The organism is Nocardioides sp. (assembly GCF_036267815.1).
Lineage (GTDB): Bacteria > Actinomycetota > Actinomycetes > Propionibacteriales > Nocardioidaceae > Nocardioides.
On the sequence record NZ_DATAVI010000061.1, the window covers coordinates 1 to 57671 of the forward strand.

General features: G+C 71.3%; 52 protein-coding genes, 1 tRNA gene and 1 pseudogene (1 of these 54 running past the window's edge). 30 read left to right on the forward strand and 24 right to left on the reverse strand.

Annotation, left to right across the window (positions count from 1 at the left end):
- Positions 1 to 187: 187 nt before the first annotated feature.
- The 7 genes from VHW64_RS12850 to VHW64_RS12880 all read right to left on the reverse strand — a co-directional run bounded on the left by VHW64_RS12850 (position 188) and on the right by VHW64_RS12880 (position 7637).
- Positions 188 to 1168 (reverse strand): alpha/beta hydrolase, encoded by a 981-nt coding sequence (locus VHW64_RS12850; RefSeq protein ID WP_329650958.1) that lies wholly within the window; start codon positions 1166 to 1168, stop codon positions 188 to 190.
- 38 nt (positions 1169 to 1206) lie between these two features.
- Positions 1207 to 2532, reverse strand: coding sequence for an MATE family efflux transporter (locus VHW64_RS12855; protein WP_329650959.1), 1326 nt, complete (start codon positions 2530 to 2532; stop codon positions 1207 to 1209).
- Between the two features lie 33 nt (positions 2533 to 2565).
- Positions 2566 to 3288, reverse strand: a complete 723-nt coding sequence (locus VHW64_RS12860) for a gamma-glutamyl-gamma-aminobutyrate hydrolase family protein (protein ID WP_329650960.1) — start codon at positions 3286 to 3288, stop codon at positions 2566 to 2568.
- Entirely contained in the window at positions 3272 to 4051 is a 780-nt protein-coding gene (locus tag VHW64_RS12865) for a 3-oxoacyl-ACP reductase (RefSeq protein ID WP_329650961.1), read from the reverse strand. Before VHW64_RS12865 ends, VHW64_RS12860 begins: the two co-directional genes overlap by 17 nt.
- Before the next feature lie 62 nt (positions 4052 to 4113).
- Entirely contained in the window at positions 4114 to 5469 is a 1356-nt protein-coding gene (locus VHW64_RS12870) for an aldehyde dehydrogenase family protein (RefSeq protein WP_414690493.1), read from the reverse strand.
- Positions 5470 to 5481: 12 nt separating this feature from the next.
- Positions 5482 to 6864, reverse strand: coding sequence for a glutamine synthetase family protein (locus tag VHW64_RS12875; RefSeq protein WP_329650963.1), 1383 nt, complete (start codon positions 6862 to 6864; stop codon positions 5482 to 5484).
- A gap of 20 nt (positions 6865 to 6884) precedes the next feature.
- Positions 6885 to 7637 carry a FadR/GntR family transcriptional regulator gene (locus VHW64_RS12880; RefSeq protein WP_329650964.1) on the reverse strand — a complete coding sequence of 251 codons (753 nt, stop codon included), beginning with the start codon at positions 7635 to 7637 and terminating at the stop codon, positions 6885 to 6887.
- Positions 7638 to 7773: 136 nt separating this feature from the next.
- Between VHW64_RS12880 and VHW64_RS12885 the strand changes: the two genes are divergently transcribed.
- From VHW64_RS12885 to VHW64_RS12895, 3 genes are read left to right on the forward strand one after another with little or no spacing between them, the layout of a single operon-like run.
- Positions 7774 to 9366: an amino acid permease gene (locus tag VHW64_RS12885; RefSeq protein ID WP_329650965.1), complete on the forward strand. Its 1593-nt coding sequence runs from the start codon at positions 7774 to 7776 to the stop codon at positions 9364 to 9366.
- 30 nt (positions 9367 to 9396) lie between these two features.
- Positions 9397 to 10305 carry an LPS biosynthesis choline kinase gene (locus tag VHW64_RS12890; RefSeq protein WP_329650966.1) on the forward strand — a complete coding sequence of 303 codons (909 nt, stop codon included), beginning with the start codon at positions 9397 to 9399 and terminating at the stop codon, positions 10303 to 10305.
- Between the two features lie 3 nt (positions 10306 to 10308).
- A complete protein-coding gene (locus VHW64_RS12895; protein ID WP_329650967.1) occupies positions 10309 to 12819 on the forward strand; it encodes an FAD-dependent oxidoreductase in 2511 nt (836 codons plus the stop codon).
- Between the two features lie 9 nt (positions 12820 to 12828).
- On the opposite strand, the gene VHW64_RS12900 is transcribed toward VHW64_RS12895, so the two are convergent.
- The 4 genes from VHW64_RS12900 to VHW64_RS12915 are packed head-to-tail and all read right to left on the reverse strand — an operon-like array spanning position 12829 to position 15628.
- Positions 12829 to 13026 carry a hypothetical protein gene (locus VHW64_RS12900; protein WP_329650968.1) on the reverse strand — a complete coding sequence of 66 codons (198 nt, stop codon included), beginning with the start codon at positions 13024 to 13026 and terminating at the stop codon, positions 12829 to 12831.
- A gap of 14 nt (positions 13027 to 13040) precedes the next feature.
- A complete protein-coding gene (locus VHW64_RS12905) occupies positions 13041 to 14003 on the reverse strand; it encodes an ABC transporter ATP-binding protein (RefSeq protein ID WP_329650969.1) in 963 nt (320 codons plus the stop codon).
- 37 nt (positions 14004 to 14040) lie between these two features.
- The gene (locus tag VHW64_RS12910) at positions 14041 to 14838 is read right to left on the reverse strand and encodes an ABC transporter permease (RefSeq protein WP_329650970.1); all 798 of its coding nucleotides are present in this window, start codon (positions 14836 to 14838) and stop codon (positions 14041 to 14043) included.
- Positions 14831 to 15628 (reverse strand): ABC transporter permease, encoded by a 798-nt coding sequence (locus tag VHW64_RS12915; protein ID WP_329650971.1) that lies wholly within the window; start codon positions 15626 to 15628, stop codon positions 14831 to 14833. Before VHW64_RS12915 ends, VHW64_RS12910 begins: the two co-directional genes overlap by 8 nt.
- A 193-nt stretch (positions 15629 to 15821) precedes the next feature.
- Here VHW64_RS12915 and VHW64_RS12920 point away from each other — a divergent pair, with 193 nt between their 5' ends.
- Positions 15822 to 16349 (forward strand): YbhB/YbcL family Raf kinase inhibitor-like protein, encoded by a 528-nt coding sequence (locus VHW64_RS12920; protein ID WP_329650972.1) that lies wholly within the window; start codon positions 15822 to 15824, stop codon positions 16347 to 16349.
- A gap of 202 nt (positions 16350 to 16551) precedes the next feature.
- Positions 16552 to 17781, forward strand: coding sequence for a uroporphyrinogen-III C-methyltransferase (gene cobA / locus VHW64_RS12925; RefSeq protein WP_329650973.1), 1230 nt, complete (start codon positions 16552 to 16554; stop codon positions 17779 to 17781).
- On the opposite strand, the gene VHW64_RS12930 is transcribed toward cobA, so the two are convergent.
- From VHW64_RS12930 to VHW64_RS12955, 6 genes are all read right to left on the reverse strand, one after another.
- A complete protein-coding gene (locus tag VHW64_RS12930) occupies positions 17778 to 18599 on the reverse strand; it encodes an RNA methyltransferase (protein ID WP_329650974.1) in 822 nt (273 codons plus the stop codon). The two genes, cobA and VHW64_RS12930, sit on opposite strands and share 4 nt — an antisense overlap.
- 10 nt (positions 18600 to 18609) lie before the next feature.
- Complete coding sequence (gene def / locus VHW64_RS12935) at positions 18610 to 19233, reverse strand: peptide deformylase (RefSeq protein WP_329650975.1); 624 nt, start codon at positions 19231 to 19233, stop codon at positions 18610 to 18612.
- A gap of 34 nt (positions 19234 to 19267) precedes the next feature.
- Positions 19268 to 20755, reverse strand: coding sequence for an LLM class flavin-dependent oxidoreductase (locus tag VHW64_RS12940; RefSeq protein ID WP_329650976.1), 1488 nt, complete (start codon positions 20753 to 20755; stop codon positions 19268 to 19270).
- Positions 20752 to 21846, reverse strand: a complete 1095-nt coding sequence (galK, locus tag VHW64_RS12945; RefSeq protein WP_329650977.1) for a galactokinase — start codon at positions 21844 to 21846, stop codon at positions 20752 to 20754. Before galK ends, VHW64_RS12940 begins: the two co-directional genes overlap by 4 nt.
- Before the next feature lie 9 nt (positions 21847 to 21855).
- Positions 21856 to 22452: a LysR substrate-binding domain-containing protein gene (locus VHW64_RS12950; protein ID WP_329650978.1), complete on the reverse strand. Its 597-nt coding sequence runs from the start codon at positions 22450 to 22452 to the stop codon at positions 21856 to 21858.
- 97 nt (positions 22453 to 22549) lie between these two features.
- Positions 22550 to 23989, reverse strand: coding sequence for an OmpA family protein (locus VHW64_RS12955; RefSeq protein ID WP_329650979.1), 1440 nt, complete (start codon positions 23987 to 23989; stop codon positions 22550 to 22552).
- A gap of 206 nt (positions 23990 to 24195) precedes the next feature.
- On the opposite strand from VHW64_RS12955, the gene VHW64_RS12960 reads away from it, so the two are divergent.
- Positions 24196 to 24327, forward strand: a complete 132-nt coding sequence (locus VHW64_RS12960; protein WP_329650980.1) for a hypothetical protein — start codon at positions 24196 to 24198, stop codon at positions 24325 to 24327.
- Complete coding sequence (locus VHW64_RS12965) at positions 24324 to 24980, forward strand: peptidoglycan-binding domain-containing protein (RefSeq protein WP_329650981.1); 657 nt, start codon at positions 24324 to 24326, stop codon at positions 24978 to 24980. Before VHW64_RS12960 ends, VHW64_RS12965 begins: the two co-directional genes overlap by 4 nt.
- 52 nt (positions 24981 to 25032) lie before the next feature.
- Here the strand turns inward: VHW64_RS12965 and VHW64_RS12970 are convergent, their stop codons facing one another.
- Entirely contained in the window at positions 25033 to 27501 is a 2469-nt protein-coding gene (locus VHW64_RS12970) for a LamG domain-containing protein (RefSeq protein ID WP_329650982.1), read from the reverse strand.
- Between the two features lie 168 nt (positions 27502 to 27669).
- Positions 27670 to 27758, reverse strand: a tRNA-Leu gene (locus VHW64_RS12975).
- 89 nt (positions 27759 to 27847) lie between these two features.
- On the opposite strand from VHW64_RS12975, the gene VHW64_RS12980 reads away from it, so the two are divergent.
- A complete protein-coding gene (locus VHW64_RS12980; RefSeq protein WP_329650983.1) occupies positions 27848 to 29170 on the forward strand; it encodes a M20/M25/M40 family metallo-hydrolase in 1323 nt (440 codons plus the stop codon).
- A gap of 145 nt (positions 29171 to 29315) precedes the next feature.
- Here the strand turns inward: VHW64_RS12980 and VHW64_RS12985 are convergent, their stop codons facing one another.
- Both VHW64_RS12985 and VHW64_RS12990 read right to left on the reverse strand, forming a co-directional pair.
- The gene (locus VHW64_RS12985) at positions 29316 to 29537 is read right to left on the reverse strand and encodes a DUF5703 family protein (RefSeq protein ID WP_329650984.1); all 222 of its coding nucleotides are present in this window, start codon (positions 29535 to 29537) and stop codon (positions 29316 to 29318) included.
- Between the two features lie 3 nt (positions 29538 to 29540).
- Positions 29541 to 30488, reverse strand: a complete 948-nt coding sequence (locus VHW64_RS12990; RefSeq protein ID WP_329650985.1) for an aldo/keto reductase — start codon at positions 30486 to 30488, stop codon at positions 29541 to 29543.
- A gap of 105 nt (positions 30489 to 30593) precedes the next feature.
- Between VHW64_RS12990 and VHW64_RS12995 the strand changes: the two genes are divergently transcribed.
- Positions 30594 to 31421 (forward strand): undecaprenyl-diphosphate phosphatase, encoded by an 828-nt coding sequence (locus VHW64_RS12995; protein WP_329651056.1) that lies wholly within the window; start codon positions 30594 to 30596, stop codon positions 31419 to 31421.
- Positions 31422 to 31464: 43 nt separating this feature from the next.
- Here VHW64_RS12995 and corA read toward each other — a convergent pair whose 3' ends face one another.
- Complete coding sequence (corA, locus tag VHW64_RS13000; RefSeq protein ID WP_329650986.1) at positions 31465 to 32445, reverse strand: magnesium/cobalt transporter CorA; 981 nt, start codon at positions 32443 to 32445, stop codon at positions 31465 to 31467.
- A 56-nt stretch (positions 32446 to 32501) separates the two neighbouring features.
- Here corA and VHW64_RS13005 point away from each other — a divergent pair, with 56 nt between their 5' ends.
- From VHW64_RS13005 to mshC, 6 genes and pseudogenes are all read left to right on the forward strand, one after another.
- A complete protein-coding gene (locus VHW64_RS13005) occupies positions 32502 to 33218 on the forward strand; it encodes a histidine phosphatase family protein (protein ID WP_329650987.1) in 717 nt (238 codons plus the stop codon).
- 46 nt (positions 33219 to 33264) lie between these two features.
- Complete coding sequence (locus VHW64_RS13010; protein ID WP_329650988.1) at positions 33265 to 33828, forward strand: DUF3090 domain-containing protein; 564 nt, start codon at positions 33265 to 33267, stop codon at positions 33826 to 33828.
- 20 nt (positions 33829 to 33848) lie between these two features.
- Positions 33849 to 34613 (forward strand): SCO1664 family protein, encoded by a 765-nt coding sequence (locus tag VHW64_RS13015; RefSeq protein WP_329650989.1) that lies wholly within the window; start codon positions 33849 to 33851, stop codon positions 34611 to 34613.
- Positions 34614 to 34624: 11 nt separating this feature from the next.
- Positions 34625 to 34843 (forward strand): annotated as a pseudogene (locus VHW64_RS20320) (serine hydrolase); the annotation flags it as partial.
- A 32-nt stretch (positions 34844 to 34875) separates the two neighbouring features.
- Entirely contained in the window at positions 34876 to 35268 is a 393-nt protein-coding gene (locus tag VHW64_RS13020; RefSeq protein ID WP_329650990.1) for a serine hydrolase, read from the forward strand.
- A 42-nt stretch (positions 35269 to 35310) separates the two neighbouring features.
- A complete protein-coding gene (mshC, locus tag VHW64_RS13025) occupies positions 35311 to 36546 on the forward strand; it encodes a cysteine--1-D-myo-inosityl 2-amino-2-deoxy-alpha-D-glucopyranoside ligase (RefSeq protein WP_329650991.1) in 1236 nt (411 codons plus the stop codon).
- A gap of 80 nt (positions 36547 to 36626) precedes the next feature.
- Here the strand turns inward: mshC and VHW64_RS13030 are convergent, their stop codons facing one another.
- Positions 36627 to 37475 (reverse strand): PAC2 family protein, encoded by an 849-nt coding sequence (locus VHW64_RS13030; protein ID WP_329650992.1) that lies wholly within the window; start codon positions 37473 to 37475, stop codon positions 36627 to 36629.
- Positions 37476 to 37602: 127 nt separating this feature from the next.
- Here VHW64_RS13030 and metH point away from each other — a divergent pair, with 127 nt between their 5' ends.
- The 7 genes from metH to VHW64_RS13065 all read left to right on the forward strand — a co-directional run bounded on the left by metH (position 37603) and on the right by VHW64_RS13065 (position 48313).
- Entirely contained in the window at positions 37603 to 41439 is a 3837-nt protein-coding gene (gene metH, locus VHW64_RS13035) for a methionine synthase (RefSeq protein ID WP_329650993.1), read from the forward strand.
- A gap of 4 nt (positions 41440 to 41443) precedes the next feature.
- A complete protein-coding gene (locus tag VHW64_RS13040) occupies positions 41444 to 42097 on the forward strand; it encodes an HAD family phosphatase (protein ID WP_329650994.1) in 654 nt (217 codons plus the stop codon).
- Positions 42098 to 42204: 107 nt separating this feature from the next.
- Positions 42205 to 43809, forward strand: coding sequence for an ABC transporter substrate-binding protein (locus tag VHW64_RS13045; protein WP_329650995.1), 1605 nt, complete (start codon positions 42205 to 42207; stop codon positions 43807 to 43809).
- Between the two features lie 89 nt (positions 43810 to 43898).
- A complete protein-coding gene (locus VHW64_RS13050; protein WP_329650996.1) occupies positions 43899 to 44933 on the forward strand; it encodes an ABC transporter permease in 1035 nt (344 codons plus the stop codon).
- A complete protein-coding gene (locus VHW64_RS13055) occupies positions 44933 to 45964 on the forward strand; it encodes an ABC transporter permease (RefSeq protein WP_329650997.1) in 1032 nt (343 codons plus the stop codon). Before VHW64_RS13050 ends, VHW64_RS13055 begins: the two co-directional genes overlap by 1 nt.
- Positions 45961 to 47025 (forward strand): ABC transporter ATP-binding protein, encoded by a 1065-nt coding sequence (locus tag VHW64_RS13060; protein WP_329650998.1) that lies wholly within the window; start codon positions 45961 to 45963, stop codon positions 47023 to 47025. Before VHW64_RS13055 ends, VHW64_RS13060 begins: the two co-directional genes overlap by 4 nt.
- Positions 47009 to 48313 (forward strand): ABC transporter ATP-binding protein, encoded by a 1305-nt coding sequence (locus VHW64_RS13065; protein WP_329650999.1) that lies wholly within the window; start codon positions 47009 to 47011, stop codon positions 48311 to 48313. The genes VHW64_RS13060 and VHW64_RS13065 overlap by 17 nt, the downstream gene beginning before the upstream one ends.
- 279 nt (positions 48314 to 48592) lie before the next feature.
- Here the strand turns inward: VHW64_RS13065 and VHW64_RS13070 are convergent, their stop codons facing one another.
- Positions 48593 to 49489: a PD-(D/E)XK nuclease family protein gene (locus VHW64_RS13070; protein WP_329651000.1), complete on the reverse strand. Its 897-nt coding sequence runs from the start codon at positions 49487 to 49489 to the stop codon at positions 48593 to 48595.
- 88 nt (positions 49490 to 49577) lie between these two features.
- Here VHW64_RS13070 and VHW64_RS13075 point away from each other — a divergent pair, with 88 nt between their 5' ends.
- From VHW64_RS13075 to pafA, 8 genes are all read left to right on the forward strand, one after another.
- A complete protein-coding gene (locus VHW64_RS13075) occupies positions 49578 to 50723 on the forward strand; it encodes a site-2 protease family protein (protein WP_329651001.1) in 1146 nt (381 codons plus the stop codon).
- On the forward strand, positions 50720 to 51679 hold the full coding sequence (locus VHW64_RS13080) for a tRNA (adenine-N1)-methyltransferase (protein WP_329651002.1): 960 nt from the start codon (positions 50720 to 50722) through the stop codon (positions 51677 to 51679). The genes VHW64_RS13075 and VHW64_RS13080 overlap by 4 nt, the downstream gene beginning before the upstream one ends.
- Before the next feature lie 117 nt (positions 51680 to 51796).
- Entirely contained in the window at positions 51797 to 53563 is a 1767-nt protein-coding gene (gene arc, locus VHW64_RS13085; protein ID WP_329651003.1) for a proteasome ATPase, read from the forward strand.
- Positions 53564 to 53624: 61 nt separating this feature from the next.
- Positions 53625 to 55133 (forward strand): depupylase/deamidase Dop, encoded by a 1509-nt coding sequence (gene dop / locus VHW64_RS13090; protein ID WP_349256879.1) that lies wholly within the window; start codon positions 53625 to 53627, stop codon positions 55131 to 55133.
- 73 nt (positions 55134 to 55206) lie between these two features.
- Entirely contained in the window at positions 55207 to 55404 is a 198-nt protein-coding gene (locus tag VHW64_RS13095; RefSeq protein ID WP_329651004.1) for a ubiquitin-like protein Pup, read from the forward strand.
- 2 nt (positions 55405 to 55406) lie between these two features.
- Positions 55407 to 56237: a proteasome subunit beta gene (gene prcB, locus VHW64_RS13100; protein WP_329651005.1), complete on the forward strand. Its 831-nt coding sequence runs from the start codon at positions 55407 to 55409 to the stop codon at positions 56235 to 56237.
- A 33-nt stretch (positions 56238 to 56270) separates the two neighbouring features.
- The gene (gene prcA, locus VHW64_RS13105; protein ID WP_329651006.1) at positions 56271 to 57110 is read left to right on the forward strand and encodes a proteasome subunit alpha; all 840 of its coding nucleotides are present in this window, start codon (positions 56271 to 56273) and stop codon (positions 57108 to 57110) included.
- Positions 57111 to 57177: 67 nt separating this feature from the next.
- On the forward strand, positions 57178 to 57671 hold the start of the coding sequence (pafA, locus tag VHW64_RS13110) for a Pup--protein ligase (protein WP_329651007.1). It continues 868 nt past the right edge of the window; only the first 494 of its 1362 coding nucleotides appear in the window; the start codon lies at positions 57178 to 57180; its stop codon lies off the right edge, out of view.

The following is a 57671-nucleotide window of genomic DNA, read 5'->3' on the forward strand; positions in this document are numbered from 1 at the left end:
GGACCGAGATCCACCACCCCCACTGGTGGTCCCGCGGCGGCAAGACCAACCTCGACAACGCCCTCCCCCTCTGCGGCCACCACCACCAACGAGCCCACGACACCAACCTCGACCTCCACCGACGACCCGACGGCGAATGGACGTTCCACCGGTGGACCTGAGTCGGGGAGGCGACTCCTGCAGGCACCTAGCGAAGGAGCTCGTCGCCGCCCTCGACGTAGGCGGTGAGCCAGCGCGAGAGCTCGGCGAACGCCTGGGCGCGGGGCTTCTCGCGGGAGAGGAAGACGTCGTGGCGGGCGCCTTCGACGCCGATGTAGGTGACGTGGTGGCCGAGGGCGGGGGACCAGCGCCGGATCTGCTCGACGTCCAAGACGATGTCGGTCGAGTGCACGTCCTCGCCCATCGCCTTCGGGCTCGACGACTCCGTGCTCGACAGCACCATGGCGGGGAAGGGCAGCGCGAGACCCCGGTGGAGCGCGGCGTGGCCGCGACGGATCGCGGCCAGCCACCCGGCGTACGCCGGCCAGGACTCCACCGGTTTCCAGGCGAGGTCGAAGTCCCAGTCGCCGTCGAGGTCACGGTGCAGCGAGCGCGCATAGAGCCCGCTGACCTTCCGCGGGATCACGCGCATGGGCCGTCTCCGGGCGACCTGCTCAACCACGGGGGTCAGCCCCAACCTGATCCACGCCTTGGCCTGGAGGTCGAACCACGGTGCGTTGAGGACCATCCCGCGAGCGGCCAGCGCGCCACTCTCGTCGCTGCGGGCCTGCGCCCACAGGGGGAGGACCAGTCCGCCGGTGGAGTGCCCGCTGAGGACGACGTGCCGATGCCCGGCGCTTACGCGAGCCCAGGCCAGGTCGAGCTCGGGGTGGTAGTGGGCGAGGTCGGCGACGTAGTTCGGCGTCTGGTGGGGCAGGATCGAACGCCCGTACTTGCGCAGGTCGAGCGCGTAGAAGTCGTACCCGCGCGAGGTCCACCACTCGGCGTACTCGGTCTGGAAGAAGTAGTCGGCGAAGCCGTGCACGTGCAGGACGGCCCGGGAGGTGCGCCGCCCCGCCGAACGACGCACCAGGGTGGCGACGACCTTGCCCTCGTCGTCGTCGGGCAGCTCGAGCGTCTCGGCGGTGTACGGCGCGCCCAGCACGTCGCGGCGCGGAGTCGGCGTCATGGGCGACATGATCGCAGCCCGCGGTGCAGGGCCGCCGCTCAGTCCGTGCCCAGCACCAGCCAGCGGTCGCCACGGGCGCGCCACACCATGCCCACCAGACGGACCGCGATGAACGCGGTCAGCCCGGCCCAGACGCCGCCGATGCCCCAGTGCCAGTGCGCGGCCGCCAGCGTGACGGGCACGAACCCGCCGAGGGCGGCGATCACCGTCAGCGTGCGCATGAAGGCCACGTCGCCCGCCCCGAGGAGCACGCCGTCGAGGCCGAACACGATCCCGGCAGCCGGCAGCATCACCACGAACCACGGCCACAGCACGTGGGCCTGGTGCCAGACCGCGGGCGACGACGTGAAGACGCGAGGGATGACCCACCAGCCCGCGGCGTACACCGCGGCGAAGGCGGCCCCCGCGCCGAGGCTCCACCGGGCCACCTGACCGGCCAGCTGCCGGGCCGCCCGCGGGTTGCTGGCACCCAGCGCGGCGCCGACCAGCGACTGGGCCGCGATCGCGAAGGAGTCGAGCAGCAGCGCGGTGAACTCCCACAGCTGCATCCCGATCTGATGGGCCGCGATCTGCGCGGCGCCCATCCGGGCGGCTACGCCCGCGGCGACCAGGAACGCCGCCTGGAAGGCGGCGGCCCTCACGATCAGGTCGCGGCCGAGCACCAGCTGCGACCGCATCACGGCCAGATCGGGCCGCAGACCGGTGGCCTCGCGCCGCAGGGCCCGGACGAAGAGGGCCGCGCCGACGACCTGGGCCCCGAGGTTCGCCCACGCCGAGCCGACCAGGCCCAGGTGCAGCGCGTAGACGAGCACCGGTGAGGCCGCCGCCGACAGGCCGTTGGCGACCAGGACGATCACGACCGGTGTGCGGGTGAGCTGGACTCCGCGCATCCAGCCGTTGCCGGCCAGCACGAGCAGCACCATCGGCATCCCGCACACGGCGATCCGGAACCAGTGCTCCGCCGGCCCGCGCAGCTCGGTCGAGGAGCCGGCAAGCAGCTGGACGGCCGGCCGGGCCAGCAGCTCGCCCGCGACCACGACGACCAGCCCGATGCCGACGGCGAGGTACGACGCCTGCACCCCCTCGTCGACCGCTCGCCCGCGCTGGTCGCTGCCGAACCACCGGGCAGCCCTCGCGGTGGTGCCGTACTCGACGAAGGTGCCGACGATGGCGAGCACGGCCATCAGCGTCGTCCCGACCGCAAGGGCACCCAGCGCCCGGGCGCCGAGGTGTCCGACGACGGCGGTGTCGACCAGGAGGTAGAGCGGCTCGGCAGCCAGCACGAGGAACGCCGAGGCCGTGAGCGCCAGCATCCGCCGGACGGTGACGGTGTCGTGCCCGACGGCGGCGGGCTGGCTGCTCACGGGCCCATGGCTACCACGGCCGGGTCGGCGGGATCAGGGCAGGGCGCCGCCCGCGGCGGCGACGAGGGCGGCGAAGAGGGTGTGGTCGGTGCCCACCTCGGGATGCCATTGGACGCCGACGCAGAAGCGGGGGCCGGGACGCTCCATCGCCTCCAGCGACCCGTCGACCGCCCAGGCGACCGGCTCGAAGCCGGGATGGGTCTCGACCGACTGGTGGTGGTGGCAGCCGACGTCGACCAGCTCTCCGACGACGGCGCGCAACCGCGACCCCTCGGCGGTGCGGACGCCGGTGCTGCCGAACGACGCCCCGCCGGGGCTGTGCTCCTCGTGCCCGACGAGATCGGGGGTGTGCTGGTGCAAGGACCCCCCCGCGGCCACGGCCATCAGCTGCATGCCGCGGCAGACGCCCAGCGTGGGCAGGCCGGACTCGTCGGCGGCTCGGAGCAGTGCCGTCTCCCAGGCGTCGCGGTCCTCGCGCCACCCGGAGCTGCGCCGGTGCGGCTCGGCGCCGTAGCGGCCCGGGTCGACGTCCGCCCCGCCGCTGACGACCAGGGCGTCGATCCGCGCCACCACCGACCGCGCCACGTCGTCGGTCGCGGCCGCCGGTGGGAGCAGCACCGGCACGCCGCCGGCGGCGAGGACCGCGTCGGCGTACTGGGCGTGCAGGACGTCCGCGAGGGTGTCCCACACCCCCCACGCGGCCTTCTCCCGGTAGGTCGAGATGCCGACGACGGGACGCTCAGAGCGGGGTGACATAGGCACCAGAGATTCCGCCGTCGACGAGGAACGTGTTGGCGGTGATGAAGGATGCGTCGTCGGAGGCCAGGAACAGCACCGCGCTCGCCAGCTCCTCGGGCTCGCCGAACCTGCCCATCGGCACGTGCACCAGTCGGCGGGCCGCGCGCTCGGGGTCCTTGGCGAAGAGCTCCTTGAGCAGGGGAGTGTTCACCGGCCCTGGGCAGAGCGCGTTGACGCGGATCCCTTCGCGCGCGAACTGCACCCCGAGCTCACGGGTCATGCTCAGCACGCCGCCCTTGGACGCCGAGTAGGAGATCTGCGAGGTGGCCGCGCCCATCACCGCCACGAACGAGGCGGTGTTGATGATCGAGCCGCGCTTCTGCTCCAGCATGTAGGGCAGCGCGGCCTTGCAGCACAGGTAGACCGAGGTCAGGTTGACCTCCTGCACGCGTCGCCAGGCGTCCAGCCCGGTGTCGAGGATGGAGTCGTCGTCGGGCGGGCTGATGCCGGCGTTGTTGAAGGCGATGTCGACCGAGCCGTAGGCGTCCCTCGCGGACTTGAACAGGGCGTCGACCTGCTCCTTGCTCGTCACGTCGACGTGCACGTACGTCGCGTGGTCGAGACCGCCGAGGTCGTCGACGAGCTCCGCGCCGCGGTCGTCGTCGATGTCGCCGACGACGACCTTGGCGCCCTCGGCCACGAAGCGCCGTACCGTCGCCAGCCCGATCCCCGAGCACCCTCCGGTGACGACGGCCACCCGGCCCTCGATGCGTCCTGCCACTGCGTTTCCTCTCCCTGTGATGGTGTCGAGACGGTCGCGGCAGCGACCTCCACGACCGGCGGTCAGTGCGCGATGAACACGTTCTTCTCCTCGGTGAACGCATACGGCGCGTCCGGGCCGAGCTCGCGCCCCAGGCCGGACATCTTGTAGCCGCCGAACGGCGTCCAGTAGCGCACGCTCGAGTGGCTGTTCACGCTGAGGTTGCCGGTCTGTACGGCACGTGAGACGCGCAGAGCTCGGCCGACGTCGGAGGTGAAGATCGAGCCGGACAGCCCGTACGCCGAGTCGTTGGCCAGGGCGACCGCGTGGTCCTCGTCGTCGAAGGCCATCACGGCCACCAGCGGTCCGAAGACCTCGTCCTGCCAGACGGTCTCGCTCGGGTCCGAGGTCTCGGTGACCATGGCCGGGAGCCAGAAGCCTCCCTCGGCCGCGGGGTCGCCCGGTGTCCGACCCTGGAACGCGATGGTCGTGGCGTCGACGTACCGCTGCACCGCGTCACGCTGCCCGGCCGAGACCATCGGCCCCATCTGGCTGGACTCGTCACTGGGGTCCAGCACCCGCCAGTCGCGCACGGCCGTCTCGAGCCGGCCCAGGAACTCGTCGTAGATCGAGCGCTGCACGAGGATCCGCGAGCGTGAGCAGCAGTCCTGGCCGGCGTTGTCGTAGACACCGCCGGGGGCCGCGGCCGCCGCGGCCGCGACGTCCGCGTCGGCGAAGACGATGTTGGCGCTCTTGCCGCCGAGCTCCAGGGTCACGTGCTTCACCTGCTCGGCGCACCCGGCCATGATCTGCTTGCCGACCGCGGTCGACCCGGTGAACACGACCTTGTGGACGTCCGGGTGGGTGACGAAGCGGTTGCCGACGACCGAGCCCTTGCCCGGCACCACCGAGAAGACACCGGGCGGCAGGCCCGCCTCGAGGGCGAGCTCGCCGATCCGGATCGCCGTCAGGGGAGTGATCTCCGCAGGCTTGAGGACGACGGTGTTGCCGGCCGCCAGAGCCGGTGCGAACCCCCAGCCCGCGATCGGCATCGGGAAGTTCCACGGCACGATGACCCCGACCACGCCGAGTGGCTCGTGGAAGGTGATGTCGACGCCACCGGGGACCGGGATCTGCTTGCCGACCATCCGCTCGGGTGTCGCGGAGTAGTAGGTGAGGACGTCGCGGACGTTGCCGGCCTCCCAGCGGGCGTTGCCGATCGTGTGCCCGGAGTTCTCGACCTCCAGCCGAGCCAGCTCCTCGTTGTGGGCGTCGACCGCCGCAGCGAACGCTCGCAGCAGGCTGGCGCGCTCGCCGGGGGCCAGGTCGCGCCAGGTCGGGAAGGCGTCGTGCGCGCGCTGGATCGCGGCGTCCGTCTCGGCCTCCGTGGCGGCGGGGACCTCGCGGAGCTCCCGACCGGTGGCCGGGTTGACGAGCATCGTGGACAAGCTCTACATCCTCTCGAAGGAGCGGGCGAGCTCCCAGTCGGTGACGGCGGCGTCGAAGGCCTTCAGCTCGACGTCGGCCATGTTGGTGTAGTGGTCGACGACCTCGTCGCCGAACGCCGACCGGGCCACCGCGGAGGCGGCCCAGATGTCGCGCGCCTCGCGCAGGGTGTGCGGCACGTGCGGCTTGTCGGAGTGGTAGGCGTTGCCTCGCAGCTCGGGCTCGAGCTCGAGCCGGCTGTCGATGCCGTGGCGCCCGCCGGCCAGCATCGCGGCGAGGGCGAGGTAGGGGTTCACGTCGCCGCCGGGCACGCGGTTCTCCATCCGCGCGCTCGGGCCGTGGCCCACCAGACGCACCGCGCAGGTGCGGTTGTCCTCGCCCCAGGCCACCGCCGTCGGGGCGAAGGAGCCGTCGGCGAACCGCTTGTAGCTGTTCACGTTGGGTGCGTAGAGCAGCGTGAAGTCGCGCATCGTGGCCAGCACGCCGGCGACGAAGCTGTCGTACATCGCCGACCGCTTCCCGCGACCGCCCGAGCCGGCCTGGGCGCCGTCCCAGAACACGACGTCGCCGTCCTTGCCGCGCAGTGACAGGTGGATGTGGCAGGAGCTGCCCTCGCGCTCGTTGTACTTCGCCATGAACGTGACCGCCTGGCCACGCTGGGCCGCGATCTCCTTCGCGACGGTCTTGTAGACGCTGTGGTTGTCGGCGCTCACGAGCGCGTCGGCGTAGAGGAAGCCGATCTCGTGCTGGCCGAAGTTGCACTCGCCCTTGGCCGCCTCCACGTCGAGCCCGGCGGCGTACATCGTATTGCGGATGTCGCGCAGCAGCGGCTCCGCGCGAGTGGTGCCGAGGATGGAGTAGTCGACGTTGTACTGGTTGACCGGGTCCAGACCCCGGTAGCGCAGCCGGTTGGCGTCCTCGTAGGTGGTGTTGAACGCGATGAACTCCAGCTCCGTGCCGGCCAGGGCGACCAGGTCGCGCTCGGCGAAGGCGTCGAGCTGGGCCTTGAGGATCGTGCGCGGCGACTGCACGACGGGGGAGTGGTCGAGCCAGACCAGGTCGCACTGCACCAAGGCGGTCGCGGGCAGGTGCGAGAGCAGCCGGATCGTGTCCCAGTCGGGCACGAACTCCAGGTCGCCGTAGCCGCGCTCCCACGACGACATGGCATACCCGTCGACGGTGTTCATGTCGACGTCGACCGCGAGCAGGTAGTTGCAGCCCTCCGTGCCGTGCTCCACCACGACGTCGAGGAAGTACCGGCTGTGCAGGCGCTTGCCCTGAAGGCGACCCTGCATGTCGGTGAAGGCCAGGACGACGGTGTCGATCTCACCGTCCTCGATCCGCCCGCGCAGGGAGTCGAGGGTGAGGTAGCGGTCGTTGGGTGGCATGGGTCTCCTGTCCGTCTCTCTCAGCCGAGCAGTCCGCGCAGCAGCGCGGCCGTGTCGTCGCAGTGTTCCTCCATGGTCTGGCGGGCCCGCTCGACCCGGCCGTCGAGGACGGCCTGGAGGATGCCCTCGTGCTGGCTGTTGGAGTGGCCGATGTTCACGTCGTAGACCGGGATCTGCATGAGCATGTCGTGCAGCGCGGCCTGGACCCGGGTCACCGCTTCGATGATCGACGGCGAGCCGGTCACCGAGGCGAAGGCGAGGTGGAACCTGCTGTCGGCCTGGCGGTGGGCAGCGGAGCCGGCCGCGCGGGTGACGGCGTCGTACGCCGTGGTCAGCATCGCGCGCTGGTCGTCGGCCAGGTCGAGCCCGGCCGCGGTCGCGACGGCACCGGGCTCCACGATCCGCCGGAACGTGAGGCTGTCCAGCCACGAGGCGAGGATCTCGGCCGAGGGAGACTTCGCGGCTCGGGCTCGCGCCCGCGGGCGGCGAGGCGAGTAGGTGACGACACTCCCGCCGCCGCGCCCGCGCCGGGTCTCGACCATGCCCGCGGTGCGCAGCGCGATGATCGCCTCGCGGACGGTGGCCCGGGAGACATGCAGTCTCTGGGCCAGCTCGCGCTCGGGCGGCAACGTCGTGCCGTGCGGGTGGACCCCCAGCCGGATCGCGGTGGCGAGCTGTTCCACGCACGCCTCGAACGCGTGGTGGCCGCGCACCGGCCGCAGCACGACCCGCGCCAGGTCGGGCAGCTGCTGCGCGGATGACGATCCGGTCACGCGGGTCAGTGTGTCAGGCGCGCCCAAGGTGTCAATGGTCTGGGTTCAGACCGAATTTGGCGGTTGCTCTTTACTGCGGATTCCGGAGGGGTCTAGCCTCCGGCCAACCGGTTCCGCTTCCGAAATGAGCTCACCGATGCCCGAATCGCACGAACCCGTCGGCTATGCCGATCTCAGCGACGACGAGAAGACCCTGGCCAAACTCGGGTACAGCCAGGAACTGCACCGCTCCTGGAGCGGCTTCTCCAACTTCGCCATCTCGTTCTCGATCATCTCCATCCTGGCTGGGTGCTTCACCAGCTTCGCCCTGGGTTGGAACAACGGCGGCCCTGCCGCGATCGCGTGGGGATGGCCGATCCTGACCGTCTTCATCCTGATCATCGGCCTGTGCATGTCCGAGCTCGTCTCGGCCTACCCGACCTCGGGCGGCATCTACTGGTGGGCCTCCAAGCTCGGGGGTCCGGCCGCCGGGTTCTACACCGGGTGGCTGAACCTGATCGGGCTGGTCGCGATCGTGGCCTCCGTCGCCTACGGGTGCGCCACGTTCTTCGATGCCACGGTCGGCTACTTCAGCTCCTCCTGGGTGAACAGCTACTCGCTGACGCGCGTGTTCATCGAGTTCGTGGTCATCTTGGTCCTGGCTGCCGTGGTGAACATCTTCTCCAGTCACCTGCTGGCGATCCTCAACAACATCTCGGTGTGGTGGCACGTCGTCGGAGCCGCCGTCATCGTCCTGATCCTGTGGTTCTTCCTCAAGGACGGCACCAGCCACGCCTCGATCGGAGACGTGTTCGGGTCGACGGTCAACAACACCGGGCTCTTCAAGGGTCATACCAGTGGGGCCGGCTTCCTCCTCTACGTGCTGCCCCTCTCCGGCATTCTGACCCAGTACACGATCACCGGCTACGACGCGTCCGCCCACCTGTCCGAGGAGACGCAGGCTGCCTCCACCGGCGCGGCCAAGGGCATCTGGCAGTCGATCTTCTACTCCGGCGTCGGTGGATGGATCCTCCTGCTGTCGTTCCTGTTTGCGGTCCAGGACAAGAACGGTGTGACGGCTGGCGGCGGAAGCGTGTTCCTCATCTTCGGGCAGGCCCTCACCGCTCACGTGGCCGGTCTCGTCGTCGCCATCTCGGCCATCGGCCAGTTCTTCTGCACGGTGGCCTGCATGACGAGCACAAGCCGGATGTTCTTCGCCTTCAGCCGCGACGGTGCGATGCCGGGGGCGAAGCACTTCTCCAAGCTGAACGTCAACCGTGTCCCGGCCAACGCTGTCATCGCCTCGGCAGTGATCGCCCTGGTCTTGACCCTGCCGGCTCTGATCAAGGTCGACATCGCCGGGGCGCCGGTGCCGATCGCCTTCTTCGCGGTCGTCTCGATCGGGGTCATCGGGCTCTACCTCGCGTTCGCGATCCCCATCTACCTGCGTTGGCGGCTGGGCTCGGCGTTCCAGGTTGGCTCGTGGAACAACGGGGCCAAGTACCGCTGGATGAACCCCATCGCGGTTGTGGAGATCGTCATCATGTCGATCGTCGGGCTCCTTCCGACCTCGACGGTCGGCATCTGGTGGAACGACGGCTTCGCCTGGAAGTACGTCAACTACGCGATCATCGTGGTCCCCGCGGCTCTCGTGCTGCTGACCATCTACTGGTTCGTCTCCGTTCGGCACTGGTTCACCGGGCCCAAGCACACGATCGATCCGGACGTGGTCGCCGCGTTCGCCGACTGACAGCGCGGAGTGTCACAGCAGGATCCAGCCTTGGACCGCCTGGCCTGTCTGGCCGGGCGGTCCTGGCGTGCGTCGAACCTCCCCGGCGGCCTGACCAACGTCAACCTCCGGGTGCAGTCCGACGACGACCTGGACCCCCTCGACGTGGTGGTGCGCTGGGCCCGCGGAGACGCGGAGTTGCTGGGCATCGACCGCGACGCCGAGCACGCCAACTCGGCGGCGGCGTACGAGGCGGGGGTCGGGGCGGAGGTCCTGGAGTACCGCCCCGAGCTGTCGCTCATGGTGATCGCGTTCCTGCCCGGCACCTCGCTGACCAACGCCGACTTCGCGGACCCCGGAGTGCTGCGTCGCTCGGCCGACGCGGTGCGAGCGCTCAACGCGGGGCCGCGGTTCATCGGCGACTTCGACATGTTCGCCCGCCAGGCCGGGTACCTGGAGTCCGTGCGGGAGCATCGGATGACGCTCCCCGCCGGCTACACCGACCACGCCGCGGCCTGGGACGACGTACGCCGGGCGCTGGCGGCCGCGCCGCGCCCGACCGTGCCGTGCAACAACGACCTCCTCGCCGCCAACTACCTCGACGACGCCACCTTCGAAGGGCACGGCCGGGTCTGGCTGATCGACTACGAGTACTCCGGCAACAACGACGCCTGCTTCGAGCTCGGCAACACCACGACCGAGTGCGACTTCACCGAGGACATGATCGACGCGTGGTGCGAGGCGTACTTCGGGGACCCGACGCCCGCCGACCGCGCGCGGGTGCGCGTCCAGGCGCTGTGCAGCCAGTACGGCTGGGCGCTGTGGGGCTTCATCCAGGAGGCGACGAGCCCGATCGACTTCGACTTCGGCTCGTGGGGCATGGAGCGCTACGAGAAGGCCGACGCGACCTTCCGCGGCGGTCGCCTGCCGACGCTGCTGGAACAGGTCGCGGAGGGCTGACCCGTGGTCTCGACGAGCTCGACCGACGGGCATGGCTCGACCGGCGGCTCACTCCCGTCCCGGGCTCGGGTGGTGGTGGTCGGCGGGGGAGTGATCGGCTGCTCGGTGGCCTACCACCTGACCAAGCTCGGCTGGACCGACGTGCTGCTGCTGGAGCAGGGCCGCCTCTCGGGGGGTACGACGTGGCACGCCGCCGGGCTCGTCGGGCCGTTGCGGGCGACCGAGGCCGGCACCCGGCTGGTTCAGTACTCCGCCGAGCTCTACGCGTCGCTCGAGGCCGAGACCGGGCTGTCGACGGGGTACCGCAACGTCGGCGGCGTCATCGTCGCCCGCACCGAGGACCGGATCACCCAGCTCCGGCGCACGGCGGCCAACGCCGTGGCCTACGACCTGGACTGCGAGCTGGTCGACGCCGCTCGGGCCCAGGAGCTCTGGCCGCCGATGCGGGTCGACGACCTGCTGGGAGCCATCTGGCTGCCCGGCGACGGCAAGGTCAATCCCGCCGACCTGACCCAGTCGCTGGCGAGGGGCGCGCGGCTCGGAGGTGCCCGGGTGGCCGAGGGCGTGCGGGTCGTCGGCTTCGACGTCGTCGAGGGACCCTCGGGACGGCGCGTGGCCGGCGTGCGCACCGACGGCGCCGGTGGCGACCACAGTGTCGAGTGCGAGGTCGTCGTCAACTGCGCAGGGCAGTGGGCCAAGGCCCTCGGCGACCTGGCCGGCGTGACCGTCCCCCTGCACTCGGCCGAGCACTTCTACGTCGTGACCGAGGCGGTCGAGGGCACCTCTCCCGACCTTCCGATCATGCGCGACCCCGACGGGTGGACCTACTTCAAGGAGGAGGTGGGCGGCCTCGTGGTCGGGGGCTTCGAGCCGGACGCCAAGCCCTGGCGCTCGCCGTCCGACCTGCCCCACCCCTTCGAGTTCCAGCTGCTCGAGGAGGACTGGGAGCACTTCGCGCCGATCATGGAGCAGGCGGTGCGGCGGGTGCCGGCGCTGGCCGAGACCGGGATCCGCAAGTTCTACAACGGTCCGGAGTCCTTCACGCCCGACAACCAGTTCGTGCTCGGCCAGGCGCCGGGGCTGGGCGGCTACTTCGTGGGCGCCGGCTTCAACTCGGTCGGCATCGCGTCCGCGGGGGGCGCGGGGCGCGCACTGGCCGAGTGGGTCGTCGCCGGCGAGCCGACCAGCGACCTGGTGGCCGTGGACGTGCGCCGCTTCGCGCCGTTCCACGGCGACGAGCCCTGGCTGCGCTCCCGGGTCGCGGAGATCCTCGGGCTGCACTACGAGGTGCCCTGGCCGTGGCGAGAGCCCGAGACCGGTCGCCCCCAGCGGCTCTCTCCCCTGCACGAGCGTCTCGCCGCGCGCGGAGCTGTGTTCGGCAGCCGGATGGGCTGGGAGCGGCCGCTGGTCTTCGCCCCCGAGGGCGCCCCGAGGCCGGCGTACACCTGGGGCAGGCCGGAGTGGCTCCCATGGTGCCTGGCGGAGCAGCACGCCACCCGCCAGGGCGTCGCGGTCTTCGACCAGACCTCCTTCTCGTTGTACGCCGTGACCGGCCCCGGGGCGCTGGAGTCGCTCCAGTGGATCTGCGCCGCGGACGTCGACGTCGCGGTTGGCGGGTGCGTCTACACGCCGTTGCTCAACGAGCGCGGCACGTACGAGGCTGACCTGACGGCCACCCGCACCGGTCCGGAGGCGTTCCTGCTGGTGTCGAGCTCGGCCACGACGATCCGCGACCTGGACTGGATCGCACGTCATCTCCCGGTGGGGGCCGAGGTGTCGGTGCGCGACCGCACGGACGAGCTCGCCGTCCTCGGCGTGATGGGACCGCGTTCGCGCGACCTGCTCGGCCGGGTCTCGACCGGTTCGACCACGCGGGAGAGCTGGTCGGAGGGAGCGTTCGCCTTCGCGACGTCCCGGGAGGTCTCCCTGGGCGGCGTCGTCCTCCGCGCAACCCGGATGACCTATGTGGGCGAGCTCGGCTGGGAGCTGGTCGTGCCGGTCGAGGACGCTCTGGCGGTCTACGACGCGCTGCGCGCGGCGGGGGAGGACCTCGGGCTCGCCGACGCGGGCTACCACGCGATCGAGTCGCTGCGACTGGAGAAGGGCTACCGGGCGTTCGGTCGCGACCTGACCCCGGACCTGACGCCCGTCGAGGCGGGCCTGGTGTTCGCGACCGCTCTGGACCACGCCGACAAGGACTTCCTCGGGCGGGCGGCGCTCGCGGCCCATCGGGAGCGGCTGCGAGGGCCGGGGGAGCGACGGCGGCTGGTGTCGTTCGTGCTGTCGGACGCCGAGCCGATGCTGTGGGGTGGCGAGCTCGTCCTCCGCGACGGCCGGCCCGGCGGTCAGGTCGTGAGTGCGGCGTACGGCGCCACGGTCGGAGCGAGTGTGGGCCTCGCCCTCCTGCGGGCGGAGCGGGCCGTCACGCAGGCCGACCTGGATTCGGCGAGGTTCGAGGTCGACCTGGCGGGGACGACCTTCCGCGCGCGCATGACGCTGCGCGCGCCGCTGTAGCCGCGCTGCTCAGCCGACGCGGTGGCGCGGCCGCCCGCCGATCACCCAGCAGACGCCGCCGGCCACGCTGCCGATCACCAGCAGGACCAGCCACACCATCGGGTCCAGCGTGCGCATCTCCCTGGGGTCGGTGCGCGTGTAGTCGACGACGCACCACGCCCAGAAGACCAGGGCGAGCGTGATCAGCGCAGCCGGAAGGAACATCACGCCGCCATCGTGCCTCACGGGCCGGCGTAGATCTCGCGGATCACCTCCTCGATGTCGGGTTCCTGGATCGACAGGTCGGCGACGGCGTACGACGCGGCGACGGCGGCGACGATCGGGGCGGCGCTCTGGCCGGCCGGGAAGCTGAGCCACTGGCGAGGCCCGTCCACGCGCCGGGTCTCGGCGCCCTCCACCTCAATCGGCGGTGCCTCGTCGACCAGGTCGACCACCAGGGTCCGCCGCGAGTCCTCCCGCTGGTGCAGCCCCGCCAGGGGACCGTCGAAGACCGCCGTTCCACGGTCGATGACGATCACGCGATCGCACAACGCCTCGATGTCCTGGAGATCGTGGGTGGTGAGCATCAAGGTGGTGCCGCGCTCGGCGTTGAGGGTGCGCAGGAACTCGCGCAGCCGGCCCTTGCTCACCACGTCGAGCCCGATCGTGGGCTCGTCCAGGTAGAGGATCTCGGGGTCGTGCAACAGCGCGGCGGTGATGTCACCGCGCATCCGCTGCCCGAGGCTGAGCTGACGGACCGGGGTGTCGAGCAGGTCGCCGAGATCGAGCAGCTCGACGTACTCCGCCAGGGTGCGGCGGTGCCGCACCGGGTCGACCCGGTAGATGCGCTGCAGGAGCTCGAAGCTGTCGCGGAGAGGGAGGTCCCACCACAGCGACGTGCGCTGCCCGAACACCACGCCGATCCGCCGCGCCAGGTCGGTGCGCTGCCTGCTGGGGTCGAGCCCCGCGACCCGCAGGACCCCCGCGGTGGGGACCAGGATGCCGGTGAGCATCTTGATGGTGGTGGACTTCCCGGCGCCGTTCGGACCGATGTAGCCGACCATCTCGCCGGCGTCGATGCTGAAGGTGAGGTCGTGCACGGCGCGGACCTCCGCCCGGGTGCGTGACCGCCACGGCGGGTGCCCCTGCGTGCGCTTGCGGACCACGAAGGTCCGCGCGAGGTCACGGACGTCGATCAGGCTCATCTTGTCTCCAGAGGTGTGGGTGTCGCACGGCTGGTCCCTAGCTCCCGGTCGAGGTGTAGTGGCGGACGCCGAGGCGCCACACCGCGGCGGTGACCACGACCGTGACGCCCGCGGCCACCGGCGAGGCCAGCTCCAGCCAGTGCGGCAGGCCGGAGGTGTCGTGGCGACCGAGGATGTAGAGCGACGGGTACCAGTTCGCGAAGGCGATCGGCAGGACGAAGGTCAGGCCCAGTGCGACCCGTCGGGGGAACACCGTCAGCGGGTACTCCAGCAGGGAGGCCCCGCCGTAGGTGAAGGCGTTGCCGAGCTCGCTGGCGTCCGAGGTCCAGAACTGAACGCAGCTGAACGAGACGAACAGGCCCACGAAGATCGCGGCGCCGCTGGTCAGCATCAGCACCAGCACGGCGATGCGGGCAGGCGTCCAGTCGACCCCCCAGGCGGCCCAGGCGAGCACGGCGCTGCCCTGGACGATCCGGGCCACGCGACGCAACGCGAACTGGTCGGCACAGATCTGCACGATCAGCGGCACCGGCTTGGTCATCATCGTGTCCAGACGGCCGAGCCGGATCTGCATCCCGATCCGCTCCACGTTCCCGACGACGAGGTCCGCGAAGCCGATCGCGAGCTGCGAGGTGCCGTAGAGGAACCCCATCTCGCGCAGGTCGAAGCCGCCATAGGTGGTCAGGTGGCTGAACATCACCCAGATGCCGACGAAGTCGATCCCGGTGGAGAGCACGCTGCCGACCGTCATCATCGCGAAGGACACCGGATACTCCAGCGACGAGCGGATCCAGAGCCGGGAGATCGCGACGTACGCCGCCAGTGCCTCACCCACCCTGCACCACCACCTTCCGCGTGGCTCGGTCGAGCACGAGGGCGCAGCCCGCGAGGAGTACGACGGCCCAGAGAGCCTGAAGCCCCAGCGCGGCGAGCAGGTCGGTGCCGCGATGCTTGCCGAGGTAGACGTCGATGGGCACCTGGACGTACGACGCCCACGGGAGCGCGCGCACGACGGTCCCGGCGACCCCCGGCACGAGGTTGAGCGGCAGCGTGAGCCCCGAGAGCGCCATCGAGAGCACCGAGCTCATCAGCCGGACCCCGGAGGAGTCCAGCACCCAGAACGCGGTCGCGGCCACCAGGAAGCGCACGGCGAAGCTGACGCTGACCGCGAGGAAGATCGAGACGACGAACCCGGCCGCCGCCGTGGCCGAGGCCGGGCCCCGGATGTCGAAGAGCACGAGCCCGATCAGCGACGGCGCCAGGCCGCGGGTGCAGAAGTGGTACGTCGCGCGGCCGAGGTCGCCGGCGTAGTACCACCACAGCAGGGGGACCGGGCGGTACAGGTCGACGGAGACGTCGCCGGTGCGGATGCGCTCGTTGAGGTCGTCGGTGGTGCCGCCGCTCCACATCGCGACCGTCATCACCAGGGACTGCGCCAGCCAGACGTAGGTGATGGCGTCACGGGTGTCGTAGCCGCCCGCGTGCGGAGCGGCGCGCCAGAGCTGGATGTAGGCGTAGGAGTAGATCAGCCCGAACACCGAGTTGGTGAAGATGCCGGCCAGGGTCGCTGCGCGGTAGGTGCTGTAGCGGCGGAAGGAGCGCACGGCGACAGCCGGGTAGAGCACGGGTTTGTCTCCCTTCGAGGGGTGCGCGCACGCCAAGTGACCCCGCCTTGCGAGAAGGCGGGGGTGTCGGGTCGTGCGCGCTGTGCAGCTAGGTCGCAGTCTGGTCGTGCAGGTGCAGCCGCCCAGTCTCGCCCACGCCGGTCGAGCTTGTCGAGCCCCGAGGACCTGTCAGGTGCGGAGTAGGTTGGCGAGCATGAGCCTGGACCGTCCTGTGAAGCCCGATCCCTACACGCTGCTGCCCGCGGTGCCGTCGTTCACCGTCACCAGCGACGACGTCACCGACGGCCAGCCCCTGAAGGACGACCAGGTCGCGGAGTTCGGCAACTCCTCGCCTCAGCTGTCGTGGAGCGGCGCACCGGAGGGCACCAAGAGCTACACCGTGACCTGCTATGACCCCGATGCACCGACCCCCAACGGCTTCTGGCACTGGTCGTTGGTCGACCTGCCTGCCGACGTGACCTCCCTCGAGGCCGGTGCGGGGGCGGAGGGCGCCAGTCTGCCCGGCGGCGCGTTCATGCTCGTCAACGACGGCGGCGTCCGGGGCTTCATGGGAGCAGCGCCGCCCGAGGGCGACCAGGTGCACCGGTACTTCTTCGTCGTCCACGCCGTCACCCAGGAGACCCTGGGCGTCGACCACTCGGTGTCCAACGCCGTGCTGAGCTTCAACCTGGTGTTCAACACTGCTGGCCGCGCGATCGTCACCGGCACCTACCAGCACTGAGGGCCGGTGCTGGTTCCGCTGCGGACTTCTTGGCCCTTCTTGGCACTTCTTGGGGGTTGCAGCGGCCAGTAAGTGCCAAATCCCCCGCTGAAGCGGGGGATTTGGCAGCAGCTCACCAGACCTGCGGGCGCCGCGCGGGCCGCGGGAGTCCCGAGCGGTGGTCGGCCGCCGGCCCGGGCCCACCATCGCCCAGGATGGACCCATGGACGACCATCCCCCCTACCCCTCGGGTCTGCGGTTGTCGGGACGCCGCGTGCTCGTCGTCGGCGGAGGCCACGTCTCGCAGCGCCGGATTCCGGCGCTGCTGGCAGCGGGCGCGCAGGTCGTCGTGGTCTCTCCGCACGTCACGCCGGCCATCGAGGGACTCGTGCGCTCAGCCGAGGTGTCCTGGGTCGGGCGGGGCTTCGCCGACGAGGACCTCGACGAGACCTGGTACGTCATCGCCGCCACCGACGACGCCGTCGTCAACGAGCAGGTGAGCGCGGCCGCCGAGACGCGCCGGATCTTCTGCGTGCGCGCCGACGACGGCACCAGCGCGACAGCGTGGACCCCGGCGAGCGGGCACTACGACGGACTGACGGTCGCGGTCCTGGGCCGCCGCGAGCCACGGCGTACCGCAGCGGTCCGCGACGCCATCGTGACCGCCCTGCACGAGGGCGTCGTGGCGGCCGGGGAGCGCCGTCCCTCGGTCCCCGGGGTCACCCTGGTCGGCGGTGGGCCGGGACACCCCGAGCTGATCTCGGTCGCGGGTCGCCGGGCCCTGATGGAGGCCGACGTCGTGGTCGCCGACCGACTGGCACCGCGCGACCTCCTGGGCGACCTGCCGTCGACGACCGAGGTGGTCGACGTCGCGAAGCTGCCGCGGGGCACGGCCGCCCGCCAGGAGGAGATCAACCGCCTCATCGTCGAGCGCGCCCGGGCCGGGCAGCGCGTGGTGCGCTTCAAGGGCGGCGACAGCTTCGTGTTCGGCCGCGGCTTCGAGGAGGTCGAGGCCTGCCGCGAGGCGGGGGTGGCCGTCCACGTCATCCCCGGGCTGTCGAGCCCGCTGGCCGTCCCGGCGGTCGCCGGCATCCCGGTCACCCACCGCCACGTCGCCCACGACTTCACCGTCGTGTCCGGCCACGTCCCCCCGGGACATCCCGACTCCCTGGTCGACTGGGACGCCGTGGCCCGGCTGCGCGGCACGCTGCTGCTGATGATGGCGGTGGAGAACGCCTCCGCGATCGCCGCGAGGCTCGTCTCGTCGGGGCGCGCGGCGCGGACGCCGGTCGCGGTGGTCTGCGACGGTTCGATGCCGGGGGAGCGGACCATCCTGACCACGCTCGGTGCGCTCGAGGCGGACCTCGACCGGCACGCCGTGCGGCCGCCGGCGATCATCGTGGTCGGCGAGGTCGTCGCGGTGGCGCACCCCGCGGCGTACGCCCCGGGCTAGCGGCTCGCATCGGGCAGGCGCCTGGTGGCGTAGAAGGCCACGGCCGTGGCGGCTGCCACGTTCAACGAGTCGATGCCGGCCCGCATCGGGATGCGGACCCGGTACCTCGCCAGCGCGGACGTGATCGCCGTGATGCCGTCGCCCTCGGTGCCGAACACCAGCGCCAGCCGCTGCTGTCGGACGGCCGCGAGCTCGTCGAGCTCGATCGAGCCCTCCCCGAGGGTCAGCGCGGCGATGTCGAAGCCCGCGTCGACCAGGGCCGCCAGCCCGCCGGGCCAGGGCTCGACCCGGGTCCACGGGATCTGGAGCACCGCGCCCATGGACACCTTGATCGCGCGCCGGTACAGCGGGTCTGCACAACGCGGTGACAGGAGTACGGCGTCCACACCGAGAGCGGCGGCGTTGCGGAACGCGGCCCCGACGTTGGCGTGGTCGACCAGGTCCTCCAGGACGGCGACCCGCGTCGCGCCGTCGACGACCTCGTCGAGGGTGGCGAGGGGGCGGCGCTCGAGCGAGGCGAGGGCGCCGCGGTGCACGTGGAACCCGGTGACCTGCTCGGCAAGTGCCTCGGAGACCACGAAGCAGGGAGCGGGGCTCCGGTCGAGGACGTCGTGGAGCCCGGCGAGCCAGCGCGGGGCCATCAGGAAGGACCGGGGCGCGAACCCGGCCTCGACCGCGCGGCGCACGACCTTCTCGCCCTCGGCGAGGAACAACCCGTGCTCGGCCTCCAGATGGGTCCGCAGCTGGACGTCGCGAAGGTCGCGGTAGTCGGCCAGGCGCGGGTCGTCGGGGTCGGAGAGCTCGATCAGCTCGGCCACGAGCAGCGCCTCACGACACGTCGGCGGTCTCGGTGGTCGGCACGGCCGGCCAGTCGGCCGGGTAGCGGTCGGCGACCTTCTCGTGGCCCTTCTGGAGCTTCTTGCGCCAGCGGGTCGAGAGCCGGTCGCCGAAGACCGTGCCGACGGTGTGGTCGGTCTCGTGCTGGAGGCATCGGGCCAGCAGCCCGCTGCCGCCGAAGGTCACCGGCTCGCCGTCCAGCCCGCGGCCGTGCACGGTCGCGCTCTCCGGCCGGGCCAGGGGGGCGTAGCCGCCGGGCAGCGAGAGACAGCCCTCCTCGTCCTCCTCGAGGCGCCGGTCACGGCCCTCGGGCAGCACCACCTCGGGGTTGCACACGACGCCCACGGTCCGCTCACCGGAGGAGTCGTGGCAGTCGAAGACGAACATCCGCAGGTCGACGCCGATCTGGCAGGCCGCGAGCCCGACGCCGTCGGCGGCGTACATCGTCGCCACCAGGTCTGCGGCCAGGGTCCGGAGCTCGACGTCGTACGCCGTGACGTCGGCCTGGCGGCGGTGCATGACCGGGGCTCCCCAGCGCACGACCGGGCGGACCGAGCCACCGCCCGGCAGCGCGCCGTACGGCGCGTGGGCGGGTCCGGGGGCGTCGGGCGGCATGGGCAGGATCCTAAGGACCAGGGGGCCGCACCCGTCACCCGGGAGCACCGGCCATGGTCAGCGGGGCCAGGGCCAGCACCTCCTCGGGCGACTCCAGCCCGCGCACCCCGACGAACACCGTGCTCACCCCGAGCGACTCCAGCTCGCCGTAGCGCTCCCGGTGCTGGTCGACCGTGCCGGCGTGGGTGCGCCGCGCGAACGCCGCGGCCGGCGTACGACCGCGCAGGCGCTCGACCATGGCCCAGGCATGGTCGCGGTCACGCCCGACGACCGGCAGGTCGAGCACCGTCACCGCGACCTCGTCGCGGGTGCGCCCGGCGGCCGCGAGGTGCCGGTCGAGCACGGCCAGCTTGCGGGTGAGGGTCTCGGGGTCCGATGGCAGGTTGCAGGCGTCCCCGAGACGGGCGGCGATGTCGAGGGTGCGCCGCTCACCGCCGCCACCGACGATGACCGGGATGCGGTGCGCCGGCCGGGGGTAGGAGGTGGTCTCGGGTAGCCGGGCCCGCGTGCCGTCGTAGGCCCTGGTGCCGGGCGACCAGAGGGCCCGGCAGGTCTCGATGGTGGCCTCGAGCAGGTCGAGGCGCGTCCGGGCCGGCGGGAAGGGCACGCCGTACGCCGCATGCTCACGCTCCCACCACCCCGCTCCGACGCCGAGGAACGCGCGACCGCCGGAGAGTGCGTCGAGGGTCGCGGCCGCCTTCGCCGTGATGCCCGCGGGCCGGAAGGTCACCGGAGTGCACAGCGTGCCGAGCTCGAGCCCGGTGTCGAGGCCGGCGACCAGCCCGAGGGTCACCCAGGGCTCCGGGATCGGCTGCCAGGAGGCGTCGACCTGGGGGATCTGGATCAGGTGGTCCATCAGCGCGATGCCCGTGAAGCCCGCCTCGTCGGCGGCCAGGGCCAGCCGTCGCAGCCACGTCGCCGGGTCCTCGCCCCAGGGGAACCGCGACACCTGGAGCACGACTCTCAACGGGCCGTTCCGCACCGACGTCGTTGGGCGATCGACGCCAGGGTCCGTGTGCGAGCTCCTGTCGCCCGGTTCCGTGCGACGGGGCTCGCCGCGCCCGGGGACGACCTCGACCCGGTCCCAGGCCTCGCTGTCCAGCGCGGCACGTACGGCGGAGGCGCGGCGGACCTGGTCGGCCAGTGCCGGAGCCGGCACCGGCCGGTCGCGCGCGGTGTTGCGGCGGCGACACTCCTCGCCCGGCGTGTCGAGGAGGACCGCGACCGCCGGCAGACCGGCCGCTCGGGCGGCGTCACGCCAGGCGGCCCGACGCTCGGCGTCCAGCCCGAGGGTGTCGACCACGGTGGTCAGGCCGCGCGAGAGGCGCGCGGCCACGATCTGCTCGAGGAGGCCGAAGGCGTCGCTCGAGGCGTCGAGATCGGCAGGCCCGGAGCCCACGACGCCGCGCAGCTCGTCGGACGACACGACCTCGGCACGCCGGTAGTGCTGGTCGGCCCAGGTCGACTTGCCCGAGCCCGAGGCGCCCACCAGGACCACGAGTGCCGGGTCGGGCAGGCTCACGGGCCGCTCTCGAGCCGGGCCGCCTCGCCGGGCGTGACGACGTAGCAGGCGGGCTGGGTGAGCCCGGCGTCGCGGAACGCACCGAGGACCGAGTCCTGCACGGCGGACGAGAGCTGCCGGGGGACCAGGGCGACCGCCGAGCCGCCGAAGCCGCCGCCGGTCATCCGGGCGCCGAGGGCCCCGGCGGTGCGAGCGGTCTCGACGGCCAGGTCGAGCTCACGGCAGGAGATCTCGAAGTCGTCGCGCATCGAGACGTGGGAGGCGTCCAGCACGGCGGCCAGTGCCTCCCAGCTGCGGTCGCCGATCGCGCCGACGGCCGACAGCACCCGGAGGTTCTCGGTGACGACGTGCCGCGCTCGTCGTCGCAGCACCGGATCGGCGATGCTCCGAAGGCTCGAGAGGCTCGCGTCGCGCAGGCTCCGGACGCCGAGGGCCCCAGCCGCCTCCGCGCACTCCTGGCGACGGTTGCCGTAGCCGCCGTCGGTCAAGGCGTGGCTGACCCGGGTGTCGATCACCAGCAGGACCAGCCCGGCGCCGTCCAGGGGGAGCTCGACCGGGGTCGCGCTCCCGTCGGCGAAGTCCAGCAGCAGGGCGTGCCCCGGTTCGGCGAGCATCGCCACCGTCTGGTCCATCCCGCCGGTCGGGGCGCCGACGTACTCGTTCTCGGCGCGGATGCACGCCTGCGCCAGCCCGCGGCGCACGCGACGGTCGGCCAGGTCGAGGTCGACCAGGGCCGCGACGCCGGTCGCCACGGCGCACTCCAGCGCCGCGGAGCTGGACAGGCCCGCGCCCACGGGGACCTCGGAGTCGACACTCGCGTCGAGGCCGGGAGCGGCGTGCCCGTCGTCGCGCATCGCCTGGACGACTCCGGCGACATACGCCGCCCAGCCGCCCGGGTGGTCCTCGACCCGGCCCTCCCAGGTCTGGTCCTCCTGGGCGCTGGTCAGACGGAGGGTGAGGTCGTCGCGGGGCGCGAGCGTCACCGTCGTGCGCTGGGGGAGCGCCACCGGCAGACAGAGCCCGCCGTTGTAGTCGGTGTGCTCGCCGATCAGGTTGACCCGGCCGGGAGCCGACGCGACGACGGCTGGCATGGGGGCACCCTAGTCCCGCGAGCTCGCGCCGGTGCGGCCCTTGACGACGCCGACGAAGGCCTGCGTCCTGGCGTCGTCCCGAGTGCGGAGCCAGACCAGCGTGACGGTGGTCGGCGGCAGGTCGCTCACCTCCCGCCAGACGACGTCCTTGCGGTGGTGGAGACGCGCCACCGACATCGGAACGATCACGATCCCGGTGCCCGCGGCGACCGTCTCGACCGCCTCGCCCTCCGACATCGACGGCCAGGCCAGCTGCTCGACCTCGGGGCGCCAGCCGGACACGTGGGGGCGGACCAGCTGCTCCTGCGAGAGGTCCGCGAGGGTCACCGCGTCGGCGGCCGAGACGGCCGAGACGAGGTGGTCGCGGCCGGCCACGACCACCGGCAGCTCGTCGTAGAGACGGACGCCGTGCAGGTCGGGGTCGCCGAGAGCCAGCGGCGGCGTCCGGGCCAGGGCCATGTCGACCTCGCCCTCGCGCACGGCGGGCTCCTGCTCGGCCTCGGTCAGCGCGACGAGGTCCAGCGGGCCGCGGCGCTGGTCACGCCAGGCTCGGGCCCACCTGTCGGGAGTCGTGCCGGTCACGAACCCGACCCGCAGCGCGCTCATGCGAAGACCTCCGGAGGGTGGCGGGGCATGGGGTGCCCGCCACCCTACGCGGAGGCCTTCTCCGGTCCGACCCCCCGGCGGACCGGTGTGGTCGCCGTCAGCTCGTGGGGAGCGTGATGGCGACCCGGCGGTTGGCCCTTCGACCAGCCGCGGTCTTGTTGTCGGCCACGGGGTGCGCCTCGCCGTGGCCGGTGGAGACGATCGTGACCGGGACCCCGACCAGCCGGGATCCGAGGTAGTGCGACACCGCGTCGGCGCGCTGCTGCGACAGCACCAGCCCGTGCGAGGCGGAGCCGAGGTCGTCGGTGTACCCGTCGACGTAGATCTTGCCGGTCAGTCCGTGCGACCTGACCTCCTGGGCGAGGTGGCCGATCGCGGTCTTCGCCTGCGGCGACAGGGTCGCGCTGTTGAAGGTGAACGCGAGGGCCGAGGCCAGCGTGACGTTCGGCTTGCCCGACGGCGTCTCGGACGGCTTGGCGTGGGTGACCACCGGTGCCAGCGAGGTCGACACCTGGGTGGCGGCGACCTGAGCGGACTGCTGAGTGCTCGGCTGGCTGTTCGGCTGGGTGTTCGGAGCCGAGCTGCCCGACTGTCCGGTCGAGGCGGACGACGCCCAGGGCATCGCGCCGACGTTCAGGGCCGGCCGGCCCTGCGCGACCCACCAGCCACCGGCGGCGGCAACGCCGACCAGCGCCACCAGGGCCGGCACCAGGATGCGGCGACGGCGGTGGCGCGGGCGCTTCTCGCCGGCGGTCTCCGGGTCGTCCTCCGGCGGCTCCTGGGACGTCGAGGAGAGCTCGGGCCCGTCCAGGGTGCGCATGGTGAAGCCGGCCTCGACCGGCGCGATCACCGCGGACTGGACCTCGCTCAACGACATCTCCAGCGGGTCGACGTACATCCCGAGCGCGCGCTTGAGCAGCGCCGCGGGGAACTCCATGGTCACCTCGTGGACCTGGAGGTCGTCGTGGTGCACCGTCACCCGCACCGGCAGGTTCAGCCGCATCGGCGTGAGGTAGTCCTCGCGCCAGACCGCGACCGTGCGCTGCTCGCTGACCGGCGACTCCCACATCGGGTGGCTCTCGCCGTCCGAGTCGGTCTCGCCTGCCTCCGTGCTCGCGGTGCTCGCGGTGCTCTGGGCGGTGTCGGGCGCCGAGATCGGCTCCTGCACCCGCACCTCGTCGATGACGAGGCCGAAGCCGATGTTGCGGGTGCGCGGCTCCACGGTGAGCCCGGGGAAGCAGCGACGCGCCTCCCCGATCATCCCGAGGATCTCGTCCGGCCCCTGGCACGACCAGCCCATGTTGTGCGCCGACATCGTCGTGGTCGGACCGCAGGTGTCGAGGACCCCCAGCTCGTCGCCGGTGGTCAGCGCGTCCAGGAACCGCGTTCCCGGGCTCCGGTCTCGCGACCCTGCGTCCGTCGACTGTGCCGTCGACCGTGCCGGCGACTGTGCCGTCGACTGTGCCGGTGACTCCTGGCCCCCCCGGACCTCGGTCTCCGACTGTTCCCACGCGTGCGTGAGCGTGCTTGCCCCCATTGTTTCGCCCCCCAGCGAAGAGATTTACCCCACCAGAGAGACTGGCTGCCACGCAGGCCGAGCACAACCGAAGCGACGGCAAAATCACCCGAGGGTCACAAGAATTGGGGACCCCTTGCCGCGATCCGGTGTCATTCCAGCGGCGGATGCCGCCGTCCGAGCCTCACGCCATAGTGCTGAGGAAGGACAGGCAGGAGCTGATGGCCATGGCAAGCAAGCGCAAGAAGAGCGAGCTGGAGCTCGACCCCCGTGCGTACGAGGACCCCGACACGCGCGGGACGGAGCCCGTGGAGGGCACGTATCCCCGCGGCAGGAAGCAGGACGAGGTGCCGCAGTGAGCCCGCGCCTCCCCGGGCAGGCGATCGCCTACGCCCGCGCGCACCCGACCAACGAGGTCGGCATGTGCCTGCGCTACGTGCGCACGGCCTACGACGTCGACGCGAAGTTCGCCACCGCGGCCGACGCGTGGCGCGGATCCGCGCGCCAGCACCCGGTCATCCAGGGCGCGCTGATCCCGCGTGGCGCACCCGTCCTGTGGACGGGCGGGAGTCACGGCGCCGGGCACATCGCGATCGGCACCGGCAACGGCGACTGCTGGAGCTCGGACGCCGGCGGCAGCGGCATCGTGGCCAAGGTCAACATCGACGAGCTGACCGCCCGCTGGCGGATCGCCTTCGAGGGCTGGGTCGAGGACCTCAACGGCGTCCGGGTCTTCGACCCGTCAGCGGCACCGCTCCAGCCCGGGGCCGCCAGGATCAGCCTGCGCAAGGTGCAGCCGAGCCCGAGCGACGACGTGCGGGCGCTCCAGCAGATGCTCAAGAGGCGCCTTCCGGACGCGAGCCGCAACGTCGTCGTCGACGGCCTCTTCGGGCCGGAGACCCAGGAGGCCTACGCCGCGTGGCAGCGGCGCTGCGGCTACCGCGGCGACGACGCCGACGGCAGGCCGGGCAGGCTGAGCCTCCAGCGCCTCGGGTTCACCGTCGGCGCCTGACCCACGAGCACGGGCCGGGCCATGTCGCCCGGCCCGTGCTCGTCGCGGGCGCTCAGGCCCCTCCGGCCACCCCGGCGGCGTACATCGACTGGACCTGGGCCAGGGTCAGCGCGTAGTTGAAGGCGCTGGCCTCGTCGAGGCTGCCGCTGAAGAACGGGCTGACCGGCCAGGACCGGTTGTAGAAGTTGATCCCGAACACGATCTGGACCGAGGACAGGTCGGCGTACCCGGCGCGGAGGTAGCTGGTCGGCATGCCTGCCGCGAGCACCGGGTTGCCGTTGAAGTCCGTGCCGGCCGTGCTGCCCTCGAGCTGACCGTCGACGTAGAGCGAGATCGTGCCGTTGCCGTCGTAGGTGCCGACGGCCTGGTGCCACCGCCCGTCGTTCCAGATCGTGTCCTGGTTGCGGAAGCTCGTCACGGCCGGCCCGAACATGCTGCTGCCGCCGGGCTGCTTGACCGCGAAGACCAGGTCGCCGTTGTTGTCCATCGTGATCGCCCGGTCGGTGTTGCCGCCCGATCCGGTCCGGGTGTCGGACTGGGCCAGGAGGCTGCCGCCGTGAGTGGAGGTGGTCTTGAACCACACCGACTCGGAGAACGCGTTGGGCGCCGTGATCTGGGTGTTCGAGGCGACGTAGCCCGAGGAGCCGTTCAGGGTGACGGCGCCGTCGTTGCCCAGGGCACCGGACGCCCCCTTGGTCACGCCACCTTGGAACGAGCCGGTGTTGGTGTGCGACGAGCTGGAGTCGGCCGCGGTGGTGCCGGTGTCGTCCAACCGCCACCACAGCAGCGGGTTGAGGTTCGACACGACCGAGGCGAACGCCCCGGGAGCGCTGCTCGCGACCCGGCCCGAGACCGCGGTCGACAAGGCGCTGGTGAACGTGCCGTCGCTGGCCGTCACCCGGTAGGAGTGCGACGACCCGGCCGTGAGGCCCTTGTCGTCGAACCGCAGGGTCGGCCGGCTCCAGGTGTAGGACTCCGCGGTCATCGTCGCGACCGGGGTGCTGCCGCCGTCGCGGTAGACGCGGTAGGTCAGCGTGCCCGAGTCGGCGTCGTCGGAGGTCGGGATCAGCACGGTCAGCGTGTTGGCTGCGGTCGGCTGCACCGTGATCGCCAGCTTCGCGCTGAGCACGCCGGGCTGTCCGCCGAACGGGTCGGAGTTGATGTTCCGGCCCGGGACCGACGGCGTCGCGTGGTCGCCGTTGGCCAGGAACCGCGTGAGGTAGGTCTGGCTGCTGCCGTTGACGTTGGTGAAGTCGCCACCGACGATGATCTGGGTGCCGTCGTTGGCCATCACGTGCGGGCCGGTCGCGGCCGACCCGCTGCCGTTGGTGTTGGGCGACCAGTGCACGAAGGTCCCGTCGGCGAGGTTCTGACCGACCAGGTGGTGGTGGATGAAGCCGCCGCGGCCGGTGCCGCCGACGAACCCGCCGGAGGCGCCGCCCTGGTTGAAGGCGCAGTCGTGCTGGTGGGAGCCCTTGTAGAGGATGTTGTTCATGATCGTCAGACCCTGCGAGGCCCCCAGGCACGACGACAGCCAGTTCACGGCGCCGTTGCTGATGTTCGCGGAGTAGGTGCCCTCGTAGCAGCCCGGCGGGTCACCGGCACCGGTGACGTAGGCGCTGGTGCCCTGGGCCACGATGCTGGTGACGCGGCCCGCACAGTTGGTGTTGATGGGCTGCGCGGTGTTCGCGTCCCACTCCTCGGTGGCCCCGGTCGTCGGGTCGAGCGAGGCCATGCCGCCGCTCGAGACGCCGTTCACGCCCATGAACTGCCCGCCCGCGAGCACCCTGGTGCCGTCGGGGGAGACCTTGATCGCGAGCACGTTGGGCGTGTACGTCGTGGTGGTGCAGCCCGGGGGCGGGTTCGTCGGACAGGTCTGCGCCGGCCGCTGGACGAACGTCGGCACGAACCTCGTGTTCAAGGCGCCGGTCGCGGCCGTCACCGATGCCATGTAGGCGCGGGTGGCCCCGCCGACGCGGGTGAAGTCGCCACCGAGGTAGACCGTGGAGCTGGTCGACTCGATCGAGCGCACGGCGGCGCTGGCGTTGGGGTTGAACGACGTGTTCAGGGTGCCGGTGGACAGTGTGATGGCCGCGATCCGGTTGCGCGTCGTGCCGTTGACCGTGGTGAACGAGCCACCGACGTACAGGGTGCGGCCGTCCGGCGAGACGTCCAGGGCGTTCACCCGGCCGTTCAGGGTCACCTTGAAGCTGGTGACCAGCGCGCCCGTGGAGGCGCTGAACGCCGCCAGGTAGGTACGCGCGGTCGCCGAGCCCGACTGCCCGGCTCCCGGCTTGACCGACGTGAACTGGCCGCCGGCGTAGATGACGCCGTTCGCGTTGGCCAGGGCGTCGACCGGCGCGTTGGGCTGCCAGATCGGCGAGGCGACCCCGCTGACCGCCTGGTCGTTGACCGCCGCCTGCGCCGCTCCGGGCGTCAGGCCGAGCGCCGCCGTCGACAAGGCGAGCACGGTTGCTGCCGTCGCGGCGAGCCGCATCGTGCGTACGCGAGATGGCCTCATGTCGTTCCCCCGTCTGCCGGCAGCGGCCCACGCGCTCCCCACGCGTCGGGCACCGGTATCTGGGTCGTGACGCTACGTAAAGAAAAGGGCCGAACATCCCCTAGACCGGGGAAACGGCCAGATACCTGGCGAGAGTGGGACCTGTGAGCCTGCTGTGACCCACCGCAGTGGTGTCCGAGGGGGGACTTGAACCCCCACGCCCTAATACGGGCACTAGCACCTCAAGCTAGCGCGTCTGCCAATTCCGCCACCCGGACGAGTGCGGAGGAACTCTAGCAACCGCGCGACCCGTTCCTCACATCGACGGCCGGGACGTCCGAGCCCGTCGGGTGCCAGGATGGGAGGCATGGCGAACGACGCTGCCCGAGCCACCTACGACCCCGCCGGCGAGGTCGTCGACCTGTGTCGCGACCTGATCCGGATCGACACCAGCAACTACGGCGACGACTCCGGGCCGGGTGAGCGCAAGGCCGCCGAGCACGTCGCCGCGCTCCTCGACGAGGTCGGCATCGAGTCCGAGCTGTTCGAGCAGGAGCGGGGGAGGACCTCCCTGATCGCGCACTGGGGCGGCCCGGCCGGCGGCCCCGGCGCGCTCCTGCTGCACGGGCACCTCGACGTCGTCCCCGCGGCGGCGGAGGACTGGCAGGTCGACCCGTTCTCCGGTGAGCTGCGCGACGGCTACCTGTGGGGCCGCGGCGCGGTCGACATGAAGGACTTCGACGCCATGCTGCTGTCCGTCGTCCGCGCCCGCACGCGGGCCGGTGAGGTGCCGGAGCGACCGGTGGTGCTCTGCTTCACCGCCGACGAGGAGGCCGGCGGCCACCTCGGGGCGCAGGTGCTGGTCGAGCAGCATCGCGAGCACCTCGAGCACTGCACCGAGGCGGTCGGCGAGGTCGGCGGCTTCAGCGCCACTATCCGCGGCCAGCGGCTCTACCTCGTCCAGGCTGCCGAGAAGGGCATGGCCTGGATGCGGCTCACCGCTCGCGGCCGGGCCGGGCACGGCTCGATGATCAACGACGACAACGCGGTGTCGCGGCTGGCTGCCGCGGTCGCCCGGATCGGCGCGCACCAGTGGCCGGTGCGGCTCACCCCGACGATGGAGACGCTGCTCGCTGCGGTCGGCGAGATCGCGGGCGTCGAGGCGACGCCGGCGAACGCGCAGGTGCTGGTCGAGGAGTTCGGGGGTGCCGCCCGGATGATGGGGGCGGTGATCCGCAACACCGCGAACCCGACGATGCTGAGCGCCGGCTACAAGGTCAACGTGATCCCCACCGAGGCCTCGGCCCACGTCGACGGGAGGTTCCTCCCGGGCTACGAGGACGAGTTCTTCGACACCCTCGCCGAGCTGTGTGGCGACGGGATCGAGCGGTCCTTCGTCTCCCACCAGCAGCCGTGGGAGACGCCGTACGACGGGGACCTCGTCGACGCGATGACGCGGTGCCTGCTGGCGGAGGACCCGGAGGCCCGGGTGGCGCCGTACCTCATGAGCGGCGGCACCGACGCCAAGCACTTCAACGCCCTGGGGCTGCGCAGCTACGGCTTCACGCCGCTGCGGCTGCCGTCCGACCTCGACTTCACCGCCCTCTTCCACGGCGTCGACGAGCGGGTGCCCGTCGACGCCCTCGAGTTCGGCGCCCGCGTCCTCGACCGCTTCCTCTCCCACCTCTGAGTCAGTGCGGTTGGTGGGTTGGGTGCGCCAAATCCCCCGCTGAAGCGGGGGATTTGGCACTTCTTGGGGGTTGCAGCGGCCAAGAAGTGCAAGAAGAGGCCAGGGAGTCCGCGTGAACGACCGGGGCGAAGGGCCGTGCCGAGGCTCAGGTGAGCGTCAGGCGCGCCCGGATGATCTTGCGGCGCAGGACCACCCGACGCGTGCCGTCGGGAGACACGCGCACCCGGTCCAGCTCCCAGCCGCCGTGCTCGGCGCGCTCGACCAGCATCTTGGTCACGACGTTGCGGGAGAAGTCACGCGCGATCGTCAGCTTCTCGAACTCCCACTCCACCCCGCGTGACGGCGGGCGACGCAGGGCCGCGGGCACGCCTCAGTCCTCCGAGACGTCGTCGAGCGCGGCGACGATCTCCGGTGGCAGGGTCAGGTCCTCGACGCCCAGGGCGCCCAGCAGCTGCTTGGCCGTGCGGGCTCCGACGATCGGCGCGGTGACGCCCGGCCGGTCGCGGACCCACGCCAGCGCGACTTCGGTCATCGACCAGCCGAGCCCGTCGGCGGCCTTGGCGACGGCCTCGATGATCCCCTGACTGCGGGCGTCGAGGTAGCGCTCGATGATCCGCCCGAACGAGTCGGAGGCTCCTCGGGAGTCGGACGGGATGCCGTTGCGGTACTTCCCGGTCAGCACGCCGTGCCCCAGCGGCGACCAGGGCAGGATGCCCAGCCCGAGCGCCGCGGCGGCCGGTACGACGTCGGTCTCGATCCGGCGGTTGACCAGGGAGTACTCCATCTGGGTCGACGCCAGCGTCGCTCGTCCGGGTACGGCGCGCTGCCAGGTCGCGGCCTGCGCGGTCTGCCAGCCGGTGTAGTTGGAGATCCCGACGTACGCCGCGCGGCCGGTGGCCACGGCGTGGTCCAAGACGGTGAGGGTCTCCTCCAGCGGCACCCCGTCGACCCAGGTGTGCACCTGCCACAGGTCGACGGAGTCGACCCCGAGACGACGCAGAGATGCGTCGAGGTCGGCCAACAGCCGACCTCGGGAGGCGTAGGTCTCGCGCTCACCGCGGCGGCGCGAGATCCCGCCCTTCGTCGCGATCACGACCTCGTCGCGGGCGACGACGTCGCCGATGAGGCGGCCGATCATCTCCTCCGAGGCACCGTCGGCGTACGCCGCGGCCGTGTCGAGCAGCGTGCCGCCGGCCTCGGCGAAGGCGATCAGCTGGTCACGGGCCTCGTGCTCGTCGGTCTCCCGGCCCCACGACATGGTCCCCAGGCCGAGCCGCGAGACCGTGAGGCCCGTGGCACCGACCGCCCGCTGTTGCATGCGGACAAACGTATCCCCTTCCCCGCCGGAGGGGCGCGCCTCCACCTCGGGGTCTGGCCCCTAGCCTTGCCTCTGGCCGACGTCCCCGATGTGCGAGAGCTGGCGATGAACTACTTCGACGCGATCATCTTGGGAATCGTGGAGGGGCTCACCGAGTTCCTACCCGTCTCGAGCACCGGTCACCTCACCATCGTCGAGAAGATCCTGGGGCTCAAGACCAACGATCCGGCGGTGACCGGGTTCACCGCGGTCATCCAGATGGGTGCGATCGTCGCGGTGATCGTCTACTTCGCCCGGGACATCGCGAACATCATCCGCACCTGGACCCTCGGGCTGGTCAAGCCGGAGTACCGCGGGCACCGCGACTTCCGGATGGGCTGGTACGTCATCGTCGGCACGATCCCGGTCGGCATCGTCGGTCTGCTCCTGCGCCATGTCATCAAGGACGACCTGCGCAGCCTGTGGGTCGTCGCGATCGCCCTGCTCGGCTGGAGCGCGGTGATGTGGGCGGCCGAGCGCGCGGCGCGCCAGGACCGCTCGGAGAAGCGGCTGAACCTCACCGACGCCGTGGTCGTCGGCATCGTCCAGTGCATCGCGCTGGTGCCGGGGGTCTCCCGGTCGGGCGCGACGATCTCGGCCGGTCTGTTCCGGGGGCTCGACCGGGTGGCGGCCACCCGGCTGTCGTTCTTCCTGTCCATCCCCGCCCTCATCGCGGCCGGCGCGTTCGAGCTCAAGGACGCGCTGGGCGGGGACGTCGGGGTGGGGGAGACCGTGGTCGGCACGGTGGTGGCCTTCGTGGTGGCCTACGGCACCATCGCCTGGCTGCTGCGCTTCGTCGCCCACCACCCGATCACCTGGTTCGTGCCCTACCGGCTCGCGCTGGGCGCGGCGCTGCTCGTCGTCCTCGCCACCGGCGTGATGTCGGCAACCTGAGGCGACCTGGGGCCACCTGGGCCCGGGCACGGCCCGGCCGCGGTCACAGCCAGCCCGACCGCTTGAAGAACACCCAGAGCGCGCCCACGACGACCACCATCAGCAGGACCGAGTAGAGGTAGCCGTACTGCCAGCCGAGCTCGGGCATGTGATGGAAGTTCATGCCGTACACGCCGGCGATCAGCGTCGGGGCCGCGACCAGCCCGACGCCGGCCGAGATCTTGCGCATGTCCTCGTTCTGCTGCACGGAGATCTGTGCGAGGTGGGCGTCGAACGCCGTGGACAGCAGCTGGTCGAGGCCGTCCACGGTCTCCGCGGCCTGGCTGAGGTGGTCGAGCACGTCGCGGAAGAACGGCGCCGAGCCCTCCTCGATGCCGGGCACGGCCCCGGTGGCGAACCTGCGCATCGGCTCCCGCAGGGGGAGTACGGCGCGGCGTACCTCGGCGATCTCCCGCTTCAGGGTGTAGATGCGGGCGGAGTCGTTCGTGCGCTGGGGCGAGAACACCGAGGTCTCGACCTCGTCGACGTCCTCCTCCAGCGCGTTCATCACCGACAGGTAGCCGTCGACGACGCGGTCGCACACGGCGTAGACGACCGCGGACGGGCCATGGGTCAGCACGCCGGCCTTGGCCTCCAGGTCGCGACGCGCGCTGTGCAGCTCGGAGCCGGAGCCGTGTCGCACGGTGATCACGAAGTCGGTGCCGACGAACATGTTGATCTCGCCGGTCTCGACCGCGTCGTGCGCGTCGACGTACCACAGCGACTTCAGGGTGAGGAAGAGCGTGTGCTCGTAGCGCTCGAGCTTCGGGCGCTGGTGGGCGGTGAACGCGTCCTCGACCGCCAGCGGGTGCAGGCCGAACTCCTCCTCGACGGTGGCCAGCTCCTCCTCGCTGGGCTCGTGGAGCCCGACCCAGACGAAGTCGCCCGGCTCGGTGGCGAGCTTGCGCACCCGGCTCAGCTCGCTCGGGGGGAGGTCGTCGACGATCCGCCTGCCCTGGCGGTAGACGGCACTGTCCACGATCACGGGCCCACGGTAGTGCGGCCGGGCCCGTGATGACCGGCACACCCTAGGGTCGGGGTATGGCCACGGTGATCCTGCTCCGGCACGGGCGTACCTCCGCCAACGCCACCGGCACCCTCGCCGGCCGCACTCCCGGGGTGCACCTCGACGACCACGGGCGCTCCCAGGCCGAGCGTGCGGGCGACCGCCTGGCTGTCGTCCCGCTCGCGGCGCTGGTGACCAGCCCGCTGGAGCGCTGCCGGGAGACCGCACGTGCCGTCGCGCTGCGGCAGGCCGGCAAGCCCCGCCTGCTCCCCGACAAGGGGCTGACCGAGTGCGACTACGGCGAGTGGCAGGGCCGCAAGCTCAGCGAGCTCGCCCGGCTGGCCCTGTGGCGCACGGTGCAGAGCAACCCCTCGGCGGCGACGTTTCCCGGAGGCGAGTCCCTGGCGCAGATGCAGGCCCGAGCCGTGGACGCCGTACGCCGGCGCGACGCCGCGGTGACGGCCGAGCACGGCGCCGGGGCGGTCTGGCTCGCGGTCAGCCACGGCGACGTGGTCAAGTCGGTGCTGGCCGATGCCCTCGGCATGCACCTGGACCTCTTCCAGCGGATCCAGGTCGACCCGGCCTCGATCTCGGTGATCCGCTACACCGCGGACCGCCCCTACGTGCTCGCCTCGAACACCCACGAGGGCAACCTGTCGTGGCTGGTCCCGTCGCCGAGCGGCAAGGGCCGACGGCCGAAGGCCGGCCACGGTGCCGCGGTCGGGGGCGGTGCCGGGCCGTCCGGACCGTAGCGGCCGGCATGCGGGGCCGGATGATCGGCCTGCATAAGGTGGAGCCATGCCGGTGATGCACGAGTTCGACCCGCCCGAGCGCTTCGTGGCGGGCACCGTCGGCGAGCCGGGCGCGCGCACGTTCTTCCTCCAGGCGCGCTCGGGACCCCGCCTGGTCAGCGTCGCGCTGGAGAAGCAGCAGGTGGCCGTCCTCGCCGAGCGCATCGACGAGCTGCTGGACGAGGTCATGACCGCCACCCTCGGCGACGCCCTGGTCCCGGCCGTGGCGCCGCTCGGTCTCGACGACGCCGAGCCGCTCGAGCAGCCCATCGACGAGCAGTTCCGCGCCGGCACCATGACCCTGTCGTGGGACCCCTCGATCTCGCGGGTGGTGATCGAGGTCTTCCCGCTGGTCGACACCGCCGACGACGCCGAGGAGGCCGAGGACGTCGAGCCGGCCGAGGTCTTCCTGGTGCGCCTCGAGGCCGGACCGGCCCGGGCGTTCGTCAAGCGCGCCTCACTGGTGATCGACGCCGGCCGGCCCGACTGCCCCTTCTGCGGCAATCCGATCGACCCCGACGGTCACCTCTGCGTCCGGGCCAACGGGTTCCGCCGGCGCGACCCCGCGTGATGGACCTCTCGGGACCTGTCGTGCCCGAGCCGGAGCTGCGCCACGGCGAGCTCGTCCTGCGCGGCCGGGTGATGCCGGCGTCCAACGCGACCTTTGTCGGCGAGATCGACGGCCGACGGGTGGTCTACAAGCCGGTGGCCGGCGAGCGGCCGCTGTGGGACTTCCCCGACGGCACCCTCGCGGCCCGGGAGGAGGCCGCCTACCTCGTCTCCGAGGCCCTCGGGTGGGGGATCGTGCCACTGACCTTCCAGCGCGGCGGGCCGCACGGGCCCGGCATGGTCCAGCTCTGGCAGGAGCCCGATCCGGTGGTCGAGGCGGTGACGCTGGTCCCGGAGAACGCGGTGCCCGACGGCTACCTCTACGTCTTCGAGGGGCTCGACGACCGCGACCGGGTCATCGTGCTGGTCCACGAGGACACCGGCCCCCTGCGCCGGATGGCGGTCTTCGACGCCGTGGTCAACAACGCCGACCGCAAGGGCGGCCATGTCCTGGCGATGTCTGACGGTCACCGGTACGGCGTCGACCACGGGCTGACCTTCCATGTCGAGCACAAGCTGCGCACCGTGCTCTGGGGCTGGGCGGGCGAGGCTCTGACCGACGAGGACGAGGCCTGCCTGGATCGGCTCTCGGGAGCCCTGGAGGGCGATCTCGGTGAGCGCCTCCTCGGTCTGGTGACCCCCCACGAGGTCGAGGCCACCCGCCGGCGGGTCAAGCGCCTGCTCCGGGTGCGCAGCCTGCCCGAGCCCGGCCAGGGTTGGCGGGCGATACCGTGGCCGCCCTTCTGAGAGGTGCTCGCGTGGAGCCGCTGGGACGACACCTGGACGTCGCGGGCTGCGTCGTCGGGACGGCGTGGGCAGAGCCCCTCCACGGTGGCTCCGGGGTGGGCTTCGACGAGGACGTCCTGGTCACGCCCGCGTCGGTGATCAAGGTGCCGGTGGCGCAGACGGTCCTGAACGCGATCGCGAGCGGGGAGCTCGACGGGCGCGATCGGGTGGTACTGCCTGCCGGGCGGCGGACGCCGGGCCCGGCGTCCCCTCGGCCGACGAGGTGCGGCGCCGGCTGGACGGCTCGGCGGCACTCGACCCGGCGCGGGGGAGCCGCACCACCGCGGCCGACAGCGTGCGCATGCTCCGGGCCATCTGGCGCGACGAGGCAGGTCCGGCTCAGGCCTGCGCCGCGGTGCGCCTCGGCATGCGCCAGCAGCTGACCCGCCACCGGATCGCGACGGGGTTCCCGCCGGAGGTGTCGGTCGCCGCCAAGAGCGGCGGCCTGATGGGCGTCGTGCGCAACGAGGTCGGCGTGGTGACCTACCCCGACGGCGCGTCGTACGCCGTGGCGGTCTTCACCCGCACCGACCCTGCTCACCGCGCCGACCCGCGCTTCGTGGACGCGGCGATCGGCACGGTCGCCGCCGAGGCCGTCGGCCGTCTTCGCGCCTGACACGTCGTTCAGGTCGTGGGACGCCTGTCGTAGTCTCCGCACATGCGTGCCTGGCCTGCTCCAGACCTTCCCACCCTGCCGGTGAGCGCCCCTCCCGTCCGCGTGCACGACTCGTCCACCGGCGGTCTGGTCGAGACCCGTCCCCAGGGCCCGGCCCGGCTCTACGTCTGCGGCATCACGCCGTACGACGCGACGCACATGGGGCACGCGGCGACCTTCGTCGCCTTCGACCTGCTCAACCGGGCCTGGCGCAACGCCGGGCACGAGGTGGTCTACGTGCAGAACATCACCGACGTCGACGACCCCCTGTTCGAGAGAGCGGAGAAGGTCGGGATCGACTGGCGCGAGCTCGCGGCGCGCGAGACGGAGCTGCTGCGCCAGGACCTCGCGGCGCTGCGGATCGTGCCGCCCGAGCACTTCCCGGGGGCCGAGGAGTCGCTCGACCTGATCGTCGCGCTGATCGGACGCCTCCAGGACGCCGGGGCGATCTACGCGGTCGACGACGACCTCTACTTCTCGGTCTCGGCCGACCCTGCGTTCGGCCAGGAGTCGGGGTGGAGCCGTGAGCAGATGCTCGCGGTCTTCGCCGACCGCGGCGGTGACCCCGACCGGGCCGGCAAGAAGGACCCGCTGGACTGCCTGGTGTGGCGTGCCGAGCGTCGCGGCGAGCCCGCGCTGGACAGCCTGCTCGGTCGTGGCCGACCCGGCTGGCACGTCGAGTGCACCGCCATGGCGCTGGACCTGCTGGGCGAGGGGTTCGACGTCCAGGGCGGGGGCACCGACCTGGTCTTCCCCCACCACGAGATGTGCGCCTCGGAGGCGCAGGTCCTGACCGGCACGCCGTACGCCCGAGCCTACGTCCACGCCGGGATGGTGGCCTACGACGGCGCGAAGATGTCGAAGTCGAAGGGCAACCTGGTCTTCGTCTCGGCGCTGCGCCACAGCGACGTCGACCCGATGGCGATCCGGCTGACGCTCCTGCGCCACCACTACCGCTCCGACTGGGAGTGGACCGACGACCAACTGTGGTCGGCGGCCGACCAGCTGGCCACCTGGCGGCAGGCGGTCGCGGTCGGAGCGGGGTCGCCGTCCGGACCCGTGGTCGAGGCCGTGCTCGAGGCGCTGGCCACCGACCTCGACGCCCCGTCGGCCGTGGCCGCCGTCGACGCCTGGGCCGCGGCCACGCTCGGCACCGGCGGACTCGCCGACACCGGCGACCCCGACGCGGGTTCGGTCATGCGAGCGCTGGTCGACGCAGCGCTCGGCATCGCCCTCTGACCGACACCCCCACGAGTCGAGTTGGGTTGCGCTGGGTCGCGCCGGGTTGAGCTGAGTTGGCCCTCCGGGCTGGCAGCGCCTCAGCCGTCTTCGGTCCGGCGCTTCAGATAGCGCTCGAACTCTCGCGCGATCGCCTCGCCGCTGGCCTCGGGGAGGTCGGTGGTGTCGCGGGTCTCCTCGAGCGCCTTGACGTACTCCGCGACGTCCTCGTCCTCCTCGGCCAGCTCGTCGACGCCGCGCTCCCAGGCCCGGGCGTCCTCGGGGAGGTCGCCCAGCGGGATGCTGCACTCGAGCAGCTCCTCGAGCTGACCGAGCAGGGCCAGCGTCGCCTTCGGGCACGGTGGCTGCGCGACGTAGTGGGGTACGGCGGCCCAGTAGGACACCCCGGGGATGTCGAGCCGGACGCAGGCGTCCTGGAAGACCCCGACGATGCCGGTCGGTCCCTCGTACGTCGACTGCTCCAGCTTGAGGCGGTCGGCGAGGTCGGGCTCGGTCGCCGTCCCCGACACGGGGATCGGCCGTGTGTGCGGGGTGTCGGCGAGGAGCGCGCCGAGCGTCACGACCAGCTGACCCCCCAGGTCGTCACAGGCCGCCAGCAGCTCGGCGCAGAACTGTCGCCAGCGCATGTTGGGCTCGATGCCCCGCAGCAGGATCACGTCGCGGTCGAGGTCGGGAGGAGACGCGACCGCGATCTGCGTGCTCGGCCAGGTGATCCTGCGGTGCCCCAGCTCGTCGATGCCGACCACCGGCCGGTTGACCTGGAAGTCGTAGAACTCCTCGGGGTCGATCGCGCCGATGATCCGGGCGTCCCAGACGCGGATCAGGTGGTCGAGAGCACCCGACGCCGCCTCGGCCGCGTCGTTCCAGCCCTCGAAGGCGGCAATCACCAGCGGCTCGACCAGGCCGTCGAACTCCTCGATCTCGATCACCGGACAAACAGTAGCGATCGGGTCGGCGAGGTTTTGGCCGGCACCGTCGCCCGATGTCACGATGCGGAAACCGGGTCCAGCAGCCGGGACGGCGTTCCTAGGCTGGGCCCAGGAGAGCGAGGAAGCCGTGTCGCAGCCAGTCGAGCCAGCCGGGTCAACGGGGTCGACGCGTCACCGACCCGACGCGACCGCGGAGCTGACCGGCCTGCTGTGCGACCGGATCCTGGTGCTCGATGGCGCGATGGGCACGATGATCCAAAGTCACCGGCTCGACGAGGCGGCCTACCGCGGAGAGCGCTTCGCCTCGCCCGCGGACTACCCCGGCGATCTCGTCGGCGACAACGACCTGCTCTCGCTCAGCAACCCCGGTGTGATCCGGTCCATCCACGACGCCTACCTCGAGGCCGGCGCCGACATCATCTGCACCAACACCTTCAACGGCAGCCGCATCTCCCAGGCCGACTACCGGCTCCAGGAGCTCTGCTACGAGCTGAACGTCGCGGCCGCGGCCGTGGCCCGATCGGCGGCCGACGCCGCGGGGGAGCCGGGGCGGCCGCGGTTCGTGGCCGGCTCGCTGGGCCCGACGTCCCGCACCGCGTCCATCTCTCCCGAGGTCAACGACCCCGGCGCGCGCAACGTCACCTTCGACGAGCTGGTCGCGGCCTACCTCGAGGAGGCCCGGGGCCTGGTCGACGGTGGCGCCGACATCCTGCTCGTCGAGACCGTCTTCGACACCCTGAACGCCAAGGCCGCCATCTTCGCCATCGAGTCCCTCTTCGAGGAGTACCGGCGGCGCTGGCCGGTGCTGGTCTCGGGCACCATCACCGACGCCAGCGGGCGCACCTTGTCGGGCCAGGTCACCGAGGCGTTCTGGAACTCCGTGCGGCACGTCCGCCCGCTCGCCATCGGCCTGAACTGCGCCCTGGGGGCCGAGGACCTCCGGCCCTACGTCGCCGAGCTGGCACGGGTCGCCGACTGCTTCGTGTCGGCCCATCCCAACGCCGGCCTGCCCAACGCGTTCGGGGAGTACGACCAGACCCCGGAGCACATGGCGCAGGTGCTCGGCGAGTTCGCGACCAGCGGGCTGCTCAACATCGTGGGCGGGTGCTGCGGGACCACCGCCGACCACATCGCCGCCATCGCGGACGCCGCCAAGGGAGTCGCGCCGCGCAGCGTGCCCGAGATCCCCCCGGTCATGCGGCTGGCCGGGCTCGAGCCGGTCACCATCACCGAGGCCAGCCTGTTCGTCAACATCGGTGAGCGCACCAACATCACCGGCTCGGCGCGCTTCCGCAAGCTGATCAAGGAGGGCGACTACGACGCCGCGCTCTCGGTGGCCGCCCAGCAGGTCGAGAGCGGCGCCCAGGTCATCGACGTGAACATGGACGAGGGGATGATCGACGGGGTCTCGGCGATGGACCGCTTCTTGAAGCTGATCGCCTCCGAGCCCGACATCTCCCGAGTCCCGGTGATGGTCGACTCCTCGAAGTGGGAGGTGATCGAGGCCGGCCTCAAGTGCGTGCAGGGCAAGGCGATCGTCAACTCCATCTCGATGAAGGAGGGCGAGGCGGCGTTCGTCGAGCACGCCCGGCTCTGCCGAAGGTACGGCGCCGCCGCCGTCGTGATGGCCTTCGACGAGGACGGTCAGGCCGACAGTCTCGAACGCCGCATCGCGGTGTGCCGGCGGGCGTACCGGATCCTGACCGAGGAGGTGGGCTTCCCGCCCGAGGACATCATCTTCGACCCCAACGTCTTCGCGATCGCCACCGGGATCGAGGAGCACGCGGCGTACGGCCGCGACTTCATCGAGGCGGCGCGCTGGATCAAGCAGAACCTCCCGGGAGCGAAGGTGTCGGGGGGCATCTCCAACGTCAGCTTCTCGTTCCGCGGCAACAACCCGGTCCGCGAGGCGATCCACGCGGTCTTCCTCTACCACGCGATCGAGGCCGGCCTCGACATGGGCATCGTGAACGCCGGCGCGCTGGTGGTCTACGACCAGGTCGACCCCGAGCTGCGCGAGCGGATCGAGGACGTCGTGCTCAACCGCCGTCCCGACGCCGGGGAGCGGCTGCTGGAGGTGGCCGAGCGCTTCAACGTCGCGGCCGGTGAGCAGGACGACGCGACCGAGGAATGGCGTGAGCTGCCCCTGCGCGAGCGCATCACCCACTCCCTGGTCAAGGGGATCGACGCCCACATCGTCGACGACACCGAGCACCTCCGGCAGGAGATCGCCACCGCCGGGGGCCGGCCCATCGAGGTGATCGAGGGCCCCCTGATGGACGGCATGAACGTCGTGGGCGACCTCTTCGGCGCGGGGAAGATGTTCCTCCCGCAGGTCGTCAAGAGCGCGCGGGTCATGAAGAAGGCCGTCGCCCACCTCGTCCCGTTCATCGAGCGGCAGGAGGCGCAGAGCCCGCACGCCGGTGAGGGCGGCGAGCAGCCCAAGAAGCGCACGAACGGGACCCTGGTCACCGCCACCGTGAAGGGCGACGTCCACGACATCGGCAAGAACATCGTGGGCGTGGTCCTCCAGTGCAACAACTACGAGGTGATCGACCTCGGCGTGATGGTGCCGGCGCAGAGGATCCTCGACACCGCCCGCGAGGTCGGCGCGGACGCGATCGGCCTGTCCGGGCTGATCACCCCCAGCCTCGACGAGATGGTCAACGTCGCGACCGAGATGCAGCGCCAGGGCTTCACCCTGCCCCTGCTCATCGGCGGCGCCACCACGTCGCGCGCCCACACCGCGGTCAAGATCGACCCCCGGTACGACGGGCCCGTGGTCTGGGTGAAGGACGCGTCCAGGTCGGTGCCCGTCACCGCGGCCCTGCTCCACGACACCAGGCGCGAGCGGCTGCTGGCCGACGTCAAGGCCGACTACGACTCGCTGCGGGCCAGGCACGCCGCCAAGAACGACCGGCCCCTGACCACCCTGGCCGAGGCCAGGTCACAGCGCACCCCGATCTCGTGGGAGGGCTACCGGCCACCCCGGCCGCGCCTGCTCCTCCAGCAGGACCACGACGTCTCGCCGATCACAGGCCGTCGAGGCACCTCCCAGCACGTCCGCGTCTTCCGCAACGCCGACCTCGGCGACATCCGTCGCTACGTCGACTGGCAGCCCTTCTTCAACGCCTGGGAGATGAAGGGGTCCTTCCCCGAGATCCTCGACGACGCCGAGTCCGGCGAGACCGCCCGCCGGCTCTACGACGACGCGCAGTCGATGCTGGACCGCCTGGTCGACGAGCGCTGGCTGACCGCCCACGGCGTGGTCGGGCTGTTCCCCGCCAGCTCCGTGGGCGACGACATCGAGGTCTACCTCGACGAGGAGCGCGCCGAGCCGCACGCCGTACTCCACCACCTGCGCCAGCAGGGCGCACATCGTCCCGGGGTCCCCAACCGGTGCCTCGCGGACTACGTCGCGCCGAAGGAGACGGGGCTCCGCGACTACGTCGGGCTCTTCGCGGTCACCACCGGGCTCGGGACCGCCGAGCGGATCGAGCAGTTCAAGGCCGAGCTCGACGACTACTCCGGGATCCTGCTCGAGTCGCTCGCGGACCGACTGGCCGAGGCCTTCGCCGAGCGCCTGCACGAGCGCGTCCGCCGCGAGCTGTGGGGCTACGCCCCCGACGAGCACCTCGACAGCCGTCAGCTGGTCAAGGAGCAGTACGCCGGCATCCGCCCCGCGCCGGGATACCCCGCGAGCCCCGACCACACCGAGAAGCAGACGCTGTGGGACCTCCTCGACGTCTCCACCGCCACCGGCATCGAGCTGACCGAGTCGATGGCCATGTGGCCGGGCGCCTCGGTGTCCGGCATCTACCTCAGCCATCCCGAGTCGCAGTACTTCGTGGTCGGCCGGCTCGCCCCCGACCAGGTGGCCGACTACGCCGGGCGCAAGGGCTGGTCGCGGGCCGAGGCCGAGCGCTGGCTGTCGCCCAACCTCGGCTACGACCCGGAGGACTGAGCGGGTGCCCACGATCGACTCCTACGCCGCGGTTCTGTGGGACATGGACGGCACGCTCGTCGACACCGAGCCCTGCTGGACCGTCGCCGCGCTCGACCTGGCGAAGCGGCACGACGGCACCTGGTCGGCCGAGCAGTCGCTGGAGGTGGTCGGCTTCGACCTCATCGACTCCGCGAGGTACATGCGGGCGCAGATGGGGATCGAGCTCGAGCCCGAGCAGATCGTGGAGGAGATGCTCGACTCGGTCATCGCCCAGGTGCAGCAGGCCGTTCCGTGGCGGTCGGGCGCCCGCGAGCTCCTCGCCTCGCTGAACGATGCCGGCGTGCCGTGCGCCCTGGTGACGATGTCGTGGACGCGGCTCGTCGAGCCGATCGTGCAGCGTCTGCCGCAGGGCAGCTTCGCCGCCGTCGTCACCGGCGACTCGGTCGAGCGCGGCAAGCCGCACCCCGAGCCGTACCTCACCGCCGCGCGTCTGCTCGACGTGCTGGCGGGGGACTGCCTGGCGATCGAGGACTCGAGCCCCGGTGCGACCTCGGCGCAGGCGGCTGGGTGCACCGTGCTGTGCGCGCCGCTGCACATCTCGGTGCCCCCGGGCCCGGGCCGGGTCTTCGTCGACGGGCTCTGCGGACTCACCGCCCAGAGCGCAATCGTTGCCTGATCGGGACCTCACGCGTCGCAGGAGTGATGGACCGTCACGCCCTCAGGGGCTATGTTCTCGGGACTGATGAGCCCCTCGCGAGGGGCAACCCGAGACGGGAGAGCGCAGTGAACCGGACCAGACAGGTCGCCGCGATCGCCGGAGTGGCGGCAGTGGCTACCGTCCTCGCGGCGTGTGGCAGCAAGAACAGCGCGCCGAGCGGCAGCAACACGGCAGGCAACTACATCCTCGGCACGACCGACAGCAGCGTGACCTCGATCGACCCTGCCGGTGCCTACGACCTCCCGTCGTGGACCTTGCAGTACAACATCTACCAGCAGCTGGTCACCTACCAGCCGGGCAGCACCAAGCCCACGCCGTACGCCGCGAAGTCCTGCGCCTACTCCGACCCGAAGACGGTCAAGTGCGTGCTGAACTCCGGCCAGGAGTTCTCCAACGGCGACCCGGTGACCGCCCAGGACATCACCTACTCGTTCAAGCGCTCGATCGTGATCAACGACCCGAACGGCGCATGGTCGCTGCTGTCCGACCTGAGCAACGGGAGCACCAAGCACCCCGACCTCGCCGACGGGGCCATCGAGACCCCCAACGACACCACGGTGGTCTTCCACCTCAACGCCCCCGACCTGACCTTCATCCAGGCGCTGACCACGCCGGCCGCGTCGATCATCGACCCGAAGGTCTACCCGTCCGACAAGCTCCTCACCGACGGCAAGGACATCGGCTCCGGGCCCTACCAGCTCAGCCAGTACTCGCCCGGCGAGCAGGCGGTGCTCACCGCGAACCCGCACTACAGCGGTCCGAACACGCCGAAGGCCGCGCAGGTGACGGTGCAGTACTTCAACAGCGACACCGCCCTGTCCACCGCGATCGGCAACGGACAGGTCGACGTGGCGTGGCGGACCTTCAGCCCGCAGGAGATCAAGACCCTTCAGGGCAACTCCAAGGTCAACGTCTACCCGGGCAAGGGCTCGGAGTTCCGCTACTGGGTCTTCCACACCCAGAAGGGGCCCGGCGCGAACCCCGCCGTGCGCCAGGCGGTCGCCCAGCTCATCGACCGCGACGCGATCGCCTCGCGTGCCTACGACGGCACCGTCAACCCGGCGTACTCCACGGTGCCCCCGGGCTTCCAGGGCGCCAACCAAGCCTTCCAGACCGCGTACGGCTCTCCCAGCGTCGCCAAGGCCAAGGCGATCCTGTCGCAGGCCGGTGTGACCACCCCGGTCGCCATCAAGCTGGGGTACACCCCGTCGCACTACGGGCCCAACAGCGTGGACGAGGCCGACGAGCTGGCCTCGGAGCTCAACAAGAGCAAGCTGTTCAAGGCCACGGTCGACGACGCCGAGTGGAACCAGTACCAGGACCTGGAGAAGCAGGGCGTCTACGACCTGTACCAGCTCGGCTGGTTCCCCGACTACCTCGACCCGGACGACTACCTGAGCCCGTTCCTGCGCGACGGTGGCTTCTTCGTCAACGGCTACACCAGCAAGAAGATGGACAACCTGCTCACCAAGGAGCGCGGCCAGACGGACGCGACCCAGCGGGGGGCCACCATCGGCAAGATCGAGGCCCTGACCGCCAAGGACGTCCCGATGATCCCGTCGTGGTTCGGCCAGAACACCGGCATCGCCAACAAGGACATGACCGGGGTCGAGCCGACGCTGGACCAGGCCTACATCTTCCGGATGTGGCTGCCCTCCAAGAGCGGCTGAGCACGAGCGTCCAGGGCGTCGTACCCGCACCGGTACGGCGCCCCTGGGCGCGCGCGTAGGGTCGGGCCGCACGGGGAGAAGGAGGGTTGATGAGCTCGAGTGCGGGGTCCGGTTCGCTGGCTCGTTACATCCTGATCCGGGTCATCTTGGTGATCCCGATGATGCTGGTGCTCCTGACCGTCGTGTTCATCCTGCTCCGGGTGGCCCCCGGAGACCCGGTCACGGCCGCGGTCGGCGGTCACCTGCCGCCCGCGATCATCGCCCAGAAGCGACACGACCTCGGGCTCGACCAGCCGCTCTACAAGCAGTACCTCGAGTACCTCGGGCACGCCGCCCGCTTCGACTTCGGCACCACGATCACCGACAACCAGCCGGTGCTCAACGTCGTGCGCGACAAGGGCGGCGCGACCCTGACCCTCACCGCCGGGGCGTTCCTGGTCGCGCTGCTCATCGGGCTCCCCCTCGGACGGCTGGCCGGCCGATTCCGCGACTCCGGGCTCGACGCGGTGATCCGGGTCTTCGGCATCGTCACCTACGCCGCGCCGATCTTCTGGGTGGGCGTGCTGCTGGTGGCCTTCGTGGCGACGCACTTCCCGAGCTGGCCGACCTACGGCATCGCCTCGGCCCAGACCACCTACGTCGTGCCGAGCCACACCCACATCCTGATCGTCGACGCGATCTATGCGAACTACTGGACCGGGGTCTTCGACATCCTCCAGCACTGCGTCCTGCCGTGTGTCACGCTCGGGCTGCTGATCACCGGCGTCATCATCCGGCTGGTCCGGGTCAACGTGATCCAGGCGCTGAAGGGCGACTACGTCGAGGCGGCCCGGGCGCGCGGGATCCCCGAGGGCCGGGTCGTGCGCAAGCACGCCTTCCGCAACGCGCTGGTGCCGGTGATCACGGTGATCGGCCTCCAGGTGGCGCTCACGCTGTCCGGTGCGGTGCTGACCGAGACGACGTTCAACTGGCCCGGGGTCGGATCCGCCCTGGTCAACTACCTCAACGAGCGCGACTACCCGGCGGTCCAGGGGCTGGTGACGTTCTTCGCGATCGTCGTGGTGATCGTGAGTCTCCTGGTCGACATCCTCAACGCCCTGGTCGACCCGAGGGTGAGGTACTGATGGCCTCCGTGATGAGCAGGGCCGGCTCTGGGATCCGCTCGTTCTTCGCCACGATCTGGAACACCAAGGGCCTGGCCCGGTACATGTTCTGGGCGGGCCTGGTGATCACCCTGGTCTTCGTGGTCTGCGCCTTGTTCGCGCCGTGGGTCGCGCCGTACGGGTTCGACCAGACGGCCGCGCACGGGGTCGACTTCCCCAAGCTCGGCCCCTACGACAGCACCCACCTGCTGGGCACCAACGACCAGTTCTTCGACATCGAGTCGCGGATGATCTGGGGTGCCCGGACGGCGATCGAGGTCGTGCTCCTGTCGGTCATCCTGGCCGGTCTGGTCGGCGTTCCGCTGGGGCTGCTGTCCGGCTTCGTCGGCGGCTGGGTGGACCGGATCCTGGTCTTCCTGATGGACGCGATGTACGCCTTCCCCTCGCTGCTGCTGGCGATCGTGTTCTCCTTCCTGCTCAAGGGCAAGATCGGCAGCGGGATCCTCGCCGCCGCGCTGTCGCTGACCGCCATCTACATCCCGCAGTACTTCCGGGTGGTCCGCAACACCACGGTGAGCGCGCGCGAGGCCACCTACGTCGAGGCCGCCCGCGCGATCGGCGCCCCGCCGCTGACGATCATGCGCAAGTACCTGTTCAGCAACGTCGTCCAGTCCGTGCCGGTCCTGGCCACCCTCAACGCCGCCGATGCGCTGGGCACGCTGGCCGCCCTGGGGTTCCTGGGTCTGGGCATCCAGCCCACGCAGGCCAGCGAGTGGGGCTACGACCTGAGCCGCGCCATCGACGACGCGCAGGGTGGCAACTGGCTGCCTGCGTTCTGGCCGGGCCTGATGATCGTGCTTCTGATCACCGCCCTGACCCTGGTGGGTGAGGGTCTGAACGAGACCATCAACCCGGCGCTGCGACGGCGTCGGCTCAAGCCGGTCATGTTCGGTCCCCGCGTGCCGGCGGACGTCGTCGGCACTGGCCCGAGCGGCGGCACGGGGGGCACGTTCGACAACGCCGCCGCCGACATGGAAGGGGGTCGACCGTGAGCGAGCTGCGCGACGCCGGTGCCCCGGTCATCGAGGGACCCGTCCTTGAGGCCCGTGACCTGCGGGTCTGGTACGGCACCGACCGTGGCCCGGTTCGTGCCGTCGACGGCGTCAGCTTCACCCTGCGCCGCGGCGAGATCCTCGGCCTGGTGGGGGAGTCGGGGTGCGGCAAGTCCACGCTCGGCCGCGGCCTGATCGGGCTCCTGCCCGACGGCGGTGCGCGCGACGGGGAGCTGAGGTTCCAGGGCCGCGACCTCCTGAGGCTGTCGGGCCGCGAGCAGCGGGCCCTGCGCGGCACCGACCTGGCGATGATCTTCCAGGAGCCGCTGACCCGGCTGAACCCGCTGATGCGCATCTCGGAGCACTTCGAGGAGACGCTGCACGTCCACGAGCCGGGCCTGGACAAGCGCGAGGTGGAGCAGCGGGCGCTGGCCGTGCTGCGGGTGATGGGCATCCCGCCGACCCGCTACCGCGCGTACCCCCACGAGTTCTCCGGCGGCATGCGGCAGCGCCTGATGATCGCGCTCGCGCTGGTGCTGCGACCGGCCTTCGTGGTCGCCGACGAGCCGACCACCGCCCTGGACGTGCTGGTCGAGGCCCAGATCATCCGGATCCTGCACGACCTGCGCACCGAGTTCGACACCTCGCTGCTGCTGATCACGCACAACCTCGGCATCATCGCCGAGGCGTGCGACCGGGTGGCGGTGATGTACGCCGGCGAGATCGTGGAGATCGGGGACGCCAAGGAGGTCTTCAGCCGACCGCGGCACCCCTATACCCGGGAGCTCCTGCGCTCCACGATCTCCCTGTCGACCACCGGGCTGAACTACATCGACGGCGCCCCACCCGACCTGGTCGAGCCGCCGACGGGATGCCACTTCCACCCTCGGTGTCCCGACGCGATGGCGATCTGCGCGACCGACCACCCGGTCGACCGTGACCACGGCGACGGCCATCGTGCCGCCTGCTGGGCCGCCGACGTCGCCGAGGGGCTGACTCTCGACGAGGCGCAGCGCGAGCCGCTGAAGCGGGAGGAGATCTCCGTTGCCGACGAAGCCTGACCCGGCGCCCACGGCCGCCAAGGAGCGATCCGCCACCGTCCTGGAGCTCGACGACCTCGCCGTCCACTTCCAGCTCCAGGGCAACGTGCTCTCCCGCCTGCTCGGGCTCAAGGGCCGCCTGGTGAGGGCCGTCGACGGGGTGACGCTTCAGCTGGCCCGCGGCGAGGTGCTCGGCGTCGTCGGGGAGTCCGGGTCCGGCAAGACGACCCTGGGCCGCGCGCTGCTCGGACTGGCCCACACCACTGACGGCTCGATCACCTACCACAGCGCCGAGCGCGGACGTCGTGTCGTCTCCGAGATGCGGGGGGCCGAGCTGCGCGGTCTGCGGACCGACCTCCAGATGGTCTTCCAGGACCCGCACGCGGCGCTCAACCCGTCGATGACGATCCAGGAGGCGGTCGGCGACCCCCTCGTCATCCACGGCCTCGCCAAGGGCCCCGAGCTCAAGCGCCGGGTCGAGGCGTCGCTGGAGCGGGTCGGGCTGAGCCCCACCGAGCGTTTCCTGACCAAGTACCCCTCCGACCTCTCCGGCGGTCAGAAGCAGCGGGCCGTGATCGCACGCGCGATCATCCTCGACCCGGAGGTCCTGGTCGCCGACGAGCCGGTCTCGATGCTCGACATGAGCGTGCGGGCCAAGATCCTCCAGCTGATGCTCGACCTCAAGCAGGACCTCGGGCTGACCTACGTCTACATCACCCACGACCTGGCGACCGCGAAGTACTTCTGCGACCGGGTCGCGATCATGTACCTCGGCCGGGTGGTCGAGATCGGCCCGACCGAGGAGATCTTCGCCAACCCGCGCCATCCCTACACCAAGGCGCTGCTCGCCGCGATCCCCGAGCCGGACCCCGAGAAGATGGTCCCCAGGAACCTGCCCCGAGGCGAGATCCCCGACGCCGCCGAGCCGCCGCTGGGCTGCTCGTTCCACCCCCGCTGTCCCGAGGCGGTGCGTGGCTGTGGCTGGGAGTCCCGCGACCTGCGGGCGCTGGTCGAGGAGCACTGGACCCGCGCCGACGCGGCTTACCAGGAGGAGCAGCAGGTGCTCGGTGACCTCGGGCGGCTGGACTCGCCCTCGACGACCGCGACGCTCGGCTCGGGCGGCGGTCCGGCGGTCCGTGAGGTGCTGGAGCGGATCCGGGCCGAGGACCCGCAGGAGCCGCTGTGGACCGGGGTCACCTCGATCGAGGAGACCGGCACCGGGGTCGCGGTGAGCTTCGAGCCCGCCGAGCCGCCCGAGCTGCGACGGGCCGGCGGCGTCGACGTCGCCTGCGTGCTCTACCCGGAGTAACCCCCTCGAGTCGGCAGCTGAACCCGGCACGGTCAGGGGCCGTAGTGCCGCCGGGGGCTGGCGTCGGTTCGTCCGGTCGGTGGGCCGGCCAGGATCGAGGCCGAGGTCGACAGCAACCACGCGGCGCAGAAGTGGAACGGGACGCTCAAGCACAGCCCCCACGTCGCCCTCCGGGCGAAGCGCGAGGTTCTCTCGCCGGTGCGCCAGGGCCCAGCTCACCTCGGTGTTCCGGCGGATCGGCGTCGCCGACCGCACCCAGACCGCCCTCGGGGCCGAGCGTCACGAGCTGAGCTGGGGCCGAGGCTCGTCGTCCGCTGCTCGCTCGCTGGGCAGCGGTGGTGGGGTGCCGCCGAACTCGGGACACAGGGAGTGGAACGAGCACCAGTCGCAGAGCCGGGAGCGGCTTGGTCGCCAGTCGCCGGACTCCTGGGCTCGGCGGATGGCGGTCCAGATCGCCTCGACCTTCCGCTCGGTCGCCAGCAGGTCGGCCTCGTCGGGGACGTAGCGCACCATCTCGGCGTTGCCGAGGTAGACCAGCTGGAGCATCGCCGGGACGACACCGCGCGTGCGCCAGATGACCAGGGCGTAGAACTTCATCTGGAACAGCGACTTCGCCTCGAACATCTCGCTCGGGGACCGGCCGCTCTTGTAGTCGACCACGCGGATCGCGCCGTCCGCGGCGACGTCGAGCCGGTCGACGAAGCCGCGCAGCAGCAGCCGCGAGTCGAGCAGGGTCTCGACGTAGAGCTCCCGCTCCGCGGGCTCCAGGCGCCGCGGGTCCTCCAGGGTGAAGTACCGGTCGAGCACCGACCGGCAGGAGGTGAGCCACTCGGCGACGTCGGGTCCCTCGTCGGCGAACAGCTCGGCGAGAGTCGGCTCCGCCTCGAGCAGCGCCTGCCAGGTCGGGAGCAGCAGGTCACGCGCTCGGTCCGGAGTCCGAGTCGGCGCCGGCAGGTCGAAGAGGTCCTCGAGCACCTTGTGCACCAGCGTGCCGCGCAGGGCGTCGGCGGACGGCTCCTCGGGCAGCCGGTCGATGGTGCGGAAGCGGTAGAGAAGGGGGCAGGTCATGAAGTCCGACGCCCGGCTGGGTGAGAGCGCTCCGAGCACGTCGACGCCGTCCACCGGGGTCGACCGCAGCTCGGCCGGCGAGTGCGTCTTGCTCAGGGTCGTGCTCATGGAGGCGAATCTAGGCGACGCCACCGACAGGGCCTCGGCGCACGCGCCGCGCCGCGGTAGGGACCCCGCGTTCGGATAGCCTCAGGACATGACCGACGACCGCGCACCCCGCGGCACCACGCCCCGTCCTCCGGGGACCTTCAAGGTGGGGTCGGTCGCGGGCAGCGACGTTCTCGTCAGCGCCTCGTGGTTCCTGATCGCCGGGCTGATCGCGGTGATCACCGCGCCCGCCATCGAGCGCGCCGAGCCCGGACTCGGCGATCTGAAGTACGTCGCCGGCGCCGCGCTCGCCGTCCTCCTCTACCTCTCCGTCCTGGCTCATGAGGCCTCGCACGCGCTGGTGGCGCGGCGCTTCGGCCTGCCGGTCTCCCACATCACGCTCCAGTTCTTCGGCGGGATGACGTCGATCGACCGCGAGCCGGAGAGCCCGCGCCAGGAGTTCTGGGTCAGCGTCGTGGGCCCGCTGGCCTCCCTGGCCGTGGCCCTGGTGTCCTTCCTCGCCTATCTGGTGGCGTCCGGCGGGCTCATCGGCCTGGCGTTCTCCGGGCTCGCCTGGACCAACCTGTTCGTCGGGGTCGTCAACCTCGTCCCGGGACTTCCCCTCGACGGCGGCCGGATCCTCAAGGCGCTGGTCTGGGGTGCCAGCGGTGACACGCACCGCGGCACCATCGTCGCCGCCTGGGGCGGGCGGGTCGTGGCACTGCTCGCGATCGGGTGGCCGCTGCTGACGGCCAAGCTCCTCGGCGGTCGGCCCACCGTGATCGACTTCGTGTTCGCGGGCGTCATCTCGATGTTCCTGTGGAGCGGCGCCACGGCCGCGCTGGAGTCCGCGCGCGTGCGCTCGCGGCTCCCGCACCTGCTGGCCCGTGACCTGGCGCGGCGTACCCTCACCGTCCCGGGGGAGCTGCCGCTGGCCGAGGCCGTACGGCGCGCGCAGGAGGTCGAGGCGGGCAGCATCGTCACCGTGACCTCCAGCGGCATCCCGGTGGGCGTCGTCAACGAGGCGGCCCTGCTCTCGGTGCCGGCGGAGCGCCGCGCGTGGGTGCCGACCTCCTCGGTGGCCCGGACCCTCGACGACGGCCTCAGCCTGCCCTCGGGCATCGGCGGCGAGGAGCTGATCAAGGCGATCAGTGCCCGCCCGTCCGGCGAGTACCTCTTGCTCGACCCCGACGGGAGCATCTTCGGGGTCCTGGCGACCTCCGACGTCGACCGGGCCTTCCGCGCCAGCGCATGAGCGGGTTGTCGAGTGACCGCGACGTGTCGCCGCGGGCCTGGTCCGGGGTGCATCGCGGACCACTGCGAGCCGGGGAGTGGGTGCGGCTCACCGACCAGAAGGGGCGGCGCCACAACTTCGAGCTCGTCGCGGGCAAGCGGTTCTTCTCCAACAAGGGGCATCTGGACCACGACGAGCTGATCGGCCGCGAGGAGGGGTTCACGGTCTCGTCGTCGGTCGGTGGCCAGTACCTCGTGTTCCGACCGCTGCTGAGCGAGTTCGTCGTCTCGATGCCGCGCGGCGCCGCCGTCGTCTACCCCAAGGACGCCGCCCAGATCGTGGCCATGGCCGACATCTTCCCGGGCGCGGACGTCGTCGAGGCCGGCGTCGGGTCGGGCGCGCTGACCTGCTCGCTGCTGCGCGCGGTCGGACCCCACGGCACGGTGACCTCCTACGAGCGGCGCGAGGAGTTCGCGGAGGTCGCTCGCCGTAACGTCACCCAGTTCTTCGACGGCGGCGACGGGGAGGGCCACCCCGCGTGGCGGCTCGTCCTGGGCGACCTGGCCGACGCGCTGCCCGCCTCCGGCGACCGTGCCGACCGGGTGGTCCTCGACATGCTCGCGCCGTGGGAGTGCCTGGAGGCTGCTGCGGGCTCCCTGCGCGCGGGCGGGATCCTGTGCGCCTACGTCGCCACGACGACCCAGCTCTCGCGCTTCGTCGAGAGCGTCCGCGTGCACGGGGGCTTCACCGAGCCCCAGGCCTGGGAGTCCCTGGTGCGCGACTGGCACGTCGAGGGGCTCGCGGTGCGCCCCGGACACGCGATGGTGGGCCACACGGCGTTCCTGGTCACGGCGCGGCGGATGGCTCCCGGGGAGCGTCCGCCGGTCAAGAAGCGTCGGCCGGCGCCGGGTGCCTACGGTCCCGACTACGCCGGGCCGCGACCACCCGGCGTACCCGAGGGCACCCCGGCCGAGTAGCCGCCGAACACCGGCGACCACCTGATGCACGCCGAGATCAAATCGTGAGAAACGCGACCCTGTTCTCGCATGCGTCCAGGGCGCGTACGAGTAGGGTCGAAACCGGAGGTGGGACAGATGACCAGTGGCCAGGACGCATCGAACGACTCGTCGGGTGTGAGCGGCCGCGACGCGCGCGAGCTCGCCGACCAGGTGCACTTCCTCGAGTCCGAGGTCGCCGACCTGCGCCGTCGTCTGTCCGACGCCCCGGGTCACAGCCGGGGCCTGGAGCTCCGGCTGGCCGACACCCAGCGCTCGCTCTCGGCGGTCACCGCCCAGAACGAGCGCCTCGCCCAGACCCTGCGCGAGGCCCGCGAGCAGATCACGAAGCTCAAGGAGGAGGTCGACCGGCTCGCCCAGCCGCCGGCCGGCTTCGGGACCTTCCTCCAGCGCAACGAGGACGACTCCGTCGACGTGTTCACCGGAGGGCGCAAGCTGCGCGTCAACGTCAGCCCCGCGGTCGAGCTGGCGAGCCTGGTCAAGGGCCAGGAGGTGATGCTCAACGAGGCGCTCAACGTCGTCGCCGCGCTCGACTTCGAGCAGGTCGGCGAGGTCGTGATGTTCAAGGAGCTGCTCGCCGACGGCGCGCGGGCCCTGGTGATCGCGAACGCCGACGAGGAGCGGGTCGTCCGCCTGGCCGACCCCCTCAAGGCCGACACCCTGCGAGCCGGTGACTCGCTGCTGCTCGACTCGCGCGCGGCGTACGCCTACGAGCGGGTGCCGAAGTCGGAGGTCGAGGAGCTGATCCTCGAGGAGGTCCCGGACATCGCCTACGAGTCGATCGGCGGCCTGGTCAGCCAGATCGACGCGATCCGCGACGCGGTGGAGCTGCCCTACCTGCACCCCGAGCTGTTCCGCGACCACCAGCTCAAGCCCCCCAAGGGCGTGCTGCTCTACGGCCCGCCGGGCTGCGGCAAGACGCTGATCGCCAAGGCCGTGGCGAACTCGCTGGCCAAGAAGGTCGCGGCGAAGACGGGTCAGGAGGGGAAGTCCTACTTCCTCAACATCAAGGGCCCCGAGCTGCTCAACAAGTACGTCGGCGAGACCGAGCGGCACATCCGGCTGGTCTTCCAGCGCGCCCGCGAGAAGGCCAGCCACGGCACGCCGGTCATCGTCTTCTTCGACGAGATGGACTCGCTGTTCCGCACTCGCGGGTCAGGGGTCTCCTCCGACGTCGAGAACACCATCGTCCCGCAGCTGCTCAGCGAGATCGACGGCGTGGAGCTGCTGGAGAACGTCCTGGTGATCGGTGCCTCCAACCGCGAGGACATGATCGACCCGGCGATCCTGCGGCCGGGCCGTCTCGACGTGAAGATCAAGATCGAGCGGCCCGACGCCGAGTCGGCGCGCGACATCTTCAGCAAGTACCTCCTGCCCACCCTGCCGCTGCACGCCGACGACGTCGCGGAGTTCGGCGGCGACCGCGAGGCCTGCGTCGAGGGCATGATCCGCGCCGCCGTCGAGCGGATGTACACCGAGACCGAGGACAACCGCTTCCTGGAGGTCACCTACGCCAACGGTGACAAGGAGGTCCTCTACTTCAAGGACTTCAACTCCGGCGCGATGATCCAGAACATCGTCGACCGGGCCAAGAAGATGGCCATCAAGGACTTCCTCGAGCACGACCAGCGGGGCCTGCGCGTCCAGCACCTGCTCCAGGCGTGCGTCGACGAGTTCAAGGAGAACGAGGACCTCCCGAACACCACCAACCCCGACGACTGGGCACGGATCTCGGGCAAGAAGGGCGAGCGGATCGTGTTCATCCGCACCCTGATCACCGGCAAGCAGGGCACCGAGCCGGGTCGCTCGATCGACACGGTCCCCAACACCGGCCAGTACCTCTGACCCGGGTCCGGTGGCCGGAGGCACCCGGCCGGGTCATCGCCTGCGCGCGTAGGCTCGCCCCGTGACCGTTCGCCGGGTGATGGGCACCGAGGTCGAGTACGGCATCTCGGTGCAGGGACAGCCGCACGCCAACCCGATGGTGGCCTGCTCGCAGGTCGTCAACGCCTACGCCAGCGCGACGATCAAGGCCCGGCGCGCCCGGTGGGACTTCGAGGAGGAGTCGCCGCTGCGCGACGCCCGCGGCTTCGACCTGAGCCGCCAGCTGGCCGATCCCAGCCAGCTCACCGACGAGGATCTCGGCCTCGCGAACATCATCCTCACCAACGGCGCCCGGCTCTACGTCGACCACGCCCACCCGGAGTACTCCACCCCCGAGGTGACGACGCCGCTCGACGTCGTGCGCTGGGACAAGGCGGGCGAGCAGGTCATGCTCGACGCGTCGCGGATGGCCGCGCAGACCCCCGGTGCGACGCCGATCAACCTCTACAAGAACAACACCGACGGCAAGGGTGCCTCCTACGGCGCCCACGAGAACTACCTGATGTCGCGGGCCACGCCGTTCACCGACATCGTGCGTCACCTCACGCCGTTCTTCGTCAGCCGTCAGGTGGTCTGCGGGTCGGGCCGGGTCGGGATCGGCCAGGACGGCCACGAGCACGGCTTCCAGCTCACCCAGCGCGCCGACTTCTTCGAGGTGGAGGTCGGGCTCGAGACCACGCTGAAGCGGCCGATCATCAACACCCGCGACGAGCCGCACGCCGACCCGGAGAAGTACCGCCGGCTCCACGTCATCATCGGCGACGCCAACCTCGCGGAGATCTCGACGTACCTCAAGGTCGGGACGACCGCGCTGGTGCTCGCGATGATCGAGGACCGGTTCATCACCACCGACCTGACCCTCGAGGGGCCGGTCGCGGCCCTGCGCGCGGTGTCCCACGACCCCACCCTCCGCGAGCAGGTCACACTCACCGACGGGCGGCGGATCACCGCCCTCCAGCTCCAGGGCGAGTACCTCGAGCTGGCCCGCAAGTACGTCGACGACCGGCTCGGCGACGACGCCGACGAGCAGACCGTGGACGTCTTGGACCGGTGGGAGTCGGTGCTGACCCGCCTTGCCCAGGACCCGATGCTGTGTGCCCGTGAGCTCGACTGGGTCGCCAAGCTCAAGCTGCTCGACTCCTACCGCGACCGCGACGGCATCGACTGGGACGACGCCAAGCTCCAGCTCATCGACTACCAGTACAGCGACATCCGCCCGGACAAGGGGCTGTACCACCGGCTGGTGAAGCTCGGCCGGATCGAGCGGCTCCTGACCGACGAGGTCGTCGAGACCGCGATGCACCAGCCCCCCGAGGACACGCGCGCCTACTTCCGTGGCCGCTGCCTGGAGAAGTACGCCGACTCCGTGGCCGCCGCGTCCTGGGACTCCGTGATCTTCGACCTCCCGGGGCGCGAGTCGCTCCAGCGGGTCCCGACGATCGACCCGCTGCGCGGATCGAAGGCGCACGTCGCCGCCCTGATCGACCGGTGCGACACCGCCGAGGACCTGTTCCGGGCGCTCACCCGCTGACCCCACGGCGACCGGCCGCGCGGGGTCTCGGAACCCGGGCGAGCCAGGCGGGGGGAGCGGCTAGGGTGAAGGCATGGCTCAGGAGCAGAAGCAGCCCCGCAAGTCCGGCGAGGCCTCCGACGTCGAGGAGGTCTCGGCCGAGACCGACGTCGCCGAGCGCAAGGAGGCCCTCGACGACGACATCGATGCGATCCTCGACGAGATCGACGACGTCCTCGAGACCAACGCCGAGGACTTCGTGAAGTCGTTCATCCAGAAGGGCGGCCAGTAGGGGTGGACGACTCCCGGCTGCCGGCCTCGTTCATGACTCCCGGCACCTCCAGCTTCGCCGACTTCCTGGCGTCCCAGTCGCCCGACCTCCTGCCGGCGCGACGCGCCGTACCGCAGGGCCACGCCGGCGACCTCGCGCCACACGGCACGACCATCGTGGCGGCGACGTTCACCGGGGGAGTGGTGATGGCCGGTGACCGCCGCGCCACGATGGGCAACATCATCGCCCAGCGCGACATCGAGAAGGTCTTCCCCGCCGACGAGTACTCCTGCGTCGGCATCGCCGGCAGTGCCGGGATCGCCGTCGAGCTGGTCCGGCTGTTCCAGACCGAGCTGGAGCACTACGAGAAGATCGAGGGGATGACCCTGTCGATGGACGGCAAGGCCAACCGCCTCGCCGCCCTGATCCGCGGGAACCTCCAGATGGCGATGCAGGGCCTGGCTGTCGTGCCGCTGTTCGCCGGCTTCGACCTGGTCAGCGGGCAGGGCCGGATCTTCAGCTACGACGTGACCGGCGGCCGCTACGAGGAGACCGCGTTCCACTCGGTCGGCTCCGGCTCCCTCTTCGCACGCGGCTCGCTGAAGAAGCTCTACCGCGACGACCTCGACGAGCGCGGCTGCGTGACGGCCATCGTCCAGGCGCTCTACGACGCGGCCGACGACGACTCCGCGACCGGCGGGCCGGATCTCACCCGACGGATCTTCCCGGTGGTCCAGGTGATCACCCCCGAGGGTGGCCGGCGCGTCCCCGACGGAGAGGTCGCCGAGATCGCCGACGCCGTGATCGCCGGCCGCATGAACCGGCCCGACGGCCCTGCCGCCGCCCTGACCTGAGTCTCGCCCCACGGCTCGAAACCGGAGAATCCCATGAGCATGCCGTTCTACGTCTCACCCGAGCAGCTGATGAAGGACCGGGCCGACTTCGCACGCAAGGGCATCGCCCGGGGCCGGTCGGTGGTCGCCGTGCAGTACGCCGACGGCGTCCTGTTCGCCTCGGAGAACCCCTCCCAGGCGCTGCACAAGGTCAGCGAGATCTACGACCGCATCGCCTTCGCCGCGGTCGGGCGCTACAACGAGTTCGAGAACCTCCGGATCGCCGGCGTCCGGCTCGCCGACATGCGCGGCTACGCCTACGACCGTCGTGACGTGACCGGCCGCGGGCTGGCCAACGCCTACGCGCAGACGCTCGGCACGATCTTCAGCAGCGGCGGGGAGAAGCCCTACGAGGTGGAGCTGTTCGTCGCCGAGATCGGCGACCAGGCCGCCGACGACCAGGTCTACCGCCTGACCTACCAGGGCCAGGTCACCGACGAGCACCAGTACGCCGTGATGGGCGGCGCCGACGAGGTCGTGGCGGCGTACCTCGCCGAGCACTACCAGGAGAACGCACCGCTCTCCGACGCGCTCCACCTCGCCGTGGCGGCGCTCGGCCGGGCCCCCGACGACGGCAAGGGCAACGGCGGTACCAGCGACCGGGTGATCCCGGTCAGCGACCTGGAGGTCGCCGTGCTCGACCGCACCCGGGTGCAGCCGCGGAAGTTCCTGCGGATCATGCCGGCCCGGCTCGACGCGCTCCTGGGTGACCGCGGGCCCGAGAGCCCCAGCGCCGGCGCCGAGGCCACCGAGCCCCCCGCCGAGTCCACTGCCGAGTCCACTGCCGAGCGCACTGCCGAGCGCACTGCCCCCCAGTCGCCCCCCGACGCCTGACCCACCCCCGGGCACGCGCCGCTCGGGCTTCAGGCGCCCGTTCGCGGTGACGCCGTAGGCTGACCGCGTGGAGCGGCGGATCTTCGGCATCGAGAACGAGTACGGCGTGACGTGCACGTTCAAGGGCCAGCGTCGCCTGAGCCCCGACGAGGTCGCGCGCTACCTGTTTCGCAAGGTGGTGAGCTGGGGCCGCAGCTCCAACGTCTTCCTGCGCAACGGCGCGCGTCTCTATCTCGACGTCGGCAGCCACCCGGAGTACGCCACGCCCGAGTGCGACGACGTCGCCGAGCTGGTCACCCACGACAAGGCCGGCGAGCGAGTCCTCGAGGGGTTGCTCAAGGACGCCGAGCAGCGGCTGCACGACGAGGGCATCGCGGGTGAGATCTACCTGTTCAAGAACAACACCGACTCGGCCGGCAACTCCTACGGCTGCCACGAGAACTACCTGGTCAGCAGGGCGGGGGAGTTCAACCGGCTGGCCGACGTGCTCATCCCGTTCCTGGTGACCCGGCAGATCATCGTCGGCGCCGGCAAGGTGACCCAGACCGCGCGCGGCGCGTC

What these genes read in the sequence shown, in the direction of transcription:
- VHW64_RS12850 (WP_329650958.1), bottom strand. Translation starts at nt 1,168, where the DNA reads ATGACGCCGACTCCGCGCCGCGACGTGCTGGGCGCGCCGTACACCGCC.
- VHW64_RS12860 (WP_329650960.1), bottom strand. Translation starts at nt 3,288, where the DNA reads ATGTCACCCCGCTCTGAGCGTCCCGTCGTCGGCATCTCGACCTACCGG.
- VHW64_RS12870 (WP_414690493.1), bottom strand. Translation starts at nt 5,469, where the DNA reads ATGCTCGTCAACCCGGCCACCGGTCGGGAGCTCCGCGAGGTCCCCGCC.
- VHW64_RS12875 (WP_329650963.1), bottom strand. Translation starts at nt 6,864, where the DNA reads ATGCCACCCAACGACCGCTACCTCACCCTCGACTCCCTGCGCGGGCGG.
- VHW64_RS12885 (WP_329650965.1), top strand. Translation starts at nt 7,774, where the DNA reads ATGCCCGAATCGCACGAACCCGTCGGCTATGCCGATCTCAGCGACGAC.
- VHW64_RS12905 (WP_329650969.1), bottom strand. Translation starts at nt 14,003, where the DNA reads ATGAGCCTGATCGACGTCCGTGACCTCGCGCGGACCTTCGTGGTCCGC.
- VHW64_RS12920 (WP_329650972.1), top strand. Translation starts at nt 15,822, where the DNA reads ATGAGCCTGGACCGTCCTGTGAAGCCCGATCCCTACACGCTGCTGCCC.
- cobA (WP_329650973.1), top strand. Translation starts at nt 16,552, where the DNA reads ATGGACGACCATCCCCCCTACCCCTCGGGTCTGCGGTTGTCGGGACGC.
- def (WP_329650975.1), bottom strand. Translation starts at nt 19,233, where the DNA reads ATGCCGCCCGACGCCCCCGGACCCGCCCACGCGCCGTACGGCGCGCTG.
- galK (WP_329650977.1), bottom strand. Translation starts at nt 21,846, where the DNA reads ATGCCAGCCGTCGTCGCGTCGGCTCCCGGCCGGGTCAACCTGATCGGC.
- VHW64_RS12950 (WP_329650978.1), bottom strand. Translation starts at nt 22,452, where the DNA reads ATGAGCGCGCTGCGGGTCGGGTTCGTGACCGGCACGACTCCCGACAGG.
- VHW64_RS12955 (WP_329650979.1), bottom strand. Translation starts at nt 23,989, where the DNA reads ATGGGGGCAAGCACGCTCACGCACGCGTGGGAACAGTCGGAGACCGAG.
- VHW64_RS12960 (WP_329650980.1), top strand. Translation starts at nt 24,196, where the DNA reads ATGGCAAGCAAGCGCAAGAAGAGCGAGCTGGAGCTCGACCCCCGTGCG.
- VHW64_RS12970 (WP_329650982.1), bottom strand. Translation starts at nt 27,501, where the DNA reads ATGAGGCCATCTCGCGTACGCACGATGCGGCTCGCCGCGACGGCAGCA.
- VHW64_RS12980 (WP_329650983.1), top strand. Translation starts at nt 27,848, where the DNA reads ATGGCGAACGACGCTGCCCGAGCCACCTACGACCCCGCCGGCGAGGTC.
- VHW64_RS12990 (WP_329650985.1), bottom strand. Translation starts at nt 30,488, where the DNA reads ATGCAACAGCGGGCGGTCGGTGCCACGGGCCTCACGGTCTCGCGGCTC.
- VHW64_RS12995 (WP_329651056.1), top strand. Translation starts at nt 30,594, where the DNA reads ATGAACTACTTCGACGCGATCATCTTGGGAATCGTGGAGGGGCTCACC.
- VHW64_RS13005 (WP_329650987.1), top strand. Translation starts at nt 32,502, where the DNA reads ATGGCCACGGTGATCCTGCTCCGGCACGGGCGTACCTCCGCCAACGCC.
- VHW64_RS13010 (WP_329650988.1), top strand. Translation starts at nt 33,265, where the DNA reads ATGCCGGTGATGCACGAGTTCGACCCGCCCGAGCGCTTCGTGGCGGGC.
- mshC (WP_329650991.1), top strand. Translation starts at nt 35,311, where the DNA reads ATGCGTGCCTGGCCTGCTCCAGACCTTCCCACCCTGCCGGTGAGCGCC.
- VHW64_RS13050 (WP_329650996.1), top strand. Translation starts at nt 43,899, where the DNA reads ATGAGCTCGAGTGCGGGGTCCGGTTCGCTGGCTCGTTACATCCTGATC.
- VHW64_RS13055 (WP_329650997.1), top strand. Translation starts at nt 44,933, where the DNA reads ATGGCCTCCGTGATGAGCAGGGCCGGCTCTGGGATCCGCTCGTTCTTC.
- VHW64_RS13070 (WP_329651000.1), bottom strand. Translation starts at nt 49,489, where the DNA reads ATGAGCACGACCCTGAGCAAGACGCACTCGCCGGCCGAGCTGCGGTCG.
- VHW64_RS13075 (WP_329651001.1), top strand. Translation starts at nt 49,578, where the DNA reads ATGACCGACGACCGCGCACCCCGCGGCACCACGCCCCGTCCTCCGGGG.
- VHW64_RS13080 (WP_329651002.1), top strand. Translation starts at nt 50,720, where the DNA reads ATGAGCGGGTTGTCGAGTGACCGCGACGTGTCGCCGCGGGCCTGGTCC.
- arc (WP_329651003.1), top strand. Translation starts at nt 51,797, where the DNA reads ATGACCAGTGGCCAGGACGCATCGAACGACTCGTCGGGTGTGAGCGGC.
- VHW64_RS13095 (WP_329651004.1), top strand. Translation starts at nt 55,207, where the DNA reads ATGGCTCAGGAGCAGAAGCAGCCCCGCAAGTCCGGCGAGGCCTCCGAC.
- prcA (WP_329651006.1), top strand. Translation starts at nt 56,271, where the DNA reads ATGAGCATGCCGTTCTACGTCTCACCCGAGCAGCTGATGAAGGACCGG.